At 59.2% G+C, this 57671-nt stretch carries 47 protein-coding genes and 1 pseudogene (1 of these 48 running past the window's edge); 33 read left to right on the top strand and 15 right to left on the bottom strand.

Features of this window, described 5'->3' with window-relative positions:
* Together AC1DOQ_RS18755 and AC1DOQ_RS18750 are read left to right on the top strand one after the other, a co-directional pair.
* A protein-coding gene (locus tag AC1DOQ_RS18755; RefSeq protein WP_477367567.1) for a group II truncated hemoglobin crosses the window boundary here: on the top strand, window positions 1–119 show its end. Its footprint begins 316 nt before the window's first position; the window shows 119 of its 435 coding nt (coding positions 317–435); the start codon falls outside the window, past its left edge; the stop codon is at window positions 117–119.
* Window positions 120–127: 8 nt separating this feature from the next.
* Window positions 128–1465, top strand: a complete 1338-nt coding sequence (locus AC1DOQ_RS18750; protein ID WP_477367564.1) for a DNA recombination protein RmuC — start codon at window positions 128–130, stop codon at window positions 1463–1465.
* A gap of 2 nt (window positions 1466–1467) precedes the next feature.
* Here AC1DOQ_RS18750 and AC1DOQ_RS18745 read toward each other — a convergent pair whose 3' ends face one another.
* From AC1DOQ_RS18745 to chrA, 7 genes are all read right to left on the bottom strand, one after another.
* On the bottom strand, window positions 1468–1734 hold the full coding sequence (locus tag AC1DOQ_RS18745; protein ID WP_477367561.1) for a PAAR domain-containing protein: 267 nt from the start codon (window positions 1732–1734) through the stop codon (window positions 1468–1470).
* A gap of 3 nt (window positions 1735–1737) precedes the next feature.
* Entirely contained in the window at window positions 1738–3180 is a 1443-nt protein-coding gene (locus AC1DOQ_RS18740; RefSeq protein WP_477367558.1) for a T6SS immunity protein Tli4 family protein, read from the bottom strand.
* Window positions 3181–3205: 25 nt separating this feature from the next.
* A complete protein-coding gene (locus tag AC1DOQ_RS18735) occupies window positions 3206–5017 on the bottom strand; it encodes an esterase/lipase family protein (protein WP_477367555.1) in 1812 nt (603 codons plus the stop codon).
* A gap of 18 nt (window positions 5018–5035) precedes the next feature.
* A complete protein-coding gene (locus AC1DOQ_RS18730; protein ID WP_477367553.1) occupies window positions 5036–7786 on the bottom strand; it encodes a type VI secretion system Vgr family protein in 2751 nt (916 codons plus the stop codon).
* A gap of 135 nt (window positions 7787–7921) precedes the next feature.
* The gene (moeA, locus tag AC1DOQ_RS18725; RefSeq protein ID WP_477367550.1) at window positions 7922–9790 is read right to left on the bottom strand and encodes a molybdopterin molybdotransferase MoeA; all 1869 of its coding nucleotides are present in this window, start codon (window positions 9788–9790) and stop codon (window positions 7922–7924) included.
* A gap of 4 nt (window positions 9791–9794) precedes the next feature.
* Entirely contained in the window at window positions 9795–10904 is a 1110-nt protein-coding gene (gene moaA, locus AC1DOQ_RS18720; RefSeq protein WP_477367547.1) for a GTP 3',8-cyclase MoaA, read from the bottom strand.
* Window positions 10897–12207 (bottom strand): chromate efflux transporter, encoded by a 1311-nt coding sequence (gene chrA, locus AC1DOQ_RS18715; protein WP_477367544.1) that lies wholly within the window; start codon window positions 12205–12207, stop codon window positions 10897–10899. The genes moaA and chrA overlap by 8 nt, the downstream gene beginning before the upstream one ends.
* Before the next feature lie 75 nt (window positions 12208–12282).
* Between chrA and AC1DOQ_RS18710 the strand changes: the two genes are divergently transcribed.
* Entirely contained in the window at window positions 12283–12720 is a 438-nt protein-coding gene (locus AC1DOQ_RS18710) for an Rrf2 family transcriptional regulator (RefSeq protein WP_477367541.1), read from the top strand.
* A complete protein-coding gene (locus AC1DOQ_RS18705) occupies window positions 12710–13606 on the top strand; it encodes an NAD(P)/FAD-dependent oxidoreductase (RefSeq protein WP_477367538.1) in 897 nt (298 codons plus the stop codon). Before AC1DOQ_RS18710 ends, AC1DOQ_RS18705 begins: the two co-directional genes overlap by 11 nt.
* A 57-nt stretch (window positions 13607–13663) precedes the next feature.
* Here the strand turns inward: AC1DOQ_RS18705 and AC1DOQ_RS18700 are convergent, their stop codons facing one another.
* Entirely contained in the window at window positions 13664–16867 is a 3204-nt protein-coding gene (locus tag AC1DOQ_RS18700; RefSeq protein ID WP_477367535.1) for an Rne/Rng family ribonuclease, read from the bottom strand.
* Between the two features lie 771 nt (window positions 16868–17638).
* On the opposite strand from AC1DOQ_RS18700, the gene AC1DOQ_RS18695 reads away from it, so the two are divergent.
* The 5 genes from AC1DOQ_RS18695 to galU are packed head-to-tail and all read left to right on the top strand — an operon-like array spanning window position 17639 to window position 21558.
* Entirely contained in the window at window positions 17639–18607 is a 969-nt protein-coding gene (locus AC1DOQ_RS18695; protein WP_477367532.1) for an RluA family pseudouridine synthase, read from the top strand.
* Window positions 18607–19266: an HAD-IA family hydrolase gene (locus AC1DOQ_RS18690; RefSeq protein ID WP_477367529.1), complete on the top strand. Its 660-nt coding sequence runs from the start codon at window positions 18607–18609 to the stop codon at window positions 19264–19266. Before AC1DOQ_RS18695 ends, AC1DOQ_RS18690 begins: the two co-directional genes overlap by 1 nt.
* Window positions 19263–19634 carry a Rieske (2Fe-2S) protein gene (locus AC1DOQ_RS18685; protein ID WP_477367526.1) on the top strand — a complete coding sequence of 124 codons (372 nt, stop codon included), beginning with the start codon at window positions 19263–19265 and terminating at the stop codon, window positions 19632–19634. The genes AC1DOQ_RS18690 and AC1DOQ_RS18685 overlap by 4 nt, the downstream gene beginning before the upstream one ends.
* A gap of 15 nt (window positions 19635–19649) precedes the next feature.
* A complete protein-coding gene (locus AC1DOQ_RS18680) occupies window positions 19650–20639 on the top strand; it encodes a S49 family peptidase (protein WP_477367523.1) in 990 nt (329 codons plus the stop codon).
* A gap of 28 nt (window positions 20640–20667) precedes the next feature.
* A complete protein-coding gene (gene galU / locus AC1DOQ_RS18675) occupies window positions 20668–21558 on the top strand; it encodes a UTP--glucose-1-phosphate uridylyltransferase GalU (protein WP_477367520.1) in 891 nt (296 codons plus the stop codon).
* A gap of 173 nt (window positions 21559–21731) precedes the next feature.
* Here the strand turns inward: galU and AC1DOQ_RS18670 are convergent, their stop codons facing one another.
* Window positions 21732–21983 carry a hypothetical protein gene (locus AC1DOQ_RS18670; RefSeq protein ID WP_477367517.1) on the bottom strand — a complete coding sequence of 84 codons (252 nt, stop codon included), beginning with the start codon at window positions 21981–21983 and terminating at the stop codon, window positions 21732–21734.
* 226 nt (window positions 21984–22209) lie between these two features.
* Between AC1DOQ_RS18670 and AC1DOQ_RS18665 the strand changes: the two genes are divergently transcribed.
* The 3 genes from AC1DOQ_RS18665 (at window position 22210) to AC1DOQ_RS18655 (ending at window position 25090) form a co-directional block, all read left to right on the top strand.
* A complete protein-coding gene (locus AC1DOQ_RS18665; RefSeq protein ID WP_477367514.1) occupies window positions 22210–22923 on the top strand; it encodes a pseudouridine synthase in 714 nt (237 codons plus the stop codon).
* A gap of 140 nt (window positions 22924–23063) precedes the next feature.
* On the top strand, window positions 23064–24065 hold the full coding sequence (locus AC1DOQ_RS18660; RefSeq protein ID WP_477367511.1) for a phospholipase A: 1002 nt from the start codon (window positions 23064–23066) through the stop codon (window positions 24063–24065).
* A 38-nt stretch (window positions 24066–24103) separates the two neighbouring features.
* Window positions 24104–25090, top strand: coding sequence for a fumarylacetoacetate hydrolase family protein (locus tag AC1DOQ_RS18655; RefSeq protein ID WP_477367508.1), 987 nt, complete (start codon window positions 24104–24106; stop codon window positions 25088–25090).
* Here AC1DOQ_RS18655 and AC1DOQ_RS18650 read toward each other — a convergent pair.
* The gene (locus AC1DOQ_RS18650; protein WP_477367505.1) at window positions 25087–26238 is read right to left on the bottom strand and encodes a hypothetical protein; all 1152 of its coding nucleotides are present in this window, start codon (window positions 26236–26238) and stop codon (window positions 25087–25089) included. The genes AC1DOQ_RS18655 and AC1DOQ_RS18650 overlap by 4 nt on opposite strands.
* A gap of 378 nt (window positions 26239–26616) precedes the next feature.
* Here AC1DOQ_RS18650 and AC1DOQ_RS18645 point away from each other — a divergent pair, with 378 nt between their 5' ends.
* From AC1DOQ_RS18645 to AC1DOQ_RS18580, 14 genes are all read left to right on the top strand, one after another.
* Entirely contained in the window at window positions 26617–29004 is a 2388-nt protein-coding gene (locus AC1DOQ_RS18645) for a polysaccharide biosynthesis/export family protein (RefSeq protein WP_477367502.1), read from the top strand.
* A gap of 40 nt (window positions 29005–29044) precedes the next feature.
* Entirely contained in the window at window positions 29045–30241 is a 1197-nt protein-coding gene (locus AC1DOQ_RS18640) for a GumC family protein (protein WP_477367500.1), read from the top strand.
* A complete protein-coding gene (locus AC1DOQ_RS18635; protein WP_477367497.1) occupies window positions 30242–31237 on the top strand; it encodes a 2Fe-2S iron-sulfur cluster-binding protein in 996 nt (331 codons plus the stop codon).
* A 13-nt stretch (window positions 31238–31250) separates the two neighbouring features.
* Window positions 31251–32024, top strand: coding sequence for a glucose-1-phosphate cytidylyltransferase (gene rfbF, locus AC1DOQ_RS18630; RefSeq protein WP_477367494.1), 774 nt, complete (start codon window positions 31251–31253; stop codon window positions 32022–32024).
* Window positions 32006–33094, top strand: coding sequence for a CDP-glucose 4,6-dehydratase (rfbG, locus tag AC1DOQ_RS18625; RefSeq protein WP_477367491.1), 1089 nt, complete (start codon window positions 32006–32008; stop codon window positions 33092–33094). The genes rfbF and rfbG overlap by 19 nt, the downstream gene beginning before the upstream one ends.
* A gap of 11 nt (window positions 33095–33105) precedes the next feature.
* Window positions 33106–34440: a lipopolysaccharide biosynthesis protein RfbH gene (gene rfbH / locus AC1DOQ_RS18620; protein ID WP_477367488.1), complete on the top strand. Its 1335-nt coding sequence runs from the start codon at window positions 33106–33108 to the stop codon at window positions 34438–34440.
* A 12-nt stretch (window positions 34441–34452) separates the two neighbouring features.
* Window positions 34453–35277: a transketolase gene (locus tag AC1DOQ_RS18615; RefSeq protein ID WP_477367485.1), complete on the top strand. Its 825-nt coding sequence runs from the start codon at window positions 34453–34455 to the stop codon at window positions 35275–35277.
* Complete coding sequence (locus AC1DOQ_RS18610; RefSeq protein ID WP_477367482.1) at window positions 35274–36188, top strand: transketolase family protein; 915 nt, start codon at window positions 35274–35276, stop codon at window positions 36186–36188. Before AC1DOQ_RS18615 ends, AC1DOQ_RS18610 begins: the two co-directional genes overlap by 4 nt.
* A complete protein-coding gene (locus AC1DOQ_RS18605; RefSeq protein WP_477367479.1) occupies window positions 36175–37173 on the top strand; it encodes an NAD-dependent epimerase/dehydratase family protein in 999 nt (332 codons plus the stop codon). Before AC1DOQ_RS18610 ends, AC1DOQ_RS18605 begins: the two co-directional genes overlap by 14 nt.
* Before the next feature lie 8 nt (window positions 37174–37181).
* A complete protein-coding gene (locus AC1DOQ_RS18600) occupies window positions 37182–38570 on the top strand; it encodes a hypothetical protein (protein WP_477367476.1) in 1389 nt (462 codons plus the stop codon).
* Window positions 38563–39576, top strand: coding sequence for a glycosyltransferase family 2 protein (locus AC1DOQ_RS18595; protein WP_477367473.1), 1014 nt, complete (start codon window positions 38563–38565; stop codon window positions 39574–39576). The genes AC1DOQ_RS18600 and AC1DOQ_RS18595 overlap by 8 nt, the downstream gene beginning before the upstream one ends.
* On the top strand, window positions 39573–40421 hold the full coding sequence (locus tag AC1DOQ_RS18590) for a glycosyltransferase family 2 protein (protein ID WP_477367470.1): 849 nt from the start codon (window positions 39573–39575) through the stop codon (window positions 40419–40421). Before AC1DOQ_RS18595 ends, AC1DOQ_RS18590 begins: the two co-directional genes overlap by 4 nt.
* A gap of 213 nt (window positions 40422–40634) precedes the next feature.
* On the top strand, window positions 40635–42026 hold the full coding sequence (locus AC1DOQ_RS18585) for a DUF6418 domain-containing protein (RefSeq protein WP_477367467.1): 1392 nt from the start codon (window positions 40635–40637) through the stop codon (window positions 42024–42026).
* 26 nt (window positions 42027–42052) lie between these two features.
* A complete protein-coding gene (locus tag AC1DOQ_RS18580; protein WP_477367464.1) occupies window positions 42053–43015 on the top strand; it encodes a glycosyltransferase in 963 nt (320 codons plus the stop codon).
* Window positions 43016–43275: 260 nt separating this feature from the next.
* Here the strand turns inward: AC1DOQ_RS18580 and AC1DOQ_RS18575 are convergent.
* Together AC1DOQ_RS18575 and wbaP are read right to left on the bottom strand one after the other, a co-directional pair.
* Window positions 43276–44334: pseudogene (locus AC1DOQ_RS18575) on the bottom strand (IS5 family transposase); the annotation flags it as partial.
* Window positions 44335–44487: 153 nt separating this feature from the next.
* Entirely contained in the window at window positions 44488–45972 is a 1485-nt protein-coding gene (gene wbaP, locus AC1DOQ_RS18570) for an undecaprenyl-phosphate galactose phosphotransferase WbaP (RefSeq protein WP_477367461.1), read from the bottom strand.
* Window positions 45973–46486: 514 nt separating this feature from the next.
* Here wbaP and AC1DOQ_RS18565 point away from each other — a divergent pair.
* The 5 genes from AC1DOQ_RS18565 to rfbC all read left to right on the top strand — a co-directional run bounded on the left by AC1DOQ_RS18565 (window position 46487) and on the right by rfbC (window position 52914).
* Window positions 46487–49333, top strand: a complete 2847-nt coding sequence (locus AC1DOQ_RS18565; protein ID WP_477367458.1) for a YjbH domain-containing protein — start codon at window positions 46487–46489, stop codon at window positions 49331–49333.
* 185 nt (window positions 49334–49518) lie between these two features.
* On the top strand, window positions 49519–50577 hold the full coding sequence (rfbB, locus tag AC1DOQ_RS18560; protein ID WP_477367456.1) for a dTDP-glucose 4,6-dehydratase: 1059 nt from the start codon (window positions 49519–49521) through the stop codon (window positions 50575–50577).
* A gap of 1 nt (window position 50578) precedes the next feature.
* Window positions 50579–51466, top strand: a complete 888-nt coding sequence (rfbD, locus tag AC1DOQ_RS18555) for a dTDP-4-dehydrorhamnose reductase (protein ID WP_477367453.1) — start codon at window positions 50579–50581, stop codon at window positions 51464–51466.
* A 10-nt stretch (window positions 51467–51476) separates the two neighbouring features.
* Window positions 51477–52355 carry a glucose-1-phosphate thymidylyltransferase RfbA gene (gene rfbA, locus AC1DOQ_RS18550; protein WP_477367450.1) on the top strand — a complete coding sequence of 293 codons (879 nt, stop codon included), beginning with the start codon at window positions 51477–51479 and terminating at the stop codon, window positions 52353–52355.
* Between the two features lie 7 nt (window positions 52356–52362).
* Window positions 52363–52914, top strand: coding sequence for a dTDP-4-dehydrorhamnose 3,5-epimerase (rfbC, locus tag AC1DOQ_RS18545; RefSeq protein WP_477367447.1), 552 nt, complete (start codon window positions 52363–52365; stop codon window positions 52912–52914).
* 97 nt (window positions 52915–53011) lie between these two features.
* Here the strand turns inward: rfbC and AC1DOQ_RS18540 are convergent, their stop codons facing one another.
* Both AC1DOQ_RS18540 and AC1DOQ_RS18535 read right to left on the bottom strand, forming a co-directional pair.
* Window positions 53012–53311: a hypothetical protein gene (locus tag AC1DOQ_RS18540; RefSeq protein WP_477367444.1), complete on the bottom strand. Its 300-nt coding sequence runs from the start codon at window positions 53309–53311 to the stop codon at window positions 53012–53014.
* A gap of 206 nt (window positions 53312–53517) precedes the next feature.
* Complete coding sequence (locus AC1DOQ_RS18535; RefSeq protein ID WP_477367441.1) at window positions 53518–53814, bottom strand: hypothetical protein; 297 nt, start codon at window positions 53812–53814, stop codon at window positions 53518–53520.
* A gap of 266 nt (window positions 53815–54080) precedes the next feature.
* Here AC1DOQ_RS18535 and flhB point away from each other — a divergent pair, with 266 nt between their 5' ends.
* Together flhB and flhA are read left to right on the top strand one after the other, a co-directional pair.
* The gene (flhB, locus tag AC1DOQ_RS18530) at window positions 54081–55238 is read left to right on the top strand and encodes a flagellar biosynthesis protein FlhB (RefSeq protein ID WP_477367438.1); all 1158 of its coding nucleotides are present in this window, start codon (window positions 54081–54083) and stop codon (window positions 55236–55238) included.
* 18 nt (window positions 55239–55256) lie between these two features.
* Window positions 55257–57392, top strand: a complete 2136-nt coding sequence (gene flhA / locus AC1DOQ_RS18525) for a flagellar biosynthesis protein FlhA (protein WP_477367435.1) — start codon at window positions 55257–55259, stop codon at window positions 57390–57392.
* A gap of 44 nt (window positions 57393–57436) precedes the next feature.
* On the opposite strand, the gene AC1DOQ_RS18520 is transcribed toward flhA, so the two are convergent.
* Window positions 57437–57671: GDP-mannose 4,6-dehydratase (locus AC1DOQ_RS18520; protein WP_477367432.1), on the bottom strand; the 235-nt coding region annotated here is incomplete at its 5' end.

Below are 57671 nucleotides of genomic sequence, written 5' to 3'. Positions count from 1 at the left end.
AGTGGCTGCGCTGCATGGCGATGGCGCTGGAAGACCTCGGCTACGACTACGACCTGCGCCTGCGCCTGATGGGCGCCTTCTACCAGACCGCCGACTGGATGCGGAATCGTCCGCACTAAGCAGACATATGTCGACCATCGAGTTCACCGTCCTCGCGATCGGCCTGCTGGCCGTGCTCGCCCTGCAGTTCGCCCTGTTCGCGCGCAGCCGCGGTAGTGGCAAAGACGCGGACGGCCCGGCCCACGCCTTCGAACGCCTGGAGCGCGAGCTGCGTCACGAACTGCAGACCAGCGCCCAGGCCACGCGCCAGGAACTGGCCGCCCATCTGGCCCAGAACCAGGCCGCCACCGCCCAGCAGCTGGAAGCGATGCGCCAGCAGATCCAGCTGCACGCCGCCGGCGGACGCGAAGAGCAGGCGCGCGTGCTAAAGCGCTTCGCCGACAGCATGAACACGGCAATCGCCACGCTGACCGAATCGAACGCCCAGCGCATGCTGGAAGTACGCGGCACGCTCGAGACCAAGATCCGCGACCTGCAGGCCGACAATGCGCGCCGCCTGGAAGAGATGCGCCAGACCGTCGACGAAAAGCTGCACGCGACCCTGGAGACCAGGCTCACCGAATCCTTCCGCCAGGTGTCCGACCGCCTCGAGCGCGTGCATCAGGGCCTGGGTGAGATGCAGCAGCTGGCCGTCGGCGTCGGCGACCTGAAACGCGTGCTGACCAATGTGAAGACGCGCGGCACCTGGGGCGAGGTGCAACTGGAGATGCTGCTCGAGCAGGTGCTGACGGTCGACCAGTACGCCAAGAACGTCGAAACGGTCAGCGGCTCGAACGCGCGCGTCGAGTTCGCGATCAAGCTGCCCGGCACGGTCGAGGGCGGCCCGCCGCTGTGGTTGCCGATCGACGCCAAGTTCCCGAAAGAGCAGTACGAGCGCCTGGTCGAGGCGGCCGATACCGCCGATGCCGACGGCGTGGTGCGCGCCGGCGCCGAGCTGGAACGCGCGGTGCGCAACGAGGCGAAAACGATCTGCGAAAAATACGTCTCCCCGCCGCAGACCACCGACTTCGCGATCCTCTTCCTGCCCACCGAAGGCCTGTACGCCGAGGTCATGCGCCGCCCCGGCCTGGCCGACGACCTGCAGCGCACCCTGCGCGTGACGATCGCCGGCCCGTCGACCCTGACCGCGCTGCTCAACAGCCTGCAGATGGGCTTCCGCACGCTGGCGCTGGAAAAGCGCTCGTCCGAAGTCTGGCAGGTTCTGGGCGCGGTGAAGACCGAGTTCGGCAAGTTCGGCGACGTGCTGGCCGCCACCAAGACCACGCTCGAGCGCGCGGCCAAGAACATCGAGAATGCCGAGGTGCGCAGCCGTCAGATGGCGCGCAAGCTGAAGTCGGTCGAGGCGCTGCCGAGCGAGGCGGCGCAGTTGATGCTGGGGGCGGACAAGCTCGACGCCGACGAGTAGGACTACTCCCCGCCAAAATTTCCTATGGTGGGGATCAAGGTCGCGCCGCATGTCGTCTTGTGCCCATCGTAGGCGACCGCAATGCCGTCGATGACGTGATGCGGATCGCCTTCCGCAATCGTGCACTTGTCATGACCCTTGATGGGGCAACTACACACATCGCCGACACGGGCGACCGGAATGCCATCGACCGTGAAGTAATTCGCGCTCACGCTCTCGACCTTGCCGCCGTGAGAGGTGGGATCGCCGAGACGGATCACGTTGCGCATGGCTTACCCTTTTTTGATTGTTGGAGGCTCGTCGTGTCCGCCATTGCCGGTCGTGCTGCCCGGGGTGTGGTTTGCAGCGAGGTTGGCGGAAGAAGCCTGTACAGGAGCCTCGCCGTAAGCGACCAGCTTCCACACGGTCGCTGTGCGGTAAGAAGGGTGCTCGCCCTTGAGCTTTTGCCAGAGGGACGGTTCGCCAAGCGATACCACGTGCGGCATTCGTTCGCCTGAGTTGAAATGCCGGCGTCGCTCGCCTTCGGTAGGTCCTGGTTCATCGGCTTCCCACCAGCCGGTCTGCGGACAGGCGCGTCCGGTTGCGGCAAGCTCACCTAGCGGGATTTGTGGATGCGGGTCCGCTCCAGCAGACTTCGCCGGTGTGGCGCTTGTTGGGCGTACCCGGATGGTGCTGGTGATTTTGTCCCATACCGCGATGGCTTCTGCGTCGGTCAGGCTGGCTTTGGTGGCGCCGGCGGCGTTGTTGGCGACGCCGGTCTGGAACTGGATGTCCGCATAGGGTCTGTAAGGATCGTGCGGGACGCCAATGAATTTGACTTGGAAGTCGTGATAAGAATGTACTCCTTCCTCATCCGGGTTACGAACGAGGACCTCGTAGCCGGTTTGCCAATCATGGATCTGGCGCGGGCTTTGACGGAGGAATTTGAGGCTGGCAAGCGATTTTTTCTCTTCGGGAGTCGCTGGGTCATTCATGATTCTTTTCCACTGTGCTTTAAGGGAGTCGCCCTCGGGGTTGTGGGGATTTGATGGCGCAACATAAATCGAGAAGTGTGCATCGGGAAATTCCTTCAAGCGGAAGCCGACCCGAATGTGTTCCATAAGATCTTCCTTGCTTGGGTTTGGCTCGTCCGGTAGGAAAGCATATTCGATGCAGTTTCCTGGTTCAGTGGGGAATTCGCTTTCTTTACGTTTCTGCAAACGTCGAGCGATGCTAATTATTGTTGAGGTGGCTCTATCCCTGTCAGCTTTCAACGGCAGTGAATTGATGACAAGACCGTCATCGTTCCACCTGAAATATCCGTTGATTTTAAGGTCGGCAACGGATTCAAAGCCGGCGTAACCGGTTACGATTTTCCCTTCTGGCTGATGCACATCGTCAACCGAGATTAGTAAGGGGATTTTATTAAGGTAAATGGCCTTTTTGCTTTTTAGTTCATTGATGAATTTTTGCTCCAATGCCTTTACCTCATCCACACCTTTTGGATAAATGCTGACTGTGAGTGGAACAATTGGATCTGCCCAGAGCACGGTCGCCGACGCCGGCACGTCGGCCATGAAACGACCGAAGCAGACAGTTTTGGTTTTTTCGAACATGGATTGCAAACGGGGTGTGGGCGAGGTCATGTTCGGCGTCTTCCATTCTTTGGGGTTGTGGTCGAAGGCAGCAAGCAGCAAGGTCGCGGCCGCCAGTGGAACAAGCAACAGGCGTTTCATGGTTGTCATTTGCATGAGAGTCCTTTCAAAATTTCCATGCTGCCTTTTCAGCGATGCGCACGATGCTGTACAAGGTCGAGGCGATCGCCCGAGGATCTTTATAGCTGGATTGATGTTCGTAACCGGTCTGGCGGAAAATCGCCTTGAACACACCGCTGTTGAGCTGATGGTCGGCGGAAAGGGCGGGTACGGTTTGGTCACCAGGCGCGCTTGCCGGAAGAATCGTCGCGTGAATCGATTTACTGCCGCCGATGTTTGAAATCGGCGCGGCAGCAGCGTTGATGGAATTGGGACTAGCGATAACGGGACGCTCTACGAAGGACTTGCCACGGTAGTTGGGATCCCAGCGGACGAGTTCCAGCTTGCCTTGCCTGGTGTCACTAAGAATAGGCCAGTTCCTCCAACCCTCGGGGTCGGCACAGTTCTTGTCGATTTCCCATACGACTTCGCCGAAGCTTCGCCGCTCCAAGTCGGCGCCATAATGTGCGTAACTGTTAGGATGATATGTATTAGAAATTATTTGATGAAAACTCTGCGCTGTATCGAGATAGATGCATGTCCGTTCGAATGAACCGCCGCCTCTGTCTGCTGGTAGTCCGGCCGAGTTGATCCACTCTTCGCGGAAAAGCGCATACCACTTGCCTCGCACTTTATAGATTTCACGGTACGGATCTCCCTGCTTCGGCCAAGCTTCGAGGTCAAGTCCATTGTGTCGCACCCGCAGCCAGCCATTGCCATAAGACTCACTAGGCAATAATTGCAATCCACCCGGAGCGTTAGCCAGCACTGAAGTGACTTCGTCGCCATAGTTGCCGGCCACCTTGGCTGCAATGCTTGCTTCAACGGCTTCCAGGCTGGTGCTCATCATTCCGGGATCCTCGAATCCCGACCGCATGCGCTTGTAGGCTGCCGGGGCGCCTATCGCGGGCATCACACCATGCACGATACCCAGCACCTTGTCTTGCAGGTTGCCGAAATCAGGATGGATCAGGGCGCGCCCTACAAGGCCACCCATAGAGTGGGTGACGACAATTACTTGATTGCATTCATAACCAGATGCGTTCAACTCATCCATGACTTTGTTGATGCGCTCTGCGATGATCGTCGCGCTGTCCCCATTCGATTGCAGCCAGTTGTAGCCGAAGGCATAGACTGCAAACCAGCAGCCGGTGGCGACCTTTTTGAGCTCGTCTTCGGTCACAGCCTTCTGCGGCAATCCGGGATCCAAGTTCCATGTCCGTGGATCGACGCCAACCACGTCGCGCCATTCAGGACGCATTTTGCCTTCGAAAAAGGTATTGTTGAGGCGTGTTTCAAGATGCTGCAGCAGCGTGCCATAGCTTTTGAAATAAACTTCACCCCAGCCTCGGGCTCGAGCTTTTTGTACGGCAGTGCGTCCGTCAGGTTTGGCCATCGGATCGTTTGCCAGCAATGGCGATTGAAAGCTGGCCTGCAATTTGACATTGTCATGCCGACCGTCGCCGCTAACGTCGGATGGCCCGGACGGGTCATAAATGTCCACTGTGGTGTGCATAGGATCCAGCCGCAGTTGGCGCTCGCGAGCATCACTCTTTGAGTTCTTATGTACATTCGATATGCCAAGGCCATCCGGCCGCCAGGCGATATTGTCCTTTTGGCGCAATTCCCTCTGCCGCTCCGCACTCATCCTCAAATTCGACCCCATAATCCCCGGCAGAAAAATGATCGGCAATACCCGCTTGGGCAGCATCCGCGCGCACTGCGGCTTCTGATCCTGCTTCGGTGTCGCAAACCCTTCCGCCTTGCGAGCCGCACCAGGGTGCTGTTGTGCGGGTAGAGGATGTTCGGCTTTGGTCATTGCATTCTCCCCATGAGATCAGTCGTCCAGCGCTTCGATGCTGTAGCGGCCGAAAGGAATGGAGCTGGTAAAGCGCTCGGTCAGTCCAGCCGCATCGGTACGTCCTTCGAACGTGCGTCCGTCCTCCATGGTGACGCGATACCGCTGGTTCTTCATCGGCTCATCTGTTCCTATCCACCGAAGAATGGTTTGCTGGTCGTGCGCCGATTCGCTGACAGGGGGCTTTAGTGCGACCGGGCTACCGCCACCGGGCCCGACGTGCGCGAATATCGAGGATTTGATGGTGTGTTCGCCGCTGCTCTGCTGGGTAATGGCGCCGCCGCCGATATCCACTTGCGCGCCTTGCGCCACGAAGCGCAGCTTGGGCGCCTGCAGCACGATTTCATCGGTAGCGGTCAGCACGATCCGCTTGGAAGACGTGAGTTCGATATCGTCGGCGTGGGTCTGCAGTTCGAGCTTGCCGCTCGCGGCGATGAGTTTGATGCCGAGCCGGTGCGCGAACAGGCTGATACTTTCCGACACCCGCGCCAGCAGTTTTCTGCCGACCGAAAGCTGGGTATTCCCGATGCTGAGCACGTCGACATGCGTCTGCGCGCCGATGGCGATGTTGTCCTGACTGGTTATTGCGACGCCTGCGGGTGCGGACAGCGCAACCACTGCCTGGCCACCATCGCCCCTGCCATTGCTTTCGGTATTGCTGCCGGCTTCCCACTGTTTCAGGTAAGCGAGCAGCTGTTTGAGTTCCTTGTCGTCGGTGTCGTCGGCGTGATGCGTCACCGACAGTTCGGAGAGCTGCCGCTGTACACCCTGTAGCGCCTCGACCAGACCGATCAGCTCAGCGCGGTCCAGTTGCCTGCCGCTGGCGTTCTGGCGTGCCGTGGCGCTGATGAGAACGCCTTGCGCTCCTCGTACCGCGACGGCGTGGTCGCTGCGCAGCTCGGCGCCCTCACCGCGTGCCTCACCCTTGCCATCGTTGCGCGGATGGGTGAGCCAGCCGAGGTTCAGTTCGCTATGTCCGTGCTGGGAAGACAGTTGCGCGTTGATCTGTCCCGGGGTGTCGTCGAGGCGCAGCTGGTTGTAGCGAACGCCTTGTACTTCCTTGCTCTTGATGCCAGCCAAGTGCTTGTTGCCGGGCAGCTTTCCAGTGTGACTGAAGGAGGGCGGCGGCGCCATGGCCCCGTAGACTTGGGCCACGATGATCGGTTTGTCCGGGTCCCCGCCGAGGAAATCGACGATGACTTCGTCGCCCACCCGAGGCAAGGTGATCGTTCCCCATTGATTGCTGGCCCAGGTACTGGCTACGCGTATCCAGGCGGAGTCCCGGTCAGTATCGCTGGCGCCGGCCCCTTGCGCGTGGCCGTGGTCTTCGGTCCTGGCGCCAGGAAAGCGCACCTTGACCCGGCCATGCTCGTCACAGTGCACTTCTTCGCCGGGTGGTCCGACCACGATCGCGCTTTGCAGTTGTGGGCGAGGTAAATCGCTACGCGGGTCGAAAGCGGGCACGATGGGTATGCCGCGGCGCACGCAAGAAAAGCGATTGGTATAACGCATACCGCGCTCTTCGCTGGCTTGCCGTAGCGCGCTATCGGTCGTTCCCTCGTTCCAGCGGTTGTGGGCGAACAGCCTCTGTACCCGCTCCTCGACGTTCTTCGGCAGATTGTTTTCCGCATCGATCTGCAGGCGCGTGACGATGAATTCCCGCTCTCTTGTCGGATGCGCGTCGATTTCGGGATGGCCGCTCAAACCTATCCACTGTCCGATACACAAGGTACGCACGCTGCTTTCGCCGTAAAAGCATTTCGACTCGTACTCATGGCGCTTCATGCGCAATTCGCCGAGATTCCGGTAGTCGTTCGCATCGTGACCTGCGTGCGGCACGTCGATCAGATAATCGTCGAGACCGAATGCGAACTGGTTGCCCGCCGCTCCCTGATCGATATGGGATGGCGTGTGACTTGTCATTGGACGGCCCTGCATGTAGTCCGTGCTGAGGCGACTTACATTCCCCGGCTTGAGCGAACGTACCGGGCTCCACGCGAAGATGGTGTCGCTTTGTTCAGTGCCGTCGTCCCGGTGATAGCGGACAGTGCCGGCGGCATTCTGCGGTAACGTGAACGCGTCGTCGAACAGCACCAGGGAGTGAGCCGGTATGTCCCGGCTGCTTGACTGGCTGGCTTGCCCGGGCCGCATGAACCATGCGATGCCGCGCCGTTTCCAAAGCCGGCGCAGGAAGTCCGCGTCGGATTCGTTATGCTGCATCGTGAATTCCCGGGCGGGATAGGTGCCGGTCACAGAGGCCCAGTCCACATCGAAAGCCTTGGCCAGCACGGGATTGTTCCGGCGCCACTCGTCGAGAATGACTTCGGTAATGTCCAGTTCGTTCAGATTGCGGAATACGCGGGTATTGGTGCGGTACTCCATCAGCGCCAGTGCGTCGCGCAGCACCAGTTCATAAGTCGCCAGGCCGCCGTCGCTCTGGCCCGCAGCCGCTTGCGCGACAATGCCGCACACGGAACGCAGATCGCCGTGATCGGTCACGAACTGCAGCTCGACCGGCGATGCGACGAATTCCTTCAAGGGGAGATCGACACGCGTCGATACACACAGGAGACGGTATTCCGGTCCGCCGCATAAGGTCTCGCTGCCAGCGACGCGCTTGACCAACAACACGTCTTCGAGTACCCGCTGTCCTTTCGACAGTCGCACACGGATGGGGCGATTCGCTTCTGATAAACCGGCGAATCCTTCAACGATATCGTTTACATTCATTCAGAGTTCCCAAGCCATGTAAGCAGAACTGCTCAATGGTAGGAATCCGAATCGTCACTATATTGATATCAATAAAGTCTTTACTAAATATTAATTACGCATACCAAAACCGCAGGTGTGGACAGCAAGGCATGCTCAAATCAAGCCCTCGAACATCAACACATCCACCATCTCCCCAGCCTGCACGCTACCCTGCTCATCCTGCAGCACCACCATGCAGTTCGCCTCCGACATCGAGCGCAAAATGCCCGAACCCTGCGAGCCGGTGATCTTCACCTCGGGTTGCCCATCGGCGCCGCGCGACAGCACGCCGCGCTGGTATTCGGTACGCCCCGGTTTCTTGCGAATCGACGCCACCGAGCGGGCGCGCACCAGCTCCAAAGGCGCCTCGGCCCCCATCATGCGCAGCAGCGCTTCGCGGGCGAAGAAGTAGAAGGAGACCATCACCGCCACCGGATTGCCCGGCAGCCCGAACAGGAAGGCGCTGTGTCCCCTGGAGGCGATGCGGCCGAAGGCCAGCGGGCGGCCCGGGCGCATGCCGATCTTCCAGAAGGTAACGTCGCCGAGCTTCGCCATGATCTGCCTGGTGTAGTCGGCCGCGCCCACCGAGACGCCGCCCGAGGTGATGATGGCGTCGGCGTTTTCGCAGGCGTCGACCAGGGCGTCTTCGAGCGCCTGCGGGTCGTCGCGCACCACGCCCATGTCGATGATGTCGCAGCCCAGCCGCGTCAGCATGCCGTAGATGGTGTAGCGGTTGCTGTCGTAGACGCAGCCTTCGTCGAGCGGCTGGCCGATCGAGCGCAGCTCGTCGCCGGTCGAGAAGAAGGCGACGCGCAGGCGCCGCCGCACCGGCACCTCGGCCACGCCGAGCGATGCCAGCAGGCCCAGGTCGGCCGGGCGGATGACTTTCCCCTTGCGCAGGGCGGCGCTGCCAGCCTTCAGGTCTTCGCCGGCCAGGCGGCGGTTGTCGCCGGCGCGAATGGTGCCGGGGGCCATGATCATGACGCCATCGAGCTCGGTCACGAATTCCTGCGGCACCACGCTGTCGCAGCCGGCAGGCATCACGCCGCCGGTCATGATGCGCACGCATTCGCCGGGACCCGGCACCGCGCCGGAGGTCCGGCCGGCGTACACGGTATCGATCACGCGCAGGCGCATCTCCGCATCCGGCGACAGGTCGGCGCCGCGCAGGGCATAGCCGTCCATCGCCGAGTTGTCGTGGGCCGGCACGTCGATCGGCGAGGTGACGTCCGCCGCCAGCACCCGTCCCAGCGCGGCGCGCAGCGCCACCTGTTCGGTCGCGCGCAGCGGCGATACGAAGTCGCGGATGATCTTCTGCGCGTCGCGCACCGGCAGGGCATCCGGGTCATAGGCGGACAGGCAGCTGACGACGTCCGCCAGGCGAGGAGGACGCGCGGGATCGAGACTCTGCAGCTCGTCGCGGGTATTGATGTTGCGGAAGGCGGCGGCGTCCTCGAACAGCACTTCGGCCACCTTGATCTGCGGGTACCAGCCGTCCATGCGGCGTCCGCCGGCGGCCAGGTAAGCCGACAGCACGTCCACTTTACTGGATTTAATTAGGCAGAAAACTGGATGCGGCTGGCGCAGGCCGTTCTCTTCCGTCACCGCCAGCGCGAGGTCGGCGCCGGCATCCTCCAGGCCCTGCAGCAAGCGCGCCGCCAGGTCCGATGGCAGGAAGGGCGAGTCGCAGGGCGCGGTGAGCAGGTAGGGCGTGGCGCAGCGGCGCAGGCCCGCTTCGAGTCCGGCCAGCGGGCCGGCAAAGCCCGGCGTATCGTCCGGCCAGACCGGCACGCCGAAGGCGCCGTAGGCCTCGAGGTTCTGGTTGGCGTTGATGGCCACGCTGGCCACCTGCGGCCGCAGGCGCTCCAGGACGTGCGCCACCATGGTCGAGCCGCCGAAGGGCTGCAGGCCCTTGTCCACGTTACCCATGCGCGTGCCGCGTCCGCCGGCCAGGACCAGGCCGCTGATCGATGCATTGTTCATTTTCTTATCCGCCGATGTAAGACATTTCGATTTTCTTCGCGCCGCGCGACAGGCCGTCGGTATTGATCGTCCGCGTTTCCGAATAGCGGTCCGCGCGCCGGCTCCACAACTGGGCGATGCTGGACGAGATCTCGGCATCGCTGCGGTCTTCGCGCAGCAGGGCGCGCAGGTCGTGGCCGCGGGTCGCGAACAGGCAGGTGTAGAGCTTGCCCTCGGTGGACAGGCGGATGCGCGAGCAGTCGCTGCAGAAGGCCTGGGTCACGCTGGAGATCATGCCGATCTCGCCGCCGCCGTTCACGTAGCGCCAGCGCGCCGCCGTCTCGCCGGGGTAGTTGGCACCGATAGGTTCGAGCGGCATCTCGGCGGCGATGCGCCGCACCACTTCGCCGGACGGGATGACTTCGTCCATGTTCCAGCCGTTCGATGCGCCCACGTCCATGTATTCGATGAAGCGCAGGATGGTCGGCGTACCCTTGAAGTGGCGCGCCATCGGCAGGATCTGGCCGTCGTTCATGCCGCCCTTGACCACCATATTGACCTTCACCGGGCCGAGGCCGGCGGCGTGCGCGGCCTCGATGCCTTCGAGGACATCGGATACCGCGAAGTCGACGTCGTTCATGCGCTTGAAGATGGCGTCGTCGATGGCGTCGAGCGAGACCGTGACGCGGTCCAGGCCGGCGTCCTTCAGCAGGCGTGCCTTGCGCGCCAGCAGCGAGCCGTTGGTGGTGAGGGTGAGGTCGAGCGGGCGGCCGGACGGCGTGCGCAGTTCGCGCAGTTGCGCGACGAGGCGCTCCAGGTCCTTGCGCAGCAGGGGCTCGCCGCCGGTCAGGCGGATCTTCTCGACGCCGTGGGCGACGAACAGGCGCGCCACCCGCGTGATCTCCTCGAAGCTCAGCAGCGAGGAATGGGGCAGGTAGGCGTAGTTCTTGTCGAACACCTCTTTCGGCATGCAGTAGACGCAGCGGAAGTTGCAGCGGTCGGTGACCGAGATGCGCAGGTCGTGCAGCGGCCGGCCGAGCGCGTCCGCGAGCAGCCCCGAAGGCTCGGCCAGCGCCGTCGGCGCAGGCATTGCCGGCGACCTGGCGTCGCCCAGCATGATGATTTTCTCAGACATTCCAATACGATAGCACGAGGCCCGCAAGCGCACAGGCGAGGATCAGCGGGATCGTTCCGACCTTGTAGCGCAGCAGGGCGACGGTGGCGGCGGCGCCGATCGCGATCGCCGGCCAGTGCGGCCTGCCGCCGCCCAGGAAGACCTGGCCGCCGAAGAACACCGCCAGGCTGGCGATCACGCCGACCACCGCCGCCGAGATCGCCGTCAGCGGCGCCGTCATGCGCACGTCGCCACGGGTGGACTCGACCAGCGGTCCGCCGGCCAGGATGAACACGAAGGAGGGCAGGAAGGTGAACAGGCTGGCCACCGCCGCCCCGGCCGCGCCGGCCGCGAACAGCGCGCCGGGCCCGAACAGCGCATGGGTCCAGCCGCCCACGAAGCCGACGAAAGCCACGATCATGATCAGGGGGCCGGGCGTGGTCTCGCCGAGCGCCAGGCCGTCGATCATCTGGCCGGCGCTGAGCCAGCCGTAGTGTTCGACGGCGCCCTGCACGACGTAAGGCAGCACGGCATAGGCCCCGCCAAAGCTCATCATCGCGGCCTTGGTGAAGAACCAGCCCATGCTCGCCAGCGCGCCCGCCGGGCCGGTCAGGGCCGCCAGCAGCAGCCAGGCCGCCAGGCCGATGCCGCCGCCGGCCAGGCTCACCCGCAGCAATCCGCGCCAGCTGAAGCGGGCGTGCGGCGGCGTCGGCGTATCGTCGTCGATCAGCGCCGCGCCATACGACTTGCCAAGCGCCTTGTGGGCGTCGCCCAGCTGGAACAGGGTGGGGCGCAGGCGTCCGCCCACTAGGCCCGCCAGCGCCGCGCCCAGCACCACCAGCGGGAAGGGCAAGGCCAGCACGGCGATGGCGACGAAGGCGCAGGCGGCAATGGCGGCCAGCAGCCAGTTGCGGATCGTGCGGCTGCCGATGCGCCAAGCGGCGCCGAGAACGATGGCCACCACCGCCGGCTTGATGCCGTTCATGATGCCGGCGATGGCGGGCAGGTGGCCGTAGGCCATGTAGATCCACGACAGCGCAATGAGGATCAGCAGCGAAGGTAGCACGAACAGCACCCCGGCCACGATGCCGCCGAGGCTGCGGTGCATCAGCCAGCCGATGTAGACGGCCAGCTGGGTCGCTTCCGGGCCCGGCAGCAGCATGCAGTAATTGAGCGCGTGCAGGAAGCGTTGCTCGGAGATCCAGCGGCGGCGTTCGACCAGCTCGGCATGCATCATCGCGATCTGTCCGGCCGGGCCGCCGAAGCTGATGAAGCCCAGCTTGATCCAGTAGCGCAGGGCGGTGCGGAAGGGGACGGGCTGCATGTAATGAGAGATCGGGAAAGGTTGAGCATTTTACATGGCTTGCCAATCCGCTTTTCATGTAATACGATAAGTTACATGAAAACCGACAGCAAATTATCGGGCGTGCTCCACGTCCTGCTCCACATGGCGCAAACGGACCAGCCGATGACCTCGGAGGCCCTGGCGGAGATGATGCAGACCAATCCGGTCGTGATCCGGCGCATCCTGGCCGGCCTGCGCGAGCAGGGTTTCGTCCAGTCGGAGAAGGGGCATGGCGGCGGCTGGAAGCTGTCCTGCGACCTGGGCAAGGTGAGCTTGCGCGACATCTACGACGCCCTCGGCGCGCCGACCATCCTGGCGATCGGCAACCGCAGCGAATCGCCCGGCTGCCTGGTCGAGCAGGCCGTGAATGCCGCCATGGACCGGGCTTTCCAGGACGCCGAAGCCCTGCTGCTGGCGCGCCTCGGGGAAGTATCCCTGGCCGAACTGGCCGAGGACATGCGGCGCCGGTTGGGAGAAACGCATGAATCATGACGTGATCGTCGCCGGCGGCAGCTATGCCGGCATGGCTGCCGCCCTGCAACTGGTACGCGCACGCCGCAAGGTGCTGGTGATCGACGCCGGCCAGCGCCGCAACCGCTTTGCCGCGGAATCGCACGGCCTGCTCGGCCAGGACGGGCGGGCGCCCGAAGCCATCTTTGCCGATGCCAGGGAGCAGTTGCTTGCCTATCCGGACCTGACTTGGCGCGAGGGCAGTGTCGCCTTCGCGGCGAAGAGCGGCGACGGTTTCGAGTTGCGCACCGAGGATGGCGAGACGGCGCACGGCAAGCGCCTGATCCTGGCGACCGGCGTCAGCGACCGCCTGCCGGACGTGCCCGGCCTGCGCGAGCGCTGGGGCCGCTCGGTCGTGCCCTGTCCGTATTGCCACGGCTACGAATTCGACCGCGGACCGCTGGGCGTGCTGGCGGCGGGCGAGGTGTCGATGCACCAGGCGCTGCTGGTTCCGGAATGGGGCCCGACCACCCTGTTCACCAACGGCACCCTGGTGCCCGACGCGGAGCAGCTGCGCCAGCTGGCGGCGCGCGGCGTCGCCGTCGAGACGCGGGCGGTCAGCGAGATCTGCGGCGACGGCGCATCGGTCAGGCTGGCCGACGGCACGGTGGTGGAGCTGGCCGGGCTGTTCGTTGCGCCGCGCATCGGCATCCAGGGACCGATGGCGGCCCAGCTCGGCTGCGAGCTGAGCGAGGGACCGCTCGGTCCGGTGATCAGGACCGACGAGTCGAAGGCGACCTCGGTGCCGGGTGTGTTCGCCTGCGGCGACGCGGCCCGCTTCATGGGCAGCGTATCGTTTGCGATCGGCGACGGTGCGATGGCCGGGATCGCGGCCCACCGCTCGCTGGTGTTCGACGGACTGCACTGATTTGCAATAAAAAAGGGAAGCCGAAGCTTCCCTTTTTTTATCGGCTGATGCCGGCGCTTACTGGCGCGTATCCACCTGGATCAGCGGCTCCTGGGCCGGCGGCGGCGCCACCTTGCGGGTGCGGCCGAGACGGACCGGCTGCTGGGCCTGGGCGGCCGCTTCCTGGGCGGCGCGCAGCTTTTCCGGATCGGTCGATGCCAGTTGCAGGCCGGCCTGGGCCAGCGCTACGCCCAGATCGGCCTGGGCAGCCGGTGCCGGTGCGGCGGCCGGAGCCGCAGCGATGACCGGAGCCGGGGCCGGAGCGACCGGCGCGACCGGTGCCGGCATCACGACCGGCTGCGCAGCCGGAGCGGCGGCTTCGACCGGAGCGGCGGCTTGAACCGGAGCGGCGGCTTGAACCGGAGCGGCGGCTTGAGCCGGAGCCGGAGCCGGAGCCGGAGCAGCCGGCGCTTGAGCGGCAGCGTGACGGGCGGCGGCTTCGGCGACCGATTTCGCGGTCGGGAAGGGCCACGGACCCTGGTTCGATGCCTTCACCTCCGCGGCAGCGGCCTCGATGGCAGCTTGGGCGGCGGCGGCTTGCAGGGCTGCGGCTGCGGCGGCTTCGGCGCGTGCCTGGGCTGCGGCCTGCTCGGCGGCGGCGTGTTCGGCCGCGGCTTTCTCGGCAGCGGCTTTCACCGAAGCGGCGGTCGGGAAGGGCCACGGACCCGGGGCAGCAGCAGCCTTGGCCGGCTTGGCGCCCTTGGCTTTCGCAGCCTTGGTTTCGGCCTGGAACTTGGCGGCTTCTTCGTCGGCAACCGGTGCGAAGGCCGGTGCCGCGCCTTCTTCACCGCTCTCGTTGTCGATGATCTCGGCGCCGTCGCGATCGCGGCGGTTACGGTTGCGGCCGCCACGACGACGGCGGCGGCGCGGCTCGTCGCCACCTTCGGTCTCGGCTTCCTCGCCGTTCGGGCCGACGGTCGCCGTCACGGTCTTCACGACTTGTTCCTGGATGATTTCCTGGTCGCCATTCGGAGCGGTCGCCGCGATCGTCACGGTGGTCGCTGCGGTGGCCTGGAGCACGCTCAGTTCCTCGGCCTTGGCTTCGACCACCTGGGCGCGTTCGGCACGCTCACGCGGCTGGCGCGGCTGGCGCTCGGCACGTTCCGGACGCTCGGCGCGTTCGCCACGCTCGGCGCGCGGGGCCGGCTGGGCTGGCGCCTCGGCCTGGTCGCGGGTTTCGCGCACGTCACGGGTCTCACGGCCTTCGCGCGGCTCGCGCGGTTCACGCGGCTTGCGCGGCGGACGGGCCGGCTTGCCGTCAAGCTCGACCGGCTTGGCGGCCTCGTCGGCCGGCGCGCCTTTGGCGAGCTGTTCGCGGTCGTCGCGCTCGCGGCCCTTGCCGGTGCCGGTACCGTTACGGCCGCCACGGCCGTTGCGCTGGCCACGGTTGCCGCGCTCGCCGCGTTCGGCGGCCGGTGCCGGCTCGGCCGGCTTGACGGGCGCCGCTGCCGGAGCCGGCGGCGGAGTCATCGGTGCCGGGGTGCCGAAGAAGAAGTTACGCAGCTTGGCAAAGAAGCCCAGCTCGGCCGGAGGAGGCGGCGCCACCGGAGCGGCGGGCGCGGCGGCAGGAGCGGCCTCGGCCTTGACCGGTTCGCGGCGCTCCACCATCGGCGCCGGCTGGGCCGGGGTGATGGTCTTGACCACGGCTTCCTGGCGCGGCTTGGCTTCTTCCTTCTGGCGCTTGGCATAAGCCATGTCGGTGTCGGCCGACTCCGCCATCGTGTAGCTGGAGGCGGCATCTTCCAGGCGCGGATCGTCGTGCTTGATGCGCTCGAGCTTGTAGTGCGGGGTTTCGAGGTGCTTGTTCGGGATCAGGATGACCGTGATGCGGTGACGGTTCTCGATCTTCAGCACTTCGCCGCGCTTTTCGTTCAGCAGGAAGGCAGCGACGTCGACCGGGACCTGGACGTGGATCGCGGCCGAGTTTTCCTTCATCGCTTCTTCCTGGATGATGCGCAGCACCTGCAGGGCGGAGGATTCGGTATCGCGGATGTGGCCGGTGCCCGAGCAGCGCGGGCAGGTGACGTGCGAGCCTTCCGACAGCGAAGGACGGAGGCGCTGGCGCGACAGTTCCATCAGGCCGAAGCGCGAAATCTTGCCCATCTGGACGCGTGCACGGTCATGGTGCAGGGCGTCCTTCAGGCGCTGTTCGACTTCGCGCTGGTTCTTGGCGACTTCCATGTCGATGAAGTCGATCACGATCAGGCCGCCCAGGTCGCGCAGGCGCAGCTGGCGGGCCACTTCGTCGGCCGCTTCGCAGTTGGTGTTGAAGGCGGTGGTTTCGATGTCCGAACCGCGGGTGGCGCGGGCCGAGTTGACGTCGATGGACACCAGGGCTTCGGTGTGGTCGATCACGATCGCGCCGCCCGACGGCAGCGGGACGGTACGCGAGTACGCGGTCTCGATCTGGTGTTCGATCTGGAAACGGGAGAACAGCGGGACGTCGTCGGTGTAGCGTTTCACGCGGTGCGCCATGTCGGGCATCACGTGGCTCATGAACTGCTGGGCTTGGTCGAAGATGTCGTCGGTGTCGATCAGGACTTCACCGATGTCGGGCTGGAAGTAGTCGCGGATGGCGCGAATGACGAGGGAAGATTCCTGGTAGATCAGGAAGGCCCCGGGGGCCGATTTGCCGGCGCCTTCGATCGCGCGCCAGAGTTGCATCAGGTAATTCAGGTCCCACTGGAGTTCTTCGACGGTGCGGCCGATGCCGGCGGTCCGGGCAATCACCGACATGCCCTGCGGCAGGTCCAGCTTGTCCATGGTCTCGCGCAGTTCCTGGCGTTCTTCGCCTTCGACCCGGCGGGAGACGCCGCCGCCGCGCGGATTATTCGGCATCAGGACCAGGTAACGGCCGGCCAGCGAAATGAAGGAAGTCAGTGCCGCGCCCTTGTTGCCGCGTTCCTCTTTCTCGACCTGCACCATGATTTCCTGGCCTTCGCGCAGGGCTTCCTTGATGGTGCAATTCCGGACATCGACACCGTCACGGAAATAGGAGCGGGCGACTTCTTTAAAGGGGAGGAAACCGTGGCGGTCTTCGCCGTAGCTGACGAAGCAGGCTTCAAGGGAGGGTTCGATGCGGGTGATGACGCCTTTGTAGATATTCGATTTTCGCTGTTCGCGACCGGCGGTCTCGATATCGATGTCGATCAGTTTTTGGCCGTCGACAATCGCTACGCGCAGCTCCTCTTGCTGCGTAGCGTTAAACAACATACGTTTCATTTTTATTAACTCCGCGGCCCGTGGACCGTTTAATTGCTGGAAACGTACGCGGGGAGGGGAGTGTTGGCGGTGGTATGCCCGGGGCGTGGCACGGCATTGCCGGCCACAGGGCGCAAATGGCATCGAACGTCATTGTCGCGCGCACGCCGCAACCTTGTTCGGCCGGCGCGGCCCGATCAGGGCGGCGCCAGGGCCTTGGGGCGGGTGCTAACAGCGACCACAGCCAGACCGCGGGGCGGCCGTAGCGGGAATCCGGACCAGGCGATTATCAGCCTTGGCCTGCGGGTTCTCGCGACAAAGCTTGCCGGAACCATGAACAACCTGCGCGTCGCATGGTTTCCAGGCTCCTTACAGCGGGTCCGGCGCAAACGACAAGCGTTATCGACGCCATCACCCGGCGAGCCAGGCTGAACCTGGCTTGCCGGTACTTATCCTTACGATTCCAAACAATCCAATCCTGCAGTCCTGTGCGCTAGCCGATTACAACTGCGGTGCAACCCTGATAGCTGCGCAAGACTGTGCGTACACGTTCGTCATCTCACCAAACCTGCTGCGCGTCGTATTGGCGGCCTGCGATGCTCGCTGTACTTCCGTACAGCTGCGCTTCCCGGTCTCCGCTACTTCCGCTCGCTATGGTTTTGCGAGATTCCTTTTTTTTCTTCATCGAATTCGCATTTTTGCGGGGTCGACGAAGGCGCCCCTGTGTAAAATATCGTTTTAATTCTTACACCAGCAGAGGTTTGACCGCCGCCTGTCGATTATATATTCAAAATGAAGGACTTAGAGAGAAATTCTGTCCAGCTTGTAACAATCGCTGAAGAAGAAGCCGGACAACGTATCGACAACTACCTGCTGCGTGTCTGTAAAGGTGTCCCAAAAAGCCATATTTACCGCATCCTCCGCTCTGGCGAAGTACGTGTGAACAAAGGGCGTATCGATCAATTGTACCGCCTGCAAACAGGCGACGTGGTGCGCATCCCGCCGATCCGCACCGCTGAAAAGGCGGCCGGCAGCGCTCCCGTGCCCGGCGCCGAATTCGCCATCGTGCACGAGGACAGCCACCTGCTGGTCATCGACAAGCCGGCCGGCGTCGCCGTGCATGGCGGCTCGGGCGTGTCCTATGGCGTCATCGAACAGCTGCGCGCGGCGCGTCCGCAAGCCAAGTTCCTGGAACTGGTGCACCGCCTCGACCGCGAAACCTCGGGCTTGCTGTTGTTAGCGAAGAAACGTTCGGCGCTGACCAATTTGCATGAGCAAATGCGTGACGGCAAGACTGACAAGCGCTACCTGACCCTGGTCAGCGGCAACTGGACCAATCCGCGCCAGCACGTCAAGCTGCCCCTGCATAAATACACGACGCCTGACGGCGAGCGCCGCGTGGTGGTGCAGGCCGGCGGCCAGGAAGCGCATACTGTGTTCAACCTGCTGCGCCGCTGGGAAGGCTTCGCCCTGCTCGAAGCCGAGCTCAAGACCGGGCGTACGCACCAGATCCGCGTGCACCTGGCCTCGAGCGGTTTCCCGATCGCAGGTGACGAGAAATACGGCGATTTTGCATTGAACAAGCAGCTTCAGAAGGCAAACGACGCGCGCGGAGCCCTCAAGCGGATGTTCCTGCATGCGTACCGGATCACTTTCCAGCACCCCGAAACCGGCAAGCCGATGACCCTCACGGCGCCGCTGCCGGCGGAATGCGAGCGTTTCTTGGTAAGCTTGGGGCAACCGACAAGCAAACATTCATAATGGCACGCAAGCAATTCGACCTGATCGTCTTCGACTGGGATGGCACGCTGATGGACAGCACCGCCACCATCGTCAAATGCATCCAATCCGCCGCCAAGGACCTCGGCCTGAGCGTTCCCAGCGATGCCGCGGCCGCGCACGTGATCGGGCTCGGCCTGCTCGAGGCGATGCAGGCCGTGATGCCGGACATCGACCCGGCCCTGTATCCGCGCATGGTGGAGCGATATCGTTATCATTTCCTGACAAAAGACCACGAACTGGTGTTATTCCGCGGCGTTTCCGCCATGCTGGAAGAGCTCTCCCAGCTCGGCTATTTCCTCGCCGTCGCCACCGGCAAGAGCCGGGTCGGCCTGAACCGCGCGCTGAACGCCTGCGGACTGCTGTCGACCTTCGATGCAACCCGTTGCGCGGACGAGACATTTTCCAAGCCGCACCCTGCAATGTTGCAAGAATTGACAAGGGAGCTGGGGCAGGACATGCGCCGCACCGTTATGATCGGCGACACGACGCACGACTTGCTTATGGCCAACAATGCCGGCGCCTCCGGCATCGCGGTCGAGTATGGCGCGCATCCTGTGCAGCAACTGCAGGCATGTCACCCGATCTTCACGGCAAAGAACGTGCCGGAACTGCACCAGTGGCTGGTCGAAAACGCATGAGCATTGCTGCCGAGGTCTATATCTGCGGATCCGATGCCTTGGTCGACGGCGGCAACGGCGTCCGCTTCCCGGTCGTCGCGTTCGGCGATGAAGCCACCGGCTTCGTGGTGCGCCACAGCGGCAAGGTCTACGGCTACCTGAACCGCTGCGCCCACGTTCCCGTCGAGCTGGACTGGTTCAAGGGCGAGTTTTTCGAGTCGAGCAAGCTGTACCTCATGTGTTCGACCCATGGCGCGATCTATGTGCCTGAAACCGGGGTCTGCACGGGCGGACCTTGCCGGGGCGGCAGGCTGCGCCCGATTGCCGTGCGCGAATCCGGCGATGGCATCTATTGGCAGCCGGACCAGCATGTCCAGCCGCCGAAGTAAAACAAGCACACATTTATGAGCGAAAACATCAGGACCGAGAATCAGAACGCGAACGACCCGGGCGCGATGCGCAACTGGGAGCGCGAGACCCTCGAACGGCTCGTGTTTGCCACGGTGCGCGAGCAGCGGGCTGCACGGCGCTGGGGGATCTTCTTCAAACTATCCTTCTTGTTGCTGGCATTTTTGGCGATCTGGGCCTATTTCGACTTCAGCACCGGCTCTAGCACCGAATCCCTCGGCCGCCATACCGCCTTGATCGAAATCGACGGCAGCATCGACGACGAAGGCAGCGGCGCCGCCGATACCGTGATTCCGTCCCTGAACAAGGCCTTCTCCGATGCCGGCTCGGCCGCGGTGGTGTTGCGTATCAATAGCCCGGGCGGCAGCCCGGTGCAGGCCGGCATCATCGTCGACGAAATCCAGCGCCTCAAGAAGGGCTATCCGAACAAGCCGCTGTACGTGGTCGTGGACGAAATCTGCGCCTCGGGCGGTTATTACATCGCCTCGGCTGCCGACAAGATCTTCGTCAACAAGGCCAGCATCGTCGGTTCGGTCGGCGTGCTGATGGACGGCTTCGGCTTTACCGGCCTGATGGACAAGCTGGGGGTCGAGCGCCGCCTGCTGACGGCGGGTGAAAACAAGGGCTTCCTCGATCCCTTCAGCCCGCAATCCGACAAGCAGAAGCAGCACGCGCTGGCCATGCTGAACGAAATCCACGAGCAATTCATCGCCGTGGTGCGCGCCGGCCGCGGCAAGCGCCTGAAGGAAAATCCGGAAATCTTCTCCGGCCTCTACTGGACCGGCGCCAAGGCCGTCGAGATGGGCCTGGCCGATGGTTTCGGTACCGTCGACACCGTCGCCCGCGAGGTGGTGAAGGCTGAAGACATCATCGACTACACCGCGCATGAAGGCTTGCCGGAGCGTGTGTTGAAGAAATTTGGCGCATCGGTGGGGGCGGGCGCGGTGCATTCGATTTACCGGGGCCCCATTCCGAGTCTGCGCTGATAAGTTTTTTTGTTAATAAAGTACTGTAATGACCAAAATTAGAAAGGCAGTGTTCCCCGTAGCAGGTTTGGGAAGTCGATTTTTGCCTGCTACTAAGGCACAGCCAAAAGAGATGTTGCCGATCGTTGACAAGCCTTTGATCCAATATGCGGTCGAAGAGGCAGTAGCGGCTGGTATTACCGAAATGGTTTTCATTACTGGTCGCAACAAACGCGCCATCGAGGACCATTTCGACAAGGCTTACGAACTCGAGTCGGAACTCGCTGCGGCGGAAAAGCATGAGTTGCTTAAGCTGGTGCAATCCGTCATTCCGAAAAACGTTACCTGTATTTATATTCGGCAATCCGCTCCCCTAGGATTGGGGCATGCGGTTTTGTGCGCGCGGCCGATTGTTCAGGATGAACCTTTCGCCGTGCTGCTGGCCGACGATTTCATGGATGCGGCACCCGGATACAAACCTATACTCGCGCAGATGACCGATCTGTATGATTACGAGAAGTGCAGCGTGCTCGCAGTGCAGAATGTACCGCGTGAAAACACTCGGCAGTACGGCATCGTCAGCGCAAGCGCATACCGCCCGGATGTCGAACAGGTGTCGAGTATTGTCGAAAAACCGCATCCGGACGAGGCGCCTTCAACCTTGGCTGTCGTTGGCCGGTATGTTCTATCCCCGCGTATCTTCGATCACCTTGAAGTGCTCAGTGCAGGTGCGGGTGGTGAAATTCAGCTTACCGATGGAATTGCCAAGTTGATGGCGGTAGAGCGGGTGCTTGCCTATCGATTTGCGGGCAAGCGTTATGATTGTGGATCTAAACTCGGCTATTTGAAAGCGATGACCTCGATCGGTCTTCAGCATCCGGAAACAGGAACTGCATACCGTTCGTTTCTTGAGGAAATCGGTGCTGACGCGAGCGCTTGATGTCGCTCGGCCGCTGATTGGTATCAATGTGCCTTGAAAATTCTGAAGTGTCGGCTATAGTTGTTTTGTAGCTCAAACCTACAGACCCGCTTCAAGGCGGTTTCGAGTGAACTCCATTCCTCAGGTTGGATCCCGTTATGGGAGAAAACGACGGCGCAAGCCGTCGTTTTCATTTAATCGGCATGAAAACCTCCATCCTCGAGCCAGGCCTGGAATTGGCGCTGGGCTTGGCCGTACCAAGCGGCACGCATGGGCACGTTGTGAGCGGAGGCAAAGACATGGGGAGTGTCCCCACCGCGTGTCCAGCGCGCCAGCGCGAGGCGGGTCGGAAACACCGCCGCGTATTCCCTGGCCACATGGGATTCATGCTCCGTGGAATCCTTTCCACGGAGGGGGTAGCGATTTTTCTTTTGTTCAATTTGCACTTTTACCTCATCTCTTGGGTTGAAAGGTCATTGAGCGTTCATCCTACAAGCTCTTGGATAGTAGTCCTACGCTCAATGTTTGTAGGGCGATTCCTAACGAGGTTTCAGTGTAGCAAGGCAAATCGATGTGGCATTGACGAGTGTCAAACGTGTTCTTGCCGCTGATTCAAACAGTGGAACTACCTGATCTTTGCCATACACATCCGTTCTGTTAAAGTCGCGCCCCATGAGCAAACTTTCCCTTGACCGCGTGCTGCAATCCCAGGGCTTCGGCACGCGTAAATACTGCCGCGCCCTGATCGAGGACGGCGACGTCGCGATCGGCGGCGAAGTCCAGACCAGCTACAAGACCACGGTCGAGACCGACGGCTTGGTGCTGACCGTGTTCGACGAGGAGTGGGTCTATCGCGAGCGCGTCTATATCGCCCTCTACAAGCCGGCCAACTTCGAATGCTCGCGCAAGCCCAGCCACCATCCCGGCGTGCTGACCCTGTTGCCCGAACAATTTACCTGGCGCGAAGTGCAGCCGGTCGGCCGCCTCGACCACGACACCACCGGCCTGCTGCTGATGTCGGACGACGGTCCCTTCATCCACGCCCAGTCCTCGCCCAAGCGTCACGTGCCGAAGATCTACCAGGCAAGGACCCAGGAACCGGTGACCCAGGCCCTGGTCGACCAGCTGCTGGCCGGCGTCCAGCTGATCGATGAGCCCGCTCCGCTGGCGGCCCTGAGCTGCGTCCAGCGCGGCGACTACCAACTCGAGATCGTGCTGGAGCAGGGGAAATATCACCAGGTCAAACGCATGCTGGCCGCAGCCGGCAACCACTGCGTGGCCCTGCACCGCTCACAGATCGGCGGCCTGACGCTCGAATCGCTCGGCCTGAAGGAAGGGGAGTGGTGCTATCTGGAGCAGGCGCAGCTGGATTTGCTGGTGCCTTGAGGCCGGGCGATAGCGGTTTCGTGCGACGCACAAAGCTTTTTTTCGCGACACTTGTCATCTTATTATTGAGGCAACTCAACAAGATGATATCGATATCTCCGAAACCGTACCGTTTGCTCTCCGTTTTAGCAGTCTTCGTATTGCATCCCGCCCTGGCCCAGCAGGGCGCTCCCGACCTGGCCGGCTGTGCACAAATCACCGACGCCGCCCAGCGCCTGGCCTGCTATGATCGCCTTGCCGGTATCAGCCCGGCGCGCACACAGGCAGCCGCAGCGGTAACCAGCCCACCGGCGGCGCAGTCCGAGCGCGAAGTCCAGTCTGCCCTCGACCTCTCGCCCGAAAAGACCCGCGGCTTCAGCCTGGCCGATCATTGGGAACTGGACCAGGAGCACAAGCGTGGCGTCTTCAATTTCCGTCCGCACAATGCGAACTACCTGATGATCACGCGCACGGCGCATCCGAACGATGCGCCTTACCGGCCCTTCCGCAACCTGGCCGACTTCAACACCGACCTGGCGCACAACGAACTGGTGTACCAGCTGAGCTTCAAGACCAAGGTATTGGAAGACATCGGGAAGAAGCCGGTCGACCTGTGGTTCGGCTACACGCAGAACAGCTTCTGGCAGGCCGGCAACCGCCAGGCATCCAGCCCCTTCCGCGAAACCAATTACCAGCCCGAGCTGATGGCGGTGATGCCGCTGAACTTCGACCTGCTGGGCATGCACGCCAGTTATCTCAGCCTGGGCGCGGTGCACCAGTCGAACGGCCAGGTCGCGACCTTGTCGCGCAGCTGGAATCGGGTCTATGCCCAACTCGGCCTCGAGCGCGCAGGCTTCACAGTGGCGGGGCGGGTCTGGAAACGCATCAACGAGTCGGCGAGCGACGATGACAACCCGAACATCGTCGACTACATGGGCCGCGGCGACCTGGCCATCACCTACCGCAACAACGGACACGATTACTCGGCCCTGCTGCGCCGTAACTTCTCGACGAACCGCGGCGCGGTCCAGCTCAGCTGGGCCTTCCCGCTGGCCGGTCACTTCAAGGGCTATGTGCAGTATTTCTCCGGCTATGGCCAGAGCCTGATCGACTACGACTACTATCAGAACGTGGTCGGCGTGGGGCTGCTCGGCACCTTCTGAGCGGCCTGCCGCCGGCCCGGCTGCACTACAATGGCGACATGAAACTCGCCACCCTCAACGACGGATCGCGCGACGGCCAGCTGGTCGTCGTCTCGCGTGACCTGAAAACCGCCCACATCGCCGACGGCATCGCGCCCACCCTGCAGGCCGCGCTGGACGACTGGTCCTTCATCGCGCCCCAGCTGGCGGAGCTCTACGACCAGCTCAACGCCGGCCGCGCCCGCCGCCCCTTCGACTTCGATCCGGCGCGCTGCATGGCGCCGCTGCCGCGCGCCTACCAGTGGGCCGACGGCTCGGCCTACGTCAACCACGTCGAACTGGTACGTAAGGCGCGCGGCGCCGAGATGCCGGCCTCGTTCTGGGAAGACCCGCTGATGTACCAGGGCGGCAGCGACGATTTCATCGGCCCGATGGACGACATCGTGCTGGCGCACGAAGAGTGGGGTATCGACTTCGAGGCCGAGGTGGCCGTGATCATCGGCGACGTGAAGATGGGCGCCACGCCCGACGAAGCGCACCAGCAGATCCGCCTGCTCATGCTGGCCAACGACGTCTCGCTGCGCAACCTGATCCCGCCCGAGCTGGCGAAGGGCTTCGGCTTCTTCCAGTCGAAACCGGCGACCGCCTTCTCGCCGGTGGCGGTGACGCCGGACGAGCTGGGCGAAGCCTGGAAGGGAGGCAAGGTCCACCTGCCGCTGCGCTCGACCTGGAACGGCCGCCAGGTCGGCCAGCCGGATGCGGGCGTCGACATGGTCTTCAACTTCCCGCAGCTGATTGCCCACCTCTGCAAGACCCGCAACGCGCGCGCCGGCAGCATCATCGGCTCGGGCACGGTGTCGAACAAGGATGCCTCCAAGGGCTACTCCTGCATCGCCGAACAGCGCTGCCTGGAGACGATCGAATACGGCCAGCCGGTGACCCAGTTCATGCGCTTCGGCGACACGATCCGCATCGAGATGCTGGACGAGAAGGGCAAGTCGATCTTCGGGGCGATCGAGCAGAAAGTCGCGCGGCTGGAACGCTAAGGTAGGGTGGGCACCCCGTGCCCACGCGTTTCACCCCAAAATTCTCCACCGACCTCATCGCCCCGTAGATCGATTTCCACCGGCCGCGAAACCCTGCGCACCGCATCCGCAACCAGCAGCCGCCCATCCGCCTCATGCACCCGGTACCAGAAAAAGGCCACGCCGGACAGTCGCAATTTCTGCCCCGTGAACAGGCCATCCTTCACGATGCTCATCCCCTCCAGCCGCAAGTCGAAGTCCAGCACCGGCGCCCCCTCGGTGCGGGCCGCATAGCCCAGGTAGCGCGCCGCGTTGTACAGCGGACTGCGCTCGCCCGCCTCGCCGGCCTTGAGCGAGTCGATGAAGGCATCGACGGTCTTCAGCGGCGCGCCCGCGCTCGACGCCAATGCCGACAGCTCGCGTTTTTCCTCGCCCTTGGCGGCATCGGCCAGCCGGTTCAGCGCCGCGATCCGCTGCGCCAGCTCGCCGCGCTGGGCCGCCAGCGCACGCACGCGGGACAGCAGCGCGGCGTACTGCTTGCCGTCCAGCTCGCCCAGGTAGCCAGCGCCGAGCCCCGCGATCCGCTCCGGGCAACTGCGCGCGAGGGCGGTCGCGAACAGGCTGCGCGCACCGTCGCCATAAGCGATGCCCTGCGCCGACACATCCGACCTGAACAGCGCGGCCAGGTCGGCGCCGGCCTTGAGCGTCGCCGGCACCGCCGTCAGCACGGTGAAGGCGACGGCGGCGGCGCTGCCCTGCGGCGTATGCGTCTCGATGGCCTGCTGCAGCTCCTTGTTCTGCTTGCCCAGGTCGTCCTTCAGGCGCTCGATCGCGTCCTGTACGAGGCGGGCCGCGAGGACGCCCTGGGCGGCCGCCGGCTCGTAGATGGCGGTCCTGCGGCCGGCGGGGAGGGCGGCGCAGACCTCGGCAGCCAGCTCACGGGCCAGGTCGAAGGCCTTGACCAAGCCGGCGGCGCCGAATTTGCCGATATCGACGCTGCCCTGCAGCGGCTTGATGGAGGAGGGCGGCAGGCGGGCGAGCAGCTCGGCGCGTTCGGCCTGGGCGATGGCGGCGCGGGCCTCGGCTTCGCGCTGGGCGGCGAGGAGGTCGGTGGTTTCGCTTGCGTCATGCGCCGCGCATGAGATTGTCGCAGTTGCCAGAAAAGCCAAAAACCCGGCAGTCTGAAAGAATCGTTTTAATTGAATTCTTTTTATATCAAAACGTCTATTCATATTAATTCCATTTCAACATATTTAGTGGTGGAGTAATTAGAGCGTGAATTTTGACGTCGTTCGCAATCTCACCAAAAATCACAGGAATGTCACTTCGCCAATCCCAATGTATCCACAGGTAAATACCGGGCGTTTTGCGCTTCTGCCAATCCCCTGTCGAAGGGGGATTTCGACTGTGGTGTATATGCCGAATTTCACCTCCATGACGACAAATGCATAGATCTGGTGACAACAAAAGGTTTCCCAACCATATTGCTGTCGGGTAAAATGACGGGCTGTTTGAGACGCGTCCACGCTCCACTCCTTCCAAGACCAATGTTCAAGTTCACCAAGAGTTTTACGGCCGTCGCGCTGGCCATGACGGCTATTGCCGCTTCCGCCCAAGAGGCGACCAACAAGGCTGACATGTTCGGCCAGGACACGCCGTCTACGCTCGGCGACTCGGTCAATGCCGCCGCGTCTGCCCAGGCACGCAAGCTGACCATCTCGAATGCGCCCGCAGGCCAGGCTGGTGCCCAGGCACTGAATCAGGCATATGGACAAGCCCAAGGCCAGGCCGGCCGTGGGCGTCCGGCAGCCAACGGCGCGCGGGAAGGAATGGATTCGCGCCAGCTGCAAAAGCAAATGGCCGATCAGAATGCGCCATTGAGCGAGTTCCAGAAATTCATTGACGATAATACCGGCAAGGTATTGCCGATTTTCGGTTCGGAATTCTTTGCCAATGCCCAGCCAACATTTGCACCGATCCAGAATTCACCGGTTCCAAGCGATTACCCGCTTGGTCCGGGTGACGAGTTGAACATCCGCGGCTGGGGCACGATCGATATTGATTTTCGCGCCACCATCGACCGTAACGGCACCATCAATATTCCGACCATCGGCTCGGTCGTGCTGGCCGGCGTCAAGGCCGGCGATGCCGAAACCGTGATCCGCAACGCCGTCGCACGCTTGTACAAGGGCGTGACGGTCAGCGTCAATTTCGGCCAGCTGCGCGCGATTACCGTGTACGTTGTCGGTCAGGCCAGCCGTCCAGGCACCTATACCGTGTCGAGCCTGTCGACCCTGGTGACGGCCTTGTTCGCGAGCGGCGGTCCGAACGCCAACGGCAGCATGCGCCGCGTGCAGGTCAAGCGCGGCGGCAAGGTCGCGGCGGAACTGGACCTGTATTCCTTTATCGCCAAGGGCGACAAGTCGGCCGACATCAAGCTGCTCGACGGCGACACCATCTATATCCCGCCGGCGGGTGGCTATGTGGCCCTGGTCGGCAAGGTCAACAGCCCGGCCATCTACGAACTGAAGAACAATAGCGACAGCATCGGTTCCCTGCTCGACTTCGCCGGCGGCCTGCCGGTCGTGGCCGATCCGCGCCGCGCCTATCTGGAGCGCATCGATCCGAACAAGAACCATCCGCGCAGCGTCGAGGAATTCGCGCTGAACACGGATGGCCTGCAGCGTCCGCTGAAGAACGGCGACGTGCTCAATGTGGTGTCGATCACCCCGGACTTCTCGAATGCCGTGGTACTGCGCGGTAACGTCGATCAGCCGGTGCGCGCGCCGTTCAAGCAGGGTATGCGCGTCAGCGACCTGATCCCGAGCCGCGAATACCTGATCAGCCGCGAATCGGTCAAGCGTCAGAATAATGTCGTGGCGGCGGGCGACAACGAAAAGGACACGACCGAGAACGCAGAAAAGATCGCCTCGCGCATCGGCAACCTGATCGCCCCGATCAACTGGGACTACGCGGTCATCGAGCGCGTCGACCGCAGCGACCTGAGCGTCAAGCTGATCCCGTTCAACCTGGGTGCCGTGTTCTCCAACCCGGCTGGTGCGGACAACGTCCAGCTGCAGCCGGGCGATACTGTCACTATCTTCTCGCAGGAGGACGTGGCCGTGCCGATGGACAAGCGCCAGGTGTTCGTGCGCGTCGAGGGCGAAGTCAAGGTGCCGGGCGTGTATCAGATGACGGCAGGCGATACCCTGCAGAGCCTGATCGCCAAGGCGGGCGGACCGACTGGCAACGCATATCTGTTCGGTACCGGTTTCTATCGTGAAGACGTGAAGAAGGAACAGGAAGCGAATTTGCAGCGTGCGGCGGACCGTCTGGAAGCACAGATTCGAAGCGAACAATCTACTCAAGCAGCGAACTTGCGTGCGATGAGCCCGTCTGATGCTGCTGCAGCCACTGCCCAGTTCGAAGCCGAGCGCCGCATTGCCGAAGAGAGAATCGCACGTTTTCGCAAGCTGCAGCCTACCGGCCGCATTGCCTTTGGTCTGGATCCTAACGAGCGATCGTTCGCGCGTCTTCCTCAGGTAACCCTGCAAAACGGCGATCGCTTGGTCGTCCCGTCGAAACCTGCTTTCGTTCACGTGTTTGGCTCTGTCAATGTCGAAGCATCTCCGCTGTGGAAACCAAACAGCCGAGTTAAGGATTACCTGAAACTTGCCGGCACTACCGTGGACGCCGATAGAGACAATGTATTCGTATTGCGGGTAGATGGCACTGTTGTATCTGCCGAGTCGCAGGGCTGGTTCTCGGGAAGAATTGGCGGTGTTGAGGTCATGCCGGGTGACACGATTGTTGTGCCAGAAAAGCTGGATAAGACGACTTTCTGGACCGCGTTTACGAAAGGCGCGCGTGATTGGACTCAAATCCTGGCAAATCTTGGCTTGGGTGCCGCCGCGATCAAGACCTTGCGGGATTGATTGAAAAAGCTGAGTAATTGAATACTGACTGATCATTGGCATGGCAAACATGGAAACGCATGTAACGGCATCAAACGAGCTCGATAAGACAGATACTCTTGGTTTTCTCGAAATCCTTATCATCATCGCAAAATACAAGAAAAAGATTCTTGGATTTACCCTGGTTATGGCTTTATTGGCCGCGATTGTCAGCTTCATTCTGCCAAACGTTTATCAGGCAAGTACAAAACTTTTGCCGCCACAGCAATCCCAGTCGGGCGCGGCTGCGCTGCTCTCACAGCTAGGCGGCATTGCCGGCGCCGCAGCTGGTGTGGCAGGAATCAAGAATCCGGCGGACCTCTATATTGGGATGCTTAAATCACGGACGGTCTCGGATAAAATCATAAGCCGCTTCGATCTAAAGAGCGTTTACGATGTCGATACGTTCGATAAGACACGCAAGAAACTCGAAGAGAGAACAGTGATCAACGTCGGGAAAGACGGCTTGATCATGATCGAGGTAGAGGACGAAGATCAGAGGCGCGTCGCTGCAATCGCAAACGCTTACGTCAGCGAATTGATGAACCTTACGAAAGTAATTGCGGTTACCGAAGCATCTCAGCGGCGCCTTTTCTTCGAACGACAGCTTGCCCAAGCTAAGGACAAACTTGCTGAAGCTGAAATGCGCTTTAAAAGCGCAATGGACAAGCAAGGTGTGATTAGTGTTGACGCTGACAGTCGGGCATTGCTGGAAACGATCGGTCGTCTGCGAGCTCAGGTTTCGGCAAAAGAAATACAACTGAATTCGATGCGCGCATTCGTAACGGCAACAAACCCTGAGTTTATTCGGGTTCAGGAAGAATTGACCAGTCTGCGTCAGGAACTTGGCAAGCTCGAAAATGGACGAGAAAAAATCGACGACGAAGGCAATAGCAAACAAGGCGGACTGCAAAACATTAAAACTTTGCGTGACGTAAAGTACTATCAAATGTTGTATGAACTGCTGGCTAAGCAATATGAGGTGGCGCGTCTTGATGAAGCAAAAGACTCGGCCGTCATTCAGGTTCTGGACGCCGCCATTGAACCGGAGCGCAAGGTAAAGCCAAAGCGGCTTCTGCTCGTCCTGGTGTCCGCCTTTGCTGCCTTGTTTGCTTCGACCATTTTTTATCTCTTCCTTGAGTCGTACAAGAGAATTGTCAGTTCGCCGCAGCAGTTCGCAAGATTTATTGAATTCAAAAAATTATTGTTTGGTAAGTAAATGTTGAGTATTCGTTTGGTTGATGGCCCGTCATTTACTGCGGATCCGAAGGAGTCTTTGCTGGATGCTGCTGGGCGGAATGGCATCGCAATGCCCTATAGTTGCCGGACGGGCCGCTGTAATACCTGCAAGTGTAAAGTGGCGAGCGGGGAAACGGAAATCTTGAATGAAGAAAGCGGCTTGTCTGAACTGGAGAAATCGGAAGGCTGGATCCTCAGTTGCGCCAGGACTGCGAAAAGTGATGTGGAATTAATTGTCGACGGATTGGAGTCGCTCAATTTGCCGCGGCCAATAACGCTGCCTTGTCGAGTGGCGGAGCTTACCCGCTTGCGTCAGGATGTCGTCAAGGTGACTTTGCGACTACCTCCGTCCAGCAACTTCGAATTTAATCACGGCCAATATGTTGAGGTTATTGGCCAAGGCGGTTTGCGTAGAAGCTATTCACTTGCCGGTATCAGCGCCGACCGAAAACTCATGGAGCTTCATATCCGTGAAGTAGACGGCGGGGCAATGAGCGAGTATTGGTTCAGAAACGCTAATCAGAATGACCTCTTGCGCTTTCACGGTCCACTTGGAACATTCTTCTTGCGCGATGTAAGTGGGCTTGATCTCGTTTTCCTGGCCACGGGCACCGGTATTGCTCCCGTAAAGGCAATGCTTGAAGGATTGGCTGGGCTTGATTGCCAGCTGCACCCCAATTCCATTAGTGTGTACTGGGGAGGGCGAACTGAGAGCGACCTCTACTGGGAGCTCGAGGAATCTCATCCGAACGTTCGATATATCCCCGTCTTATCGCGAGCAAATGAGCAATGGACGGGCAAGCGCGGGTACGTGCAAAACGCTTTATTAGACAACCAGACAGATCTGAACAAGGCCGTCGTTTACGCATGCGGCTCGGATCAAATGATTAACAATGCTCGCAACGTCTTAGTTAGCAATGGTTTGCCTCAGAACCGCTTCTACTCTGACGCGTTTGTTTGCTCATCTAAAACTTAATTACGAGGAAAAAATGAAAGCAGTAATTCTTGCCGGCGGCCTTGGCACCAGGTTGAGCGAAGAAACATCGACCCGTCCAAAACCCATGGTGGAGATTGGCGGAAAACCAATCCTGTGGCATATCATGAAGATGTATTCCAAACATGGGATTAATGACTTCATCATTTGCTGTGGTTACAAGGGCTACGTCATCAAGGAATACTTCGCTAATTATTTCCTTCACACCTCTGATGTTACCTTTGATATGCGTACGAACAGCATGCATGTCCACGAAAAGCGAGCGGAGCCGTGGAAAGTTACTCTGGTGGATACTGGGGACGAGTCGATGACCGGTGGTCGCTTGAAGCGCGTCGCTCAATACGTGAACGAAGAAGAGGCGTTCTGCTTCACCTATGGCGACGGTGTCAGCAATGTTGATATCGGCGCAACGATCGCCTTCCACCGTGAGCACGGCCTGCTTGCGACCCTGACCTCGACTTATCCTCCCGGTCGCTTTGGCGCCTTGGATATCAAAGGCGGTCGCGTGATTAATTTCAAAGAAAAGCCACGTGGTGACGGGGCAATCATTAACGGTGGCTTTTTCGTGCTGTCACCTGAAGTGCTTCGTTATCTGAAGGACGATAAAACCGTATGGGAACAGGAGCCCCTGATGGAGTTGGCACGGGAAGGGCAGCTCAGCGCCTATCACCACGATGGTTTCTGGCAACCGATGGACACCTTGCGCGACAAACATCTGCTTGACGAGCTCTGGGCGACTGGTAATGCCCCATGGAAGACTTGGGAATAATTGTGAGCAATAGTACCGAATTTTGGAATGGGAAACGCGTCCTCGTTACCGGACATACGGGCTTCAAAGGGAGCTGGCTGACACTATGGCTGCAGTCCATGGGCGCGGACATCTGTGGCCTTGCTCTCGCTCCTTCAACGACCCCCGATCTCTATACGTTGGCGAACGTGGGTAAAGGAATACGGAGTATCGAGGGCGACATTCGAAATTACGAAACGGTCGCGGCCGCGTTTGACAAGTTCAAACCCGAAATCGTTCTCCACCTGGCAGCGCAACCACTGGTCCGTCTTTCGTATGCGGACCCGGTCATGACCTATGCCACTAACGTCATGGGCACGGTACATGTGCTTGAGGCAGCGCGACACTGCGGCACGACGAAGGTAATCGTCAACGTGACCACAGACAAGTGCTATGAGAACAAAGAATGGCTGTGGGGATATCGCGAAGATGAACCGATGGGTGGACATGACCCCTACAGCAGCAGCAAAGGGGCGTCGGAACTGGTGACGAGCGCTTACCGCCGTTCCTTCTTCGACGTTAAGGGCATTGCGCTCGCCTCTGCACGTGCCGGCAACGTCATCGGTGGCGGAGACTGGTCGCAAGATCGACTGGTCCCTGATATTCTGCGGGCTTTCGAACAAAATGAATCCGTAGTCATCCGTAATCCGCTTGCAACCCGTCCTTGGCAGCACGTACTCGAGCCTCTGTCCGGCTATCTCCTGCTTGCGGAGCGATTGTTTACCGATGGGCCCGTATTCGCCGAAGGTTGGAATTTCGGCCCGGCAGACGATGATGCTCGTCCTGTGCAATGGATCGTAGAACATATGATCCAAAAGTGGGGTGATAACGCCCGTTGGCAATTTGACCAAGGCCGCCACCTGCATGAAGCAAACTACCTGAAACTCGATATCTCCAAGGCCAAAGCCAGACTCAACTGGAAGCCGAGATGGAGTCTAAGCACCGCGCTCGACAATATCGTCGATTGGCACCGTGCCTACCTATCGAATTCCGACATGCGAACCGTATGTCTTGAGCAAATTGAAAATTTCCAAAAATCAAGCCAAATTTAATTGAGATAAACATGACGACCATTCCAATCAAGAATTCTCTGGATTCCATTCGTGAAAAAATCGCCGGCCTAGTGCAAGAGTATGCCGATATCGCCTATGCTAACAAGCCATTCGTACCGGGTGTATCGCCTGTAGCAGTTTCCGGTAAGGTCATCGGCGCAAAAGAACTGCAGCTGATGGTTGAAGCAAGCCTTGATGGCTGGCTTACCACTGGCCGGTTTAACGCCGAGTTTGAGCGCCGTCTCGCCGAGTTCTTGGGCGTGAACCATGTTTTGACTGTCAATTCGGGCTCGTCCGCCAACCTGGTGGCGTTCTCGACGCTTACCTCGCCGCGCCTGGGTGATCGCGCTATCAAACAAGGCGATGAGGTGATTGGTGTCGCTGCCGGCTTCCCGACTACGGTCAACCCCATCCTGCAGTTTGGTGCAGTCCCGGTCTTTGTCGACGTCGATCTCGCTACCCACAATATTGATGCTTCCAAAATCGAACAAGCGATTACGGAAAAAACCAAAGCGATCATGCTCGCGCATTCGCTTGGCAACCCCTTCAACCTCGAAGTCGTTGTCAAAATTTGCAAAAAATACAATTTATGGCTTGTCGAAGATTGCTGCGATGCGCTGGGCGCGACCTACAACGGCCAGCTCGTGGGCACATTCGGCGATATCTCTACCCTGAGCTTCTACCCGGCGCACCACATTACGATGGGCGAAGGCGGCGCCGTATTCACCAATAACCCGGAACTGAAGCTTATCGCCGAATCGTTCCGCGACTGGGGGCGTGACTGCTATTGCCCTCCAGGCAAGGACAACACGTGTAACAAGCGCTTCTGCTGGAAGCTGGGCAATCTGCCGGAGGGGTACGATCACAAGTACACCTACAGTCATCTTGGCTACAACCTCAAGATCACCGACATGCAGGCGGCATGCGCGCTTGCTCAGCTCGACCGCCTGGAAGAATTTATCGCAAAGCGCAAAGAAAACTTCGCTTATCTGCATGCTCGACTGAAGAGCTGCGAGCAGTTCCTTCACCTGCCAGAAGCCACGCCGAACTCGGAACCTTCGTGGTTCGGTTTCCCGGTTGTTCTAAAAGAAGAGTCCGGCATCAAACGTGTCGACTTGTTGAACTTCCTGGACCAGAACCGTATCGCTACCCGTCTGTTATTTGCCGGCAATCTCACCAGACAGCCGTACATGATCGGTCAAAATTATCGTGTCAGCGGCGAGCTGACCAATACCGATATCGTCATGAACCAGACGTTCTGGCTCGGCGTGTTCCCCGGACTGGAAAACGAACATCTGGATTATGTGGTCGAAAAACTGGAAGAGTTTTTCGGCGTCAATTTCTAACCAGGATGTGGCATGAACCTCAACACTGAATCGGATTTCGATTCGAGAAAGTTGCGCAAGACCGTACTGCAGATGGCGATGGCCGGCTCGACGGTTCATATCGGCTGCGCGTTTTCGATCATTGAATTGCTAGCAGTCCTCTATCGAAACCATATTCGCTACCCTGGTAATGACCCTCAAGCGATCGACCGGGATTACCTTGTCCTTAGCAAGGGTCACGGCGTCATGGCGCAATACGCTTGCATGTACGAGAAGGGATGGTTAAGCGCCAACGATCGCGATAGCTATTTTTCCGATGGGAGCGAGCTAAAGGGACTATCCGATTCACGTGTTGCGGGTCTAGAGGTAACTTCGGGGTCCCTGGGGCACGGCTTCTCGGTGGGTGTCGGACTGGCTTTTGCTGCGAAACTCAAATCGAACGACCAGCGTACTTTCGTGCTCGTCGGCGATGGCGAGCTTAATGAAGGCGCAATCTGGGAAGGCGCACTGGTGGCTGCACATCATCGCCTGAAAAACTTTGTCGTACTGGTTGATAAAAACGGTTTCCAGGCAATGGGATCTACCGACACCGTGCTCAATCTTGGTGCAATCGAGGACAAATTCGCGAGCTTCGGTTTTGAATGCCTGGTCGTCGACGGTCATGATGAATGCGCAATTGATTTGGCGGTGAAGCAGCTGTTGATGAGCGAGTCAGATGCCCCAAAGGCCATTATTGCCAATACGACCAAAGGTAAAGGCGTGCCTTTCATGGAAAATAACAACATGTGGCATTACACCCGGCTGAATCCCGAGACGTATCAGGCAGCTTTGGATGCCGTTGCTGGAGAAGGTGTATGAGGGCGGCATTTTCTGAAGCACTGGTCCGATTGGCCGAAGATCCAAAAGTTCTTTTGCTGACAGGCGATCACGGCTACGCGTTGTTCGACGATTTTCGTCGTCAACGACCCAAGCAATATATTAATGCTGGTATTGCTGAACAAAATATGGTCGGTATGGCTGCAGGGCTTGCCAAGGCCGGTTTCATTCCGTTTGTCTATGGATTGAGTGCGTTCGTGCCGATACGTGTTTTGGAGCAAATCAAGCTTGACGTCGCGCACGACAGCCTTCACGTTGTCTTGCTGGGGGACGGCGCCGGATTCGTGTACAGCCATCTGGGAACCAGTCATCAGTCGACAGAAGATATCGCCGTGACGCGCGCGGTTCCCCAACTTTCAGTCTATTCGCCTGCGGACCGCTTTGAGCAGACTTTATGCATGGATTGGGCGTACAACGCGAAGTCGTCGGTCTATCTTCGCATGGGGAAGTCCGACCGTGGTGACGTTCATGCTGCCGCCTTAAATGCCGGGCTCGGCGACCTGCTGCAAGTCAAGACGGGCGTAGCTGGTGCAATGACGTTCGTTGCCACTGGTTCGATGGTGAGGACCGCCCTCGATCTTGCAATTGAGGCATACCCTGAAGCCAGGGTATGGAGCGTTCCGTTTATCAAACCAACGGATCGGACGCTCCTTGCCGAAATTTGCGCCGACAGCCGTGCGGTCGTTACTTTCGAAGAGCATTCGACAATTGGCGGGCTCGGTTCGCTGGTCTGCGAAATTGCTGCAGAGTCCAGCCCGGTGAAGATTTTGCGTATCGGGGTAGACGATCGCTTTTCGCACTACTGTGGAAGTTATCAATACCTTCTGAAAGAACATGGTTTGGACGCTGCAAGTGTTCGGACCAAAGTAGGAGCGTTCGTTGAGCGTTTGTAATCGTGATTCCCTGTTAGGTGCCTACCTGGACAGGCGCCATATTTTTGTAACCGGCGGAACGGGTTTTGTTGGCCGTTCGCTGCTGGACAAATTCCAGGGAATTTACGGCACAGGCGCCGAATTTAATGTGTCTGTATTGTCTCGTAATCCCGACGCGTTTTTGCGATCCTACCCTCAATATCAGAACAGCGAATGGCTGACGCTTCTACGGGGCGACCTTGAGTCGTTGTCCCTGGAAGTGTCTGGTTACACGGATGTGATCCATGCGGCAGCGGACACCCACTTGATCGGTAACGGTGCAAGGTGGATCCGCCAGATCGTGAACGGAACTGAGGCGGTACTCGAATTCGCTGCTCGCAACGGAGCTGAACGGTTCCTGCTAACCAGTTCCGGAGCTGTGTACGGCCAGCAGCCGGCCGACATGTCGCATCTATCGGAACTCAGTGCCAGTGCTCCTTCTACGACCTCACTCAAAAGCACCTATGGACAGGCGAAGCGCGTCGCGGAACAGCTGTGCACCGTCTTCTGTCATGAGCACGGCCTGGACACGGTCATCGCGCGGTGCTTTGCATTCGTCGGCAAACATATTCCGCTCGACGGTCCATACGCGATTGGCAACTTTATCCGTGATGCGCTCTCGGGGRGCGACATTCGGGTGAAGGGCGATGGCACTGCGATTCGGAGCTATTTATCTGGAAATGATATGGCTGACTGGCTGTTGACCTTGCTGGTTCGAGGCCAGGCAGGGGAGGCCTACAACGTTGGCTCCGATATCCCGGTCTCGATGGCTGCCCTTGCGGATCTGGTAAGGCAGCTGATACGACCGACTGCGAACGTCGTTGTCGAAGGGACGCCTGACGGCAACCCGCCCGCAAGCTATGTTCCGTCCATAGAAAAGGCGAAGACACTCGATCTGTCGGTCTGGTCGTCTCTGGAGGAATCGATCATTGCCGCGGCCGGTGAAATCACCCGAGTTGCTGCTTAAGACTGAAAATGGGTTTTATCTTGGATATTCCGCTGCGCGCTCGTGCCTTGTTTTTGATCGTCATGGACTACTGCGGCAATAAGCTGGGCCTGAACTACAACGTACTGACCACTTTGCTGTTTCGCGGCTGGTCCATTGCCGCGGGAGGTGCGACCTTACTTCTGTTGCCGACCTTTCTCGATGCCACAGAACAGGGTTATTACTATACTTTCACCTATGTTCTGGCCTTGCAGATTTTTTTTGAACTCGGCTTAAACCAGGTAATAACCCAATTTGTCAGTCACGAGGTAGCGCATGTGGAGATGCAGCACGATAGTGCGAGCGGACCGGGCCACCACATCGATCGCCTGAGTTCCCTGGTGCGTATCACCCGCAAATGGTATGTCATCGCAGCAATATTTTTTGCCGTGGTAGCCGGTGCGGCCGGCTTTGTTTTCTTCAAGAGCAAAGGGAATTTAGCGGTCTCAGTTTGGGGCGCAATATGGTTGGTGCTCATTGTAAGCACGGCTTTCAATCTTCGCCTTAGCCCATCCTTAGCACTGCTTGAAGGTTGCGGCCGTATTGGTGACGTGTCGAAAATGCGACTGCAACAATCGATTCTCGGCTACATGGCCCTGTGGCTTGCTCTGGCATTGCATCTTGGCTTATGGGCAGCAGTCGCGATTCCGGTTTCGACCTCCTTCTATAGCTACCTCTGGCTGAAAAAAAATGGCAAAGTCTTGAGTTGGTTTGCCGGGCGGGACAGTCAGGGACCAACGCTGGATTGGCGCCGCGATATTCTGCCTATGCAGTGGCGCATTGCCGTCAGCTGGATGGCCGGGTATTTCCTTTTCAATTTATTTACACCGATCGTGTTTGCCCAATGGGGAGCAACGCAAGCGGGAAAAATCGGGCTTGCGTTGGCCATGTTTTCGGCAGTCTCTACCGTCGGAATGAGCTGGGTTAACGCGACCGCTCCCAGATTAGCGATGCACATCTCGCGCAAGGAGCGGCCTGAGTTGAACAAGCTCTTCATGAGTGTTCTCAAAAGGTCGACCTCCGTGACTTTGTTGCTCTGTGCCGGGTTAATCCTGCTTGTGCAGTATTGCACTGTATATGGAATGCACTTCATTCAACGCATTCCGACTGTCGATACATTGATCTGTCTTGCATGCGTAACGGTAGCAAACTCAGTCGTGTTTTCATTTGCACTCTATATGCGGGCACATAAAGAAGAGCCAATGCTTGCGATCTCGCTCGGGTCGGCGCTGCTGACGCTCTTGGTGATTTATTTCGGCGCTCGTATCAGTATTGTAGCCATGATGGGCTTGTATGCAGCAGTAACCGTATTGGTAACCCTGCCGTGGACTACATTTGTTTTCCTTAAATATTTTAATAGAGTCGATGTCAATGATTGAGCGCGCAAACGACGTTGGAGCACACACTGACCGCTCCGCTGTCCTCTTGAGTATCTGTATCCCTACGTTCAACCGCGCTCACACTTTGGGTCGACTTTTATCCGCGCTCTCCGAGGAGTTTCAGGCGCCCAAAGTTGCTCAGCGCGTCGAGATAATCGTCTGTGACAACGCGTCGACTGATGACACGGAATCACTGATTGAGCAGGAAGTTGCCAAGGGCCTTCCAATTACTTATTTTCGACAAGAGTCGAATCTAGGATTCGGAAAGAATCTAAACAAAGCAGTAGCACTGGCTAACGGGCAGTACTGCTGGCTGATGGGCAGCGATGATATTCCTGCACCGTCCGCACTATCTGCCGTGCTGGAGCGTATGGCCGACCGGCCCGACATCATGATTGGCAGCGTCCTGACAAACGGGCGCATACGTCAATTCCTGGAGCCCGGCGAAGATTCGATTGAACTGCAAACCAGGAAAGACACGGAAGCATTCATAAACCGATGCGCCGAGATATCGTCTCTTTTCGCCTTCATGAGTGCGCTAATCGTTCGCCGCGATTACTGGAATAAGCCCCAGTTATCGCAGGACGTGATTTCTCACCCGTATACACACCAATTGAGGATTTTCTCGGCGATAGCGATGAGTAGCACTCGCATCGGAGTGGTCCGGGAGCCCATAGTGGTTACCGGAGATGAGGGTAACGAATGGGATGCGCAGGTCGGAAAGCATTTTGAACTGGATTGCCGGACCCTCGAGCTGATCAGCACGACAATATTCAGCCGCGACCATGGCATCTTCCGCGCTCTCGGAGGGGTATTCCGACGACAGTACGGAACGAGCAAATTCATCAGGTCCAGAGCCTGTCTTAACCGATCGCACTGGACAAAGCTCGTTCCTGTTTTGGAAAACTGGGGTTATCCGCGATCATTGTTAAGAAAGCCGATCTATGACGGCGTGATATTTCAGTTGTATCGCATTTTAAAAGTAGCCAAGCACAGCCTGAAATGAGCGATAAAAAATACAAATTTAGTCTGGTACTCGCCACTCTCGGGCGGCGCGACACAGTCGACCGGTTCTTGCAAACAATGGCAGACCAGCAGTACGCGCTTCAGACTGTACAGATTATTATTGTCGATCAAAATGGCAGTGACTTGCTCGATAACGTGATAGCCAGGCATGCTAGACGTCTCAATCTGGTCCATATCAGATCAGCCAGGCGTGGGCTGTCGCTCAACAGGAATATTGGTCTGGACCGCGCGGAAGGCGAGATCGTTGGTTTTCCAGATGATGATTGCGAATATCCTCGGGACCTTCTGAAAACGGTCGAGTCGACCTTCAACGCTACCGGCGCCGATCTGCTTCTCGGGAAAATCTGGGATCCGCAGCTCGATAAACCAGCTATCAGAAGTTGGCCGGATAAATTCCAGTCCCTTAATAGCTTCAATTTCTATCGACTTACCTCATCGATCACACTTTTTACGAAGAATGTAAATCATCGGTTTGACGAGCGCTTCGGGCTGGGTGCACAGTTCGGATCGAATGAAGACGTAATTTTTGTATATTCGCTGCTGCAAAATGGCCTGGTCGGATGTTATGAACCATCGATCCGTGTGTACCACGAAGATCAGCCAATGTCAGCTTTGAACGAAGAAAAAGTAGCTGGTTATGCGTTTGGCTTTGGAAAGTTTGCACGAGAATACCTTTCGCTTCCGGTGCTTGTGATCTTCGCCTCGTCGCTAGCTTTTCAGATGCTGCACGGTCTGAAAGCAATTTGTTTATTTGATCCGAAAGCGGCCAGGCTCAGGGCGGCTTCCTTGGGTGCCCGGTTTCGAGGTTTCCTGTCGCGGGCGTAGTCTGCATCGTCAATGCACTAAGTACTTGCCCATAAATAAATGTGTTTTTAGCTGCCAGAACCGGCGCGTTGCTGCGTTGGCTCCTGCTTGCAGTGCTCGCACTGCGGCGCACTCGCCGCCTTGCACCGCATCCGGTTCTGTGTGCCAAAATTCACATTTATTTCTGGCCAAGTACTTAGCTGTATTTCAGTATTTAATTAGGCAACGGTTGAAATGTCGTCATTAGGTCGAGAACTATTTATTGCGGGCATCGTAGCGCTGCTGGCCATGATGTCGTCGCTCGCTCTTGGTAAAAGCGAGACTCTTGCTATCTCCTGTCTGTCGGCAGCTGTCTTCACTTTCTGGATCGGTTCCCTCACTTTTCGCGAGCCATTTTTCGCGGCGTGCTGCATGCCAGTTCTGTTCAATTATTTCTGGTTTGTGGCTAGCTTCCTTCTTTTCGAGTTCGGTGCATACACCCCCGAATTGCGCATGAGCGGAGCGGTAACTGGAGGCACGGCGAGACTTTCTTTCTTCTTGTATGTCTTTATAGTCTTCGCTCGTTGGGTGTTTCGCCTCTTCGAAATGCCGAAGCTGAATTGGAAGGTAAATCGAAAGCAACTTTCTGATGTGCTGCCGTTGACGCTGTCGTTACTCGCCGCGGTTATATTGATTTATGTAGTGTATGGTACGGCAATCAGTAATGGCGTTGACAGGATTCAATACCGGACCAACGTGGCGCCGAAAGCCTACTCCCAGATTATTACCATATTGGTCTTCCTGTCGTTCTTTTTGGGGCTCGTGCGCAGAAAAAGAGCTGAACTCTCCCGCGGTACTTTGCTGGTGGATCTTGTTTATGTAACGATGCTGGTCCTGCTTGCTCTCGGTGGAGAGAAGTTCTCATTGTTGTTTACCTCGATTTCTCTTTATGTTGCTCCACAGTTTTATGATCGGAAATTAAAAATAAGGCGTGTTCAAGTCTTCCGTTATTTCATCCTTGCTATCCTGGGCGTCGTCGCGGTTCTTGGCCTCGTTGTTAATCAATACATGGGAATTGTTGGCGGTGGAGTTTGGGATATCATCGGTCAGCTCCTCCTCGACAGGATATCGCAACAGGCTCAGCTAAATTTTTACTTCGATAAGCTGGCTTTCGTCGAACATGTTACCCACGGGGGGGGCTTCGACTTCGTCGCAAACGAGATATTCGGTGTCAAAGCGTCGGACTATCGGGGTATTCAGTTGTTAATGAACGCCGCTTCACCGGCCGATCTCTTCGCGATCTATGCCGATGCCGGCGTCACCTTTGGCGACGGCTTTCCCGGTATCCTGTTCTATTATTTTGGATGGACGTCGGTTTTCATCCTCGTTTTATGTGGCTCCGTTTACGGTCTTTTGACGTCGCTGTGTCTGCGCGTTTCGCTAGCCGGGCATACAATCATCGGGCTCATTCTTTTTTACATATTTTACAACATCGCGCTCTCGGCATTCCTGAATGGGGAGCTTCAATTACTGCTGGATGTAACTGCGTCAAAGATCATTGCGATAGGTGTTTTGCTGGCAATAGCCGCAGTGCGCCTTCCGATTGACATTATTAGGCGCACTCATTCCGCGACTGTCAGTAAGTAAGTTCGGGATTGTTCACTGGAACTTTAATGAAAAGTGTTTTGTTCGAGAATAGTTTGTCTTTAAATTCGTCGGCGTTTCCAAAGGTTCTCGTAATACTCGCGTCCTACAATGGCGCCGAGTGGCTTCGAGAGCAAGTCGAGTCGATTCTCTTCCAAGAAGGGGTGAGTATATCCTTGCTGATCGGTGATGACGGCTCCCGCGACGGCACGCGAGATCTCATCAGTGAGCAATGGGGAAGTGATCCGAGGGTTTCAGTCCACTTCTGGGAAAAGCCTAGCGGGTCTGCTGGCGCCAACTTCAGACGTCTTTATCGAATAGCCAAGACCGATGGCTTCGACTACGTTGCCCTTGCTGATCAGGACGATGTCTGGCATCCCGAAAAGGTGGGACGAGCAATCGAATCTCTGAGTAAGTCGGGAGCCCATGGCTACTCCTGTGCCGTACGTTCATTCTGGCCGGACGGTCGAGAAAAGTCGCTCCCGCAGAATGCGGTTACCCGGACAGCGGATTTCTTGTTCGAAGGTGGAGGACAAGGTTGCACGTTCGTCGTGCGAGCCGACTTGTTCAGCAAAGTAAGCGAGTTTTGTATTGACAAGGTCGAGTTGTGCGAGCAATTCCACTACCACGATTGGTTGATGTACCTACTAGCCAGATCCTGGGGCTTCTCTTGGTACTTCGACCAGCAGGACTGGATGCGTTATAGGCAGCATCTGGGAAATGAAATCGGCTCGCGTGGCAGTGTAGCCGCAATGCGCCGGCGTATCGCTCTGATCAAAAACGGTTGGTATCGCACCCAAGTCAACCAAGCGGTGGCCATTTGCCAAGAGGTTGGCGCTGTCCAGTCGGCAGAGGAGTTCGCAAAATTACTGGCGATTAAGCCTGAGCTGCTTCGCCGCGTGCGAACGGCGAGTTTCGTTCTGCGGAATGGCCGGCGAAAGTTCAGTGACCGTGCAGTGCTGGGTTTCTCTGCACTTGCTGGATGGATTTAAATTTTCGCTCAAATCGGCTGGCGATTGAGATGGCGGTAAGGACTGCTCCCTTCGCAACCTATCTGCACCGCTTGCTAAACTTAAAAAGTTGCGCAGGCGACACATTGCGTCGCTTGGCAAGCCGCTATTTCGGGTCAGGGAAGCTTTGCAGTAGCTGTCCAAGTTGCTGTGCTAGCTGAGCAGCAAAAAGAGCGCGCCTGTTGTCAGGTAACGCTCTTTTGCTTAGTTTCTTTCCCTGCGCTTACAAGGTGTGGACGAAATCAACTCCGGTAAGCGAGCCTGCTGAGTAGCATACGCGCCTCAGCCAGCCAAGCCCAAGCCGCCGAGACAGCGAGTTTGCGGTCGTGATGCATCACTGTGCGGCGCCAGCGTTCGGTCCAAGCGTGGGTTCGTTCAACGACCTAGTGTTTGGGCAGCATCGTGAATCCTGAGTTGATAACAGCAGTTGGCTCAGATGCCGTCTTGGGATCATGCAGCGTTCCGATCGTGCTGTTACCTGGACGACGAGCGACTTCGACACGAATATGATGCGCCTGCTCGATATCATGGGCGCACTTCCCGCCGTATGCACCGTCGGTATAAAGCTTTTCCAGTCGAGGGCTCGTGGCGCATGCTTGCGTAACCACGGCTGTGGCAGCATCCCGGTCCTGCACGCTCGCGGCGGTGACCGTGACTGCGATGAGTAGTCCCATGGTATCAACGACGAGATTGCGCTTTCGTCCCTTGACCTTCTTGCCTGCATCGAATCCGCTTTCGCCACTCTGCGGCGAGGCGCGAGTGGACTGCGCATCGATCACCGCTGCGGTTGGCGTACTCGCGCCTCCCATTCGTGCACGCCATTGTTCACGCAGCCGGCCCTGCATCTGCTCGAATACGCCGGCTCCAACCCAGCGCGCAAATGCCTTGTAGACCGCCTGCCAAGGTGGAAACGTCTCGGGTAACAGTCGCCAGGCGCAGTCCGTGCGCAGCACATACGAGCACGCATTTACGAGATCGCGGCGCCTGTAATGCACAGGCGTGCCTCGCTGTCCCGGTAGTCGCTCGAACAAATCAGCGACCAGTTCCCATTCGGCGTCTGTCAGGTTGGTACTGTACGGCGATATGTCCTCGCGTCGGTGAGCTGCCTTGTAGTCATACCGTTTGGCGCCCTCGGCTCGCTCCGTGCACGCCCTGCGTACCGGCTTGAGCCGTACGATGCCTTGCGCACGCAGTGCACGACGAATCGTCGCATCGCAGACGCGTAACCCGCATCGGTGGTGTAACTCGTCGGCGATCTCCTGCAAGCTGGCTTGGGCTCGCTCCTTCACGATATCGTGTAAACCACGATATGCTCCGGTTTCAACGCCGGCGGCCTGCCGCCGGAGTTGATTGACGGCTCCGTGCCGTCGAGTGGATCTCTCGTCGCCATGGCATGTTCCCTCCAGATTGAGACAGCATGCCACAGCTACGTTATTGATTTTGTCTACACCCTCTTAGTAGGCGCCTTCCTTGCGGAATATAACCTTGACGGTGCGGAGCAGAATGACAATGTCATTAAAGAGAGACCAGTTCTTTACGTACCAAGCATCCAGGTAGACGCGCGTGTCATAGCTAACGTCGTTACGTCCGCTGATCTGCCACAGGCCTGTTACACCTGGTTTCGCTTCCAGATAATAGTCCACTTGATTGCCATAGCGTTCGAGCTCAGCGGTGACGACCGGACGTGGACCTACCAAGCTCATATCGCCCTTCAGTACATTCCAGAGCTGCGGAATTTCGTCCAAGCTCGTTTTACGTAAGAAATGACCGATAGGCGTGATCCGGGGATCGTTCTTGAGCTTGAAGTCACGTTCCCATTCTGCGCGTGCTTCGGCACTGTTTGCCAGCAAGTCGGAGAGCAGTTTGTCTGCGTTCGGCGCCATCGTGCGGAACTTATAGCACTTGAACGGGCGGTTGTGCTGACCGACACGAGTGTGACCGAAGAAGATTGGCCGACCCGATTGACTCACCTTAAATGCGATAAACAAAAAGATCGGGGACCCCAGCAACAGCACGGCAAGCGATACGCTTAGGTCGAAACAACGCTTAATCAGGCGCGGCAGACGACGCGCGAGATTGTTGCGCACTGTAAGAATCAACACTTCATGGGCGAAGAAGTGGTTGGCTTCCATCCCGTACAACGGCAAGCCCCGCAGTGCAGGAACCAATTGGACATCGCTGATATGCCTGCTGATCTGCTGAATCATATCCTGATAACTTTCGATGCCACCCTGCTCCATTGCAAGCACGACATGAGGGCTGCCAAGATGCTTAAGCGTTTGCACAGCATCGGTGCCAAGTGAGATACAAGGGATTAAGTTACCGTGCCTGTCCTTCAAGCTATGGAGGGGCTTTTCTTTGCCGGGGGGAACTAAAAACGCAGCCAGTTTTAAGCCCATCAGTGGCTCATCCTTAAAGGCCAGTGCTGTTTCGACGGCGTTCTCTCCCCAGCCGATAATGACCATTGGGCGAACCCACCCTCCAACCGCCATCAGAAATCGCTTCGTTATCCAACGCACGGCAACGATTGCGACCGGAACAACAGCCCAGTTGATCAAGACGATTGCACGAGAAAATTGCAGCTTGGCCAAAAACAACATAACTACATTGAGGGCCGCTACTGCCAGCGTCACTTTCAGGAGATCTTTAATCTCGTTAGCGACAGGCTTGCGCTTGGAGTAATGACCATTTCCCCACAGCACTGAAACTGCTAAAAGCGTTAGCAGAGTATGAATTTGAATGCTTGCTGAGTTCAGCGTGGATGACCAAGCCGCATCTGAAAAAACAGGATTTCCATGAAAAGGTGCCGCGCTTAATGTTGCAATTACAAAAGCAAGGGCAATGGAAACGATATCTGCGCAAATCAACAAAGGCTTTTCAAACCGGCGATCGCAATACCACTTGGTTTTAGGAAGAAATATCGAATCTATCGGTTTCATTTGGAATGGCTTGAAAATGCGCCGAACTGTTTTTCGAAACGCAAGGTTGAGTGGGTATAAAAATGTCAAGAAGAAACGTGTGACGGTACTTTGCCAACCTCCTCATTACGACGTGTTGACTGGCGCGCCGGACATGGGGGATGGATGCGTGGGCACCTCGCAAAAATACGCAAGATAGTATTGTATGAACGCAGAGCAACTTAAGCAATTGCATTTTCGTTTCTCGAGTGAAAATACCACAGTGCAGTGGGGGGGGCAGCATTGGAAGCAAGATCTATGGACAATTCGATATCTAAATGGGTGTTTGATAATTCGTGAGAATTAATGCCGAAGGAATCTTTCGTTTCAACTCGTGGTTCGATTTTCTTGCCGTGACACGGAGCCCACACTGAAAACTAAAGTGCTTGGTCTTAAGTGTTGCCAATGATAAACTCGCTGTCCCTCTATCGACTGCACGATGTCACTTTCCCTTGGCATCAACGTTGCATCCGAATTTTCTGCCGGATTCCTGTAAGTGCTAAAAGTAACAAAAAGATACGCTCGAAATACCTGGTGCAGCTGTCTCGTGCTGAGCGCAGCGCAAGCTTTCGCTGCTTCCCCCTCTACCCAAGGGCAGTCTGGCTACATCAATATGCCCAGTGCATGGATCGAGCATGATGGTACTATCACAACTGGCTATAGTTACGACAGTCCGTACGGCAGCACCTGGGCCGCGGTTTCGCTACTTCCATTCCTTCAGTTCACGGGGCGATACGTTTCGATCACCGGCGTTCCGGCATTTGGCTCGACGGATACGGGATACGGCCGAGGTTACGGGCGTTACAAGGATAAAGTTGCCGATTTCAAACTGCGGCTACGCGACGAAACTGCGCTTATCCCTGCGATATCGGTCGGGGCTACCGACCTGCTTGGCACCGAGCTCTTCAAAGGTCAATACATTGTGGCCTCAAAGACCTTCGGGCCGGTGGGTAACCTAGAGGCTAGTGTTGGCTACGGCAACAAGCGGCCCAAAGGATTATTTGCGGGTGTACGTTGGGCCCCCCTGTCAGCCCCACGCTGGGCGCTCGTTGCCGAATACGATGCTAATAACTATCAGGAGGACTATAAGGCGCAGGAAACTGGGGCGGCACGGCGAAAGGGCGGGGCGGCAGTCGGCGTAGAGTATCGTTGGGGATGGTTAGGGGCTCAGCTTGCCCGGCAGCGCAACCACTTTAGTGCCAACGCGTACATCAGCATTCCGTTTTATGAACGGGAATTCATCCCCAAGTTATATGAACCGGCTCCGTTGCAGTTGAAGGACGTGCCCCCACGTCATTCGACGGTCGAGTGGCAACAAGATCCGGGTAATGGCGGCCCGTTGATATCAGCTCTTGTCAAGCAGGACTTCAAGAACGTGCGCGTCGAACTCGACAGCAACGTCCTCAAGCTCACACTGACCAACAATCGCATCTCGAATATGGGACGCGCCATCGGCCGGGCCGTGCGCACCGCGCTCGCGTTCGCGCCGGAAGGCACGCGCGCGATCCATGTCACGTACACCAAGCTCGAACAGCCGATCGCCACCTACGAGTTTCAGGACACGCAGCGCCTCACGGACTACCTGACCGGCCTGGTAGACCGCGAGGCCTTCCTGCAGACCGTGCTGGTGCGCTATTCGACGCCGGCGGACCGTATTGACGACCACGAAGGCCTGCTTGCCGCGGTGCGCGAGGAGAAGTACGGCCTGGCGGTGCAGGTGGGCCAGGACGGCAACATCGTCCAGGTCGTGTCCGAAGACCGTGAAGCGAATCGCTTCAAGACGGTGCCGAAGATCGCCTTCTTCTTCAACGATCCGAGCGGCGCGCTGCGCTACGAGGTGGCTGCCGCCGCCAACTACGACAAGCGCTTGGGCCAGGGCACTTACCTGAACAGCGCGTTCAAGCTCGACCTGTTCGAGAACGTCTCGGGCGTGACCCAGAAGTCCAACAGCCTGCTGCCACACGTGCGTACCGACATTGCCGAGTACAAGCGCGGCAGCCGCCTCAAGCTCAATCGTCTGCTGCTCAACCAGTATCTCACGCTCGACGAGCGCCTGTATGCGCGCGCCTCGGCCGGTTTCTATGAAGAGATGTACCGCGGCGTGGGCGGCCAGGTGCTTTACCTGCCGAAGGACAGCCGCTGGGCCGCCGACGTTACCGTCGACGCGCTGCAGCAGCGCGGCTACAAGGGCTGGTTCGACAAGCGCGACTACAAGACCGTCACTGCGCTAGGAGCGCTGCACTACAAGCTCCCATACGACATCACGGCAACCGCAAGGGCAGGGCGCTTCCTGGCCCGCGACGAAGGCATACGCATCGAGTTCAAGCGTCGCTTCCAGTCGGGTGTCGAGATCGGCGCTTGGTACACCAAGACCAACGGCAAGGACATCACCAATCCGGGTACTCCAGCCAATCCCTACAACGACAAGGGTGTATTCCTGTCGGTGCCGCTGAACATCATGTTGCCGATGGATTCGCAAGCGACGGCTGGCATCGGCCTGTCGCCCTGGACCCGCGACGTCGGCCAGATGGTCGCCAGCCCCGGCGACCTGTACGACCTGTTCGAACAGCCGCGCCGCGACCTGACGACCTACGATGGCCTGGGCAACTTTGCCGAGCGCCGCGACGAGCAGAACCTGGCGGCCGTGAATCCGCCGGTGCGGTCGATGCCGAACATGTGGACGCTGTTCCGCTATCGCCTGGAGCAGTCGTTCTCGAATACGCCGACCCTGCCGCAATGGGCGAAGGGCACGGTGCTCGGCGGCGGTGCGATCCTGGGTGGCGCCCTGCTCGACAAGCCGGTCGACCGCTTCATGGAAAAGCACGCCGGCTCCAGCGTCGCGCGCGCTTGGGATAACGTAGGCAAGGGCATGCCGGTGCTGCTGGCTGGCGCCGCCGCCGGCGCGGTGGCGTTCGGCGATGCGCGCGCCCAGAACATGGGCATCATCTCGCTCGAGTCGATCGCCGGCGCCGCGGCGGTGTCGATGGCCACCAAGCGCATCGTCGGCCGTGCGCGTCCCAACGAAGGACTGGGACAGTGGAGCAAAGCCTCGGACCGCTCGAATGCGTCCTTCCCTTCGAACCACAGCACGGTTGCATTCGCAGCGGTGACGCCGTTCGCACAGGAGTACGATGCGCCGTGGCTGTACGGCCTTGCCGCTGCCAGTTCGCTGGGCCGTGCCGCGGGACGCGAGCACTGGGTGTCGGACGTGGTTGCCGGCGGTGTGCTCGGCTATGCGATGGGCAGCTGGCTGTGGCAGTCGCAGCGCAGCGATACGCGCTCGAGCTTTGCCGTCGCTCCGGGGCCGAAGTCGGTCAGCGTGGCCTGGAGCGGCAGCTATTAACAATTTAAAGATGCGAATTCCCCACAATCAAGGGGTATCGCATTCGATTTAAAGATTTTTCGTCTGAAAATTTCAGTTTTATTTACAATTGCTGAATTTGCGCAAACGTTGGCGCTCGACCGTAGACCGAGTGGGTTTGCGTTGCCCCTAAAGCGTCTCATCCTAGCTACTTGGAGTGTACAAACATGATTTTAACGACCGGTGGCGCCGGCTTTATTGGAAGTAATTTTGTCCTCGACTGGTTTGAGTCTTCCGATGAAGCTCTCGTCAACGTCGACAAGTTGACTTACGCCGGCAATATGGAAAATCTGGCTAGCCTGAGCGGTAACTCGAAGCATGTCTTCGTCAAGGGCGATATCGGCGACGTCAACTTGGTCCGGCAGCTGCTGAAGGAGCATCGACCGCGTGCCGTGGTGAACTTCGCCGCCGAAAGTCACGTCGACCGCAGCATCCACGGGCCGGAAGACTTCATCCAGACGAATATCGTCGGTACCTTCCACTTGCTCGAGGCAGTGCGCGAGTATTGGAGCGGACTGCCGGAGCAGGAAAAAACGGCATTCCGTTTCCTACACGTGTCGACCGATGAAGTATATGGCTCGTTGGGCAAGGACGATCCGGCGTTCAGCGAGACCAACAGATACGAACCGAACAGCCCTTATTCAGCGAGCAAGGCGGCCAGCGACCACCTGGTGCGCGCCTATCATCACACCTACGGTTTGCCGGTGCTGACCACGAACTGTTCGAACAATTACGGCCCGTATCACTTCCCGGAAAAGCTCATTCCACTGTGTATTCAGAATGCATTGAGTGGCAAGCCTCTGCCGATCTACGGCGATGGCCAACAGATCCGCGACTGGCTCTACGTGAAGGATCATTGTTCCGCCATCCGTCGCGTTCTCGATGCGGGCAAGGTGGGTGAGGTTTACAACGTCGGTGGCTGGAACGAAAAGGCCAATCTCGATGTCGTTCACACTTTGTGCGACATCCTCGACGACCTCAGTCCGCGTGCAGACGGCCAGTCGTACAAGACGCAGATCACTTTCGTGACTGATCGCCCCGGACACGACCGCCGTTACGCGATCGACGCTACCAAGCTCGAGCGCGAGTTGGGATGGACGCCGGCCGAAACCTTCGAAACCGGAATCCGGAAAACCGTACGTTGGTATCTGGACAATCAGGAATGGGCAAGGAACGTGACCAGCGGGGCCTATCGCGAGTGGGTCGGCAAGCATTACGGAGCTTGAATTGAAGATCCTTGTAACGGGAAAGAACGGTCAGGTCGGCTTTGAGCTGCAGCGCGCTCTGGCGCCACTTGGAGAAATTGTCGCCGTCGGTCAGGCCGAATGCGACCTGGCGAACGCCGACGCCATCCGCGAGTTGGTGCGCCGTGTTGCGCCAGACGTGATCGTCAACCCTGCCGCCTACACGGCCGTAGATAAGGCCGAGACCGACCAGGCCACCGCGTCTGCCGTGAATGCGGGGGCGCCGGCCGTGTTGGGTGAGGAAGCCGCGCGACTCGGCGCATTGGTCGTGCACTATTCGACCGACTACGTTTTCAATGGCAGCAAAGAGGGGGCCTACACGGAGACTGATCGACCGGATCCACAAAGCGTTTACGGAAACACCAAGCTTGCTGGCGAATGTGCCCTGGCCGAAGTGAATCCGCGTCACCTGATCCTTCGAACCAGCTGGGTGGTGGGAGCGCACGGCGGGAATTTCGCGAAGACCATGTTACGCTTGGCTGCAGAGCGTGACCAGTTGAGCGTGGTGGCGGACCAGTTTGGGGCGCCGACTTCAGCGGCCCTTTTGGCCGACTTGACCGCGCAGTTGATCCGGCAGTACCAGCGCGAGGGAGCGGAAGCGTTCCCGTATGGCACTTATCACGTCAGCGCAACCGGAGAAACGAGTTGGTACGACTACGCTCGCTTCGTAATCGGTGAAGCACTAGCTTCGGGTAAAGTGTTCAAGACCGGATTGGACACGGTGATGCCCCTTACGACTGCCCAGTACCCAACCCCTGCCAAACGACCGGCAAATTCGAAGCTCGACACTAGCCGCTTCCGCGAGACCTTCGGTTTCTGGCTCCCGCCTTGGCAGGATGGCGTGCGTCATGTGCTGAATCAAATTTTTTAAAGAGACAATCATGTCCGATTCCAAACGCAAGGGTATTATCCTCGCCGGGGGCTCCGGCACGCGGCTGTATCCCGTCACTCAAGCCGTCAGCAAGCAACTGATGCCGGTGTATGACAAGCCGATGATTTACTACCCGCTCAGCACTCTGATGTTGAGCGGTATCCGCGATGTCCTGATCATCAGCACGCCGCACGATACCCCACGCTTTGCGGCATTGCTGGGTGACGGCAGCCAGTGGGGCATGAATATCCAGTATGCGGTGCAACCTTCGCCGGATGGTCTCGCCCAAGCCTTCATTATCGGACGCGATTTTATCGGCAACGACCCAAGCGCCTTGGTGTTAGGCGATAACATCTTTTACGGTCACGACTTGGTAAAGCAGCTTCATAGCGCCAACGACCGAACCGATGGTGCCACGGTGTTTGCTTACCACGTTCACGACCCGGAGCGTTATGGTGTAGTCGAGTTTGACGCCGACCAGCGTGCCATCAGTATCGAAGAAAAGCCGAAGCTCCCGAAGTCGAATTATGCGGTGACCGGGCTGTATTTTTACGATAACAATGTCTGCAGTATCGCTGCCGATATCAAGCCTTCCGCACGTGGTGAACTGGAGATCACCGACGTGAACCAGTGCTACCTCAACCGTGGAACACTGAATGTCGAGATCATGGGCCGCGGCTTCGCCTGGCTGGACACGGGTACCCATGATAGCCTGTTGGAAGCAGCCAGCTTCATCTCGACGCTTCAGAAGCGTCAAGGTTTGCAGGTTGCGTGCCCAGAAGAAATTTCGTACCGCCAAGGCTGGATTGATGCGGTCGAACTGGAAAAACTGGCATCTCCCTTATCTAAGAACGGCTACGGCCATTACCTGTTGAATCTGTTGAAGTAAGTTTTGCATGCCATATACCGTTACCCCTACCGCAATTCCCGATGTTCTCGTGCTGGAGCCAAAAGTCTTCGGTGATGCGCGCGGCTTCTTTTTCGAAAGTTTTAACGCACGCGATTTCCGCGAGGTCGTCGGCCTGAACGTCGACTTCGTGCAGGACAACCATAGTAAGTCAGCAAAGGGCGTGCTACGCGGCCTGCATTACCAGATCCAGCATGCTCAAGGCAAACTGGTGCGTGTAGTGCAAGGCACAGTATTCGATGTCGCGGTCGATCTGCGCAAGTCTTCTCCAACGTTTGGCCGCTGGGTTGGCGAAGTCCTTAGTGCGGAAAACCATAAGCAGTTCTGGGTACCCCCGGGCTTTGCACATGGTTTCGTTGTCTTGAGCGACTCGGCTGAATTCCTCTACAAGACCACGGATTATTGGTATCCCGAGCACGAGCGTAGTCTGCTGTGGAACGACCCGACCGTGGCTGTAGCCTGGCCTATCGACTTTGCTCCGCAACTCGCCGCAAAGGATGCGGCTGGCAAGCTGTTCGGCGAGGCCGAAACGTTCGCCTGAATGCGCTAACAACAAAGGACGAACGAAAAGTGGCTGCCCAAGGGCAGCCATTTTTGTAACCAGCATCGCCGGAACGCTTACGCGTCCCGTCAGGCGATTAGTGGTGGGTGGTGGTCGAGTGGTTGGTGGTCGAGCCATTGTCCGAAGCGGCAACAGCGACGGCAGCCACAGCGGCGCCGACGGCGACCAGGGTGCCGGTCGACAGGCCGGCGATGGTGCCGGCGCCCAGGAAGCCGCCCGACGATGCTGCGCCAGCAGCGGTACCGGTGCCGGCGGTGCCAGCGGTCTGGCCAGCGGCAGCAGCGTTACCGGTGTTCGAAGCAGCAGCGGATTCTTGTGCCAGCACAGGTGCCGACAGCAGGCTCAGGATTGCGCCAGCAGCGATGATTTTCTTCATGTTGGGTCCTTGATTAAATAAGTGGTGCAGCAATACTTTGTTGCTATGAGATTATAGCAACGAAATGTTGCCTTGACTCACTATAAAGCTGCCTGTTCAGCAATCAAGGAAGAAAACTGTGAGTATTTTTCCACGAACCGTGGCATAGGCGGTTGGTGAAACTACCGGACGCGTGGAAGCGTCCGGCAAGCTGATCACTGGGGCGATCAGTGGTGCGTCGTGGTCGCGTGGCTGGTGGTGGTCTCGTTGTCCGACGCAGCGACGGCAACGAAAGCGATAGCGGCGCCGATGGCAACGGCGGTGCCGGTCGACATGCCGGCGATGGTGCCGGTGCCGAAGAAGCTGCCCGACGACGACGCGGCGCCGGTGGAGCCGGTCGAAGCGGTGCTGGTCTGGGCGTTAGCGTTGTTGCCCGAATTCGCAGCCGGAGCCGCGTTGTCTTGTGCCAGCACTTGTGCCGACAGTGCGCTCAGGATGGCGCCGGCGATCATCAATTTTTTCATGTTGTTCCTTAAAATCATTAAAAGTGTCAGGCCAGTCTATCCAACGACCCATACGGGAAATGTAAATATTCTTTCACTTGCCCGTAACACATCAGTGTACAGGAATTATATTTAAACAATCTCACATTTTCTAACGCCTTTCCGCGCCAGCAAAAGGAAAAGGCAGCTCTTTTCCCTCCTGTTTGCTCTATAGCCTGACGGCAACATCTGGAATAATCCCATTCTGAACCAAAGCCGGCAGCGCAGCCGGCGCAACAGGAGCGGGAATGGCGGAGAGCAGCAACGCAGAAAAGACAGAACCAGCGTCAGCCAAACGCTTGCGTGACGCACGCAAGAACGGCGACATTCCCCGTTCGCGCGAAGTCTCCACCTTTACCGTCCTGATGACCGCCGGCGCCGGCCTGTGGATGCTGGGCGGCGGCGTCGTCAACAAGCTGTCGAGCACGCTGGAGCGCGGCCTGTCGCTCAACCGCGACCAGATCACCAACCCGAACCTCCTGATCGAACGCATCACCGCCGACATCGGCGGCGTGATCCTGGCCTGCCTGCCGCTGGCGATCGCCATCATGCTGGTCGGCGTGGTGTCGCCGTTGCTGATCGGCGGCTGGAACTTCACCTCCAAGTCATTCATGCCGAACTTCGGCAAGATGAATCCTCTGAACGGCTTGGGCAACATGGTCTCGACCAACTCCCTGATCGAGCTGCTGAAAGCCGTCGCCAAGGCCCTGCTGGTCGGCGCGGTAGGCTGGTATGTGCTGATGAGCGAGAAGGATGCCGTGATCGGCCTGGCGCTCGAGCCGCTGGGCACCGCCACCGGTCACCTCACGAGCCTGCTGGTCAAGGCCTTCATGATCATGGTGGGCTCGCTGGGGGCGATCGCCGTGCTGGACGGTCCGTACCAGAAATGGCACTACGCCAACAAGCTGAAGATGACCCGCCAGGAAGTGATACAGGAGTCCAAGGAATCGGACGGCAATCCCCAGATCAAGGGCAAGATCCGCCAGCTGCAGCGTGAGATGGCGCGCAAGCGCATGATGAGCAACGTCCCGACCGCCGACGTGGTCGTGACCAACCCGACCCACTTCGCGGTGGCGCTGAAGTATGCCGACGGCCAGAAGGGTGCGCCGCGCGTGGTGGCCAAGGGTACCGACGAAGTCGCGGCCAGGATCCGCGAGATCGCGAAGGAAAACAAGGTCGCGCTGCTGGAAGCCCCAGCCCTGGCCCGTGCGCTGTACAAGCACACCGACATCGACGACGAGATCCCGGAAGCCCTGTACTCGGCCGTGGCCGAAGTGCTGGCCTATGTGTACCAGCTGCGCGCCTACACCAAGGGCAGCAGCGACCAGTATCCGGACCGCCCCGGCAAGCTGCCGGTGCCGCCGGAGATGGACCCGTTCAATCCGGCGTCGCAGCAAAAACATTAAGAGTAAGGAAGTATCGCAATGAACGGTTTCAGACTACCGGCCTGGCTCCAGGGCATCGCGGGACGCGGCAACGCCCTGGCGGCGCCGATTCTCATCATCCTGTTGCTGTCGATGATGATCCTGCCGTTGCCGGCATTCGCACTCGACCTGTTCTTCAGCTTTAACATCGCGATGTCCGTCATCGTGCTGCTGACCGCCCTGTACACGGTCAAGCCGCTCGACTTCATAGCCTTCCCGGCGGTGCTGCTGGTCACCACCCTGCTGCGCCTGGCGCTGAACGTGGCCTCGACCCGCGTGGTGCTGACCGAAGGCCATACCGGCGGCGCGGCGGCCGGCAAGGTGATCGAAGCCTTCGGCCACTTCCTCATCGGCGGCAACTACACCGTCGGCCTGGTGGTGTTCATCATCCTCACCATCATCAATTTCATGGTCGTCACCAAGGGTGCCGGCCGTATCGCCGAGGTGGGCGCGCGCTTCGCCCTGGATGCGATGCCGGGCAAGCAGATGGCGATCGACGCCGACCTGAACGCCGGCCTGATCGGCGAGGCGGAAGCCAAGCAGCGCCGCGCGGACGTGGCGATGGAAGCCGAATTCTATGGCTCGATGGACGGTGCCTCGAAGTACGTGCACGGCGACGCCGTGGCCGGCATCCTGGTGACCCTGATCAACGTGGTCGGTGGCCTGATCGTCGGCATGCTCCAGCACGACATGGGCTTCGCCGACGCGATCAAGAACTACACCTTGCTGGCCATTGGCGACGGCCTGGTGGCGCAGATCCCTTCGCTGGTCATCTCGATCGCCGCCGGTATGGTGGTGTCGCGCGTGGCCAGCGACAAGGACGTCGGCGAGCAGCTCATCGGCCAGCTGTTCGGCCGTCCCATGGTCATGTACATCACCGGCGGCATCATCGGCGGCATGGGCCTGATCCCGGGCATGCCGAATCTCGTGTTCCTGCTGCTGGGCAGCGTCCTGATCGGCGCCGGCTGGCTGGTGGAGCGGCGCCTCAAGAACGCGCCGGGCGGAAGCGGGTCGCGCGCGGCGGGCACCGCAGGGCAGGCCGCCGGCGGGGCGGGCGGCGCTGCCGGTGCCGCGGCGGCTGCGCCGGCCGAGCAGGAAGAGGCCACCTGGCAGGACGTCATGCCGGTCGATACCCTGGGCCTGGAAGTGGGCTACCGCCTGATTCCGCTGGTCGACAAGGGCCAGAACGGCGACCTGCTCAAGCGCATCAAGGGCATTCGCAAGAAGTTCGCCCAGGAAGTCGGTTTCCTGGCGCCGCCGGTGCACATCCGCGACAACCTGGAACTGAAGCCATCAAGTTACCGCATCACCCTGAAGGGCGTGGAAATGGGCAGCGGCGAAGCCATGAACGGCCAGTTCCTGGCGATCAACCCGGGTATGGCGAGCGGTACGCTGCCCGGCACGGTCACCACCGATCCGGCCTTCGGCCTGCCGGCAATCTGGATCGACGCCGGCCTCAAGGACGAGGCGCAGAACATGGGTTATACGGTGGTCGACGCCGGCACCGTGATCGCCACCCACCTGAACCACCTGATCACGACCCACGCCTCGGAGCTGCTGGGCCGCACCGAGGTGCAGGCACTTCTTGACCATTTGGCAAAAGATGCGCCGAAGCTGGTCGAGGACCTGGTGCCGAAGGTCGTGTCCTTGTCGACCCTGCAGAAAGTGCTGCAGAACCTGCTGCAGGAAGGCGTGCACATCCGCGACATGCGCACCATCATCGAGACCCTGTCCGAGCATGGCGGCAGTACCCAGGATCCGAACGACCTGACGGCGCTGGTGCGCATCGCGCTGGGCCGCGCCATCGTCCAGCAGCTGTTCCCGGGCACCAACGAGCTGTCGGTGATGACCCTGGACAACCGCCTCGAGCGCCTGCTGGTGCAAGCCCTGAACGCCGGTGGCGACGGCACCGGCATCGAGCCGGGCCTGGCCGACACCATCGTCCAGCAGGCCGCCAACGCCACCCAGCAGCAGGAGGCAATGGGGCTGACGCCGGTGCTGCTGGTGCCGGGACCGCTGCGTACCCTGCTGTCGCGTTTCCTGCGCCGGGCGCTGCCGCAGTTGAAGGTGCTGTCGCATTCCGAGATTCCGGAAACCAAGACCATCCGGGTGACGAGCCTGGTCGGCGCGAACTGATCCAGAGCGTAAGGAAGGATCGCGGTCCGCGATTCACCGCATGCTTATTTTTGGGTAATCTGGTAGCGCCAGGAGTCGGCGCACATTTGTGCGATGTCACGCGTTGCCGTCCAACCGAGTTCCTCGCGTGCGCGGGTCGGGTCGGCGTAGCACTTCGCAATGTCGCCGGGGCGACGGTCCACGATTTGATACGGAATCGGCTTGCCGCAGGCCTTTTCGAAGGCATGCACCATTTCCAGCACGCTGTTGCCGTTGCCGGTGCCGAGGTTATACGTATGC

It is taken from the genome of Massilia sp. 01N417, assembly GCF_056399645.1.
The sequence above is the reverse complement of the archived record's forward strand: the minus strand, read 5'-3'. Positions and strand labels throughout refer to the sequence as shown.

Excerpts from the sequence above, each read along its gene's own strand:
- AC1DOQ_RS18750 (WP_477367564.1), top strand. The coding sequence starts at position 128 with ATGTCGACCATCGAGTTCACCGTCCTCGCGATCGGCCTGCTGGCCGTG.
- AC1DOQ_RS18745 (WP_477367561.1), bottom strand. The coding sequence starts at position 1,734 with ATGCGCAACGTGATCCGTCTCGGCGATCCCACCTCTCACGGCGGCAAG.
- AC1DOQ_RS18740 (WP_477367558.1), bottom strand. The coding sequence starts at position 3,180 with ATGAAACGCCTGTTGCTTGTTCCACTGGCGGCCGCGACCTTGCTGCTT.
- AC1DOQ_RS18735 (WP_477367555.1), bottom strand. The coding sequence starts at position 5,017 with ATGACCAAAGCCGAACATCCTCTACCCGCACAACAGCACCCTGGTGCG.
- AC1DOQ_RS18730 (WP_477367553.1), bottom strand. The coding sequence starts at position 7,786 with ATGAATGTAAACGATATCGTTGAAGGATTCGCCGGTTTATCAGAAGCG.
- moeA (WP_477367550.1), bottom strand. The coding sequence starts at position 9,790 with ATGAACAATGCATCGATCAGCGGCCTGGTCCTGGCCGGCGGACGCGGC.
- moaA (WP_477367547.1), bottom strand. The coding sequence starts at position 10,904 with ATGTCTGAGAAAATCATCATGCTGGGCGACGCCAGGTCGCCGGCAATG.
- chrA (WP_477367544.1), bottom strand. The coding sequence starts at position 12,207 with ATGCAGCCCGTCCCCTTCCGCACCGCCCTGCGCTACTGGATCAAGCTG.
- AC1DOQ_RS18710 (WP_477367541.1), top strand. The coding sequence starts at position 12,283 with ATGAAAACCGACAGCAAATTATCGGGCGTGCTCCACGTCCTGCTCCAC.
- AC1DOQ_RS18705 (WP_477367538.1), top strand. The coding sequence starts at position 12,710 with ATGAATCATGACGTGATCGTCGCCGGCGGCAGCTATGCCGGCATGGCT.
- AC1DOQ_RS18700 (WP_477367535.1), bottom strand. The coding sequence starts at position 16,867 with ATGAAACGTATGTTGTTTAACGCTACGCAGCAAGAGGAGCTGCGCGTA.
- AC1DOQ_RS18695 (WP_477367532.1), top strand. The coding sequence starts at position 17,639 with ATGAAGGACTTAGAGAGAAATTCTGTCCAGCTTGTAACAATCGCTGAA.
- AC1DOQ_RS18690 (WP_477367529.1), top strand. The coding sequence starts at position 18,607 with ATGGCACGCAAGCAATTCGACCTGATCGTCTTCGACTGGGATGGCACG.
- AC1DOQ_RS18685 (WP_477367526.1), top strand. The coding sequence starts at position 19,263 with ATGAGCATTGCTGCCGAGGTCTATATCTGCGGATCCGATGCCTTGGTC.
- AC1DOQ_RS18680 (WP_477367523.1), top strand. The coding sequence starts at position 19,650 with ATGAGCGAAAACATCAGGACCGAGAATCAGAACGCGAACGACCCGGGC.
- galU (WP_477367520.1), top strand. The coding sequence starts at position 20,668 with ATGACCAAAATTAGAAAGGCAGTGTTCCCCGTAGCAGGTTTGGGAAGT.
- AC1DOQ_RS18665 (WP_477367514.1), top strand. The coding sequence starts at position 22,210 with ATGAGCAAACTTTCCCTTGACCGCGTGCTGCAATCCCAGGGCTTCGGC.
- AC1DOQ_RS18655 (WP_477367508.1), top strand. The coding sequence starts at position 24,104 with ATGAAACTCGCCACCCTCAACGACGGATCGCGCGACGGCCAGCTGGTC.
- AC1DOQ_RS18645 (WP_477367502.1), top strand. The coding sequence starts at position 26,617 with ATGTTCAAGTTCACCAAGAGTTTTACGGCCGTCGCGCTGGCCATGACG.
- AC1DOQ_RS18640 (WP_477367500.1), top strand. The coding sequence starts at position 29,045 with ATGGCAAACATGGAAACGCATGTAACGGCATCAAACGAGCTCGATAAG.
- AC1DOQ_RS18635 (WP_477367497.1), top strand. The coding sequence starts at position 30,242 with ATGTTGAGTATTCGTTTGGTTGATGGCCCGTCATTTACTGCGGATCCG.
- rfbF (WP_477367494.1), top strand. The coding sequence starts at position 31,251 with ATGAAAGCAGTAATTCTTGCCGGCGGCCTTGGCACCAGGTTGAGCGAA.
- rfbG (WP_477367491.1), top strand. The coding sequence starts at position 32,006 with ATGGAAGACTTGGGAATAATTGTGAGCAATAGTACCGAATTTTGGAAT.
- rfbH (WP_477367488.1), top strand. The coding sequence starts at position 33,106 with ATGACGACCATTCCAATCAAGAATTCTCTGGATTCCATTCGTGAAAAA.
- AC1DOQ_RS18615 (WP_477367485.1), top strand. The coding sequence starts at position 34,453 with ATGAACCTCAACACTGAATCGGATTTCGATTCGAGAAAGTTGCGCAAG.
- AC1DOQ_RS18610 (WP_477367482.1), top strand. The coding sequence starts at position 35,274 with ATGAGGGCGGCATTTTCTGAAGCACTGGTCCGATTGGCCGAAGATCCA.
- AC1DOQ_RS18600 (WP_477367476.1), top strand. The coding sequence starts at position 37,182 with ATGGGTTTTATCTTGGATATTCCGCTGCGCGCTCGTGCCTTGTTTTTG.
- AC1DOQ_RS18595 (WP_477367473.1), top strand. The coding sequence starts at position 38,563 with ATGATTGAGCGCGCAAACGACGTTGGAGCACACACTGACCGCTCCGCT.
- AC1DOQ_RS18590 (WP_477367470.1), top strand. The coding sequence starts at position 39,573 with ATGAGCGATAAAAAATACAAATTTAGTCTGGTACTCGCCACTCTCGGG.
- AC1DOQ_RS18585 (WP_477367467.1), top strand. The coding sequence starts at position 40,635 with ATGTCGTCATTAGGTCGAGAACTATTTATTGCGGGCATCGTAGCGCTG.
- AC1DOQ_RS18580 (WP_477367464.1), top strand. The coding sequence starts at position 42,053 with ATGAAAAGTGTTTTGTTCGAGAATAGTTTGTCTTTAAATTCGTCGGCG.
- wbaP (WP_477367461.1), bottom strand. The coding sequence starts at position 45,972 with ATGAAACCGATAGATTCGATATTTCTTCCTAAAACCAAGTGGTATTGC.
- rfbB (WP_477367456.1), top strand. The coding sequence starts at position 49,519 with ATGATTTTAACGACCGGTGGCGCCGGCTTTATTGGAAGTAATTTTGTC.
- rfbA (WP_477367450.1), top strand. The coding sequence starts at position 51,477 with ATGTCCGATTCCAAACGCAAGGGTATTATCCTCGCCGGGGGCTCCGGC.
- rfbC (WP_477367447.1), top strand. The coding sequence starts at position 52,363 with ATGCCATATACCGTTACCCCTACCGCAATTCCCGATGTTCTCGTGCTG.
- AC1DOQ_RS18540 (WP_477367444.1), bottom strand. The coding sequence starts at position 53,311 with ATGAAGAAAATCATCGCTGCTGGCGCAATCCTGAGCCTGCTGTCGGCA.
- AC1DOQ_RS18535 (WP_477367441.1), bottom strand. The coding sequence starts at position 53,814 with ATGAAAAAATTGATGATCGCCGGCGCCATCCTGAGCGCACTGTCGGCA.
- flhB (WP_477367438.1), top strand. The coding sequence starts at position 54,081 with ATGGCGGAGAGCAGCAACGCAGAAAAGACAGAACCAGCGTCAGCCAAA.
- flhA (WP_477367435.1), top strand. The coding sequence starts at position 55,257 with ATGAACGGTTTCAGACTACCGGCCTGGCTCCAGGGCATCGCGGGACGC.